The 57,671-nt window shown below is 69.2% G+C and carries 40 protein-coding genes (2 of these 40 only partly in view); 19 read left to right on the top strand and 21 right to left on the bottom strand.

Annotated elements, in window-relative coordinates; all coding sequences use genetic code 11:
• The 6 genes from FOF48_RS26880 to FOF48_RS26855 form a co-directional block, all read left to right on the top strand.
• Positions 1–67, top strand: partial view of a biopolymer transporter ExbD gene (locus FOF48_RS26880; RefSeq protein ID WP_143906014.1) — the end only. It extends 362 nt beyond the left edge of the window; 67 of the gene's 429 nt are visible here — the last part of the coding sequence; the start codon falls outside the window, past its left edge; its stop codon occupies positions 65–67.
• A 10-nt stretch (positions 68–77) separates the two neighbouring features.
• The gene (locus FOF48_RS26875; protein WP_143906012.1) at positions 78–872 is read left to right on the top strand and encodes an energy transducer TonB; all 795 of its coding nucleotides are present in this window, start codon (positions 78–80) and stop codon (positions 870–872) included.
• Between the two features lie 49 nt (positions 873–921).
• The gene (locus FOF48_RS26870) at positions 922–3,642 is read left to right on the top strand and encodes a TonB family protein (RefSeq protein WP_143906010.1); all 2,721 of its coding nucleotides are present in this window, start codon (positions 922–924) and stop codon (positions 3,640–3,642) included.
• A gap of 1 nt (position 3,643) precedes the next feature.
• Positions 3,644–4,567, top strand: coding sequence for a hypothetical protein (locus FOF48_RS26865; RefSeq protein WP_143906008.1), 924 nt, complete (start codon positions 3,644–3,646; stop codon positions 4,565–4,567).
• A gap of 107 nt (positions 4,568–4,674) precedes the next feature.
• A complete protein-coding gene (locus FOF48_RS26860) occupies positions 4,675–6,813 on the top strand; it encodes an LA_2272 family surface repeat-containing protein (RefSeq protein WP_186002085.1) in 2,139 nt (712 codons plus the stop codon).
• Between the two features lie 980 nt (positions 6,814–7,793).
• The gene (locus FOF48_RS26855) at positions 7,794–9,200 is read left to right on the top strand and encodes a cytochrome c peroxidase (protein WP_255442717.1); all 1,407 of its coding nucleotides are present in this window, start codon (positions 7,794–7,796) and stop codon (positions 9,198–9,200) included.
• Between the two features lie 919 nt (positions 9,201–10,119).
• On the opposite strand, the gene FOF48_RS26850 is transcribed toward FOF48_RS26855, so the two are convergent.
• Both FOF48_RS26850 and FOF48_RS26845 read right to left on the bottom strand, forming a co-directional pair.
• Positions 10,120–11,031 (bottom strand): RluA family pseudouridine synthase, encoded by a 912-nt coding sequence (locus FOF48_RS26850; RefSeq protein WP_186002084.1) that lies wholly within the window; start codon positions 11,029–11,031, stop codon positions 10,120–10,122.
• A gap of 164 nt (positions 11,032–11,195) precedes the next feature.
• Positions 11,196–12,494 (bottom strand): hypothetical protein, encoded by a 1,299-nt coding sequence (locus tag FOF48_RS26845; RefSeq protein WP_143906002.1) that lies wholly within the window; start codon positions 12,492–12,494, stop codon positions 11,196–11,198.
• A gap of 377 nt (positions 12,495–12,871) precedes the next feature.
• On the opposite strand from FOF48_RS26845, the gene FOF48_RS26840 reads away from it, so the two are divergent.
• A complete protein-coding gene (locus FOF48_RS26840) occupies positions 12,872–13,942 on the top strand; it encodes a hypothetical protein (RefSeq protein ID WP_143906000.1) in 1,071 nt (356 codons plus the stop codon).
• 101 nt (positions 13,943–14,043) lie between these two features.
• Positions 14,044–14,493, top strand: coding sequence for a hypothetical protein (locus FOF48_RS26835; protein WP_143905998.1), 450 nt, complete (start codon positions 14,044–14,046; stop codon positions 14,491–14,493).
• An 11-nt stretch (positions 14,494–14,504) separates the two neighbouring features.
• Here FOF48_RS26835 and FOF48_RS26830 read toward each other — a convergent pair whose 3' ends face one another.
• The 5 genes from FOF48_RS26830 to FOF48_RS26810 form a co-directional block, all read right to left on the bottom strand.
• Complete coding sequence (locus tag FOF48_RS26830; protein WP_143905995.1) at positions 14,505–15,683, bottom strand: fatty acid desaturase; 1,179 nt, start codon at positions 15,681–15,683, stop codon at positions 14,505–14,507.
• A 4-nt stretch (positions 15,684–15,687) separates the two neighbouring features.
• The gene (locus FOF48_RS26825) at positions 15,688–16,122 is read right to left on the bottom strand and encodes a PaaI family thioesterase (RefSeq protein WP_143905993.1); all 435 of its coding nucleotides are present in this window, start codon (positions 16,120–16,122) and stop codon (positions 15,688–15,690) included.
• Positions 16,119–16,994: a fatty acid desaturase CarF family protein gene (locus FOF48_RS26820; RefSeq protein ID WP_143905991.1), complete on the bottom strand. Its 876-nt coding sequence runs from the start codon at positions 16,992–16,994 to the stop codon at positions 16,119–16,121. The genes FOF48_RS26825 and FOF48_RS26820 overlap by 4 nt, the downstream gene beginning before the upstream one ends.
• A complete protein-coding gene (locus tag FOF48_RS26815; protein WP_143905989.1) occupies positions 16,991–18,190 on the bottom strand; it encodes a class I SAM-dependent methyltransferase in 1,200 nt (399 codons plus the stop codon). The genes FOF48_RS26820 and FOF48_RS26815 overlap by 4 nt, the downstream gene beginning before the upstream one ends.
• 356 nt (positions 18,191–18,546) lie before the next feature.
• Entirely contained in the window at positions 18,547–20,334 is a 1,788-nt protein-coding gene (locus FOF48_RS26810) for a Vps62-related protein (protein WP_143905987.1), read from the bottom strand.
• 132 nt (positions 20,335–20,466) lie between these two features.
• On the opposite strand from FOF48_RS26810, the gene FOF48_RS26805 reads away from it, so the two are divergent.
• The gene (locus FOF48_RS26805; RefSeq protein ID WP_143905985.1) at positions 20,467–21,711 is read left to right on the top strand and encodes a hypothetical protein; all 1,245 of its coding nucleotides are present in this window, start codon (positions 20,467–20,469) and stop codon (positions 21,709–21,711) included.
• A 36-nt stretch (positions 21,712–21,747) separates the two neighbouring features.
• Here FOF48_RS26805 and FOF48_RS26800 read toward each other — a convergent pair whose 3' ends face one another.
• A complete protein-coding gene (locus FOF48_RS26800; RefSeq protein WP_143905983.1) occupies positions 21,748–22,884 on the bottom strand; it encodes a hypothetical protein in 1,137 nt (378 codons plus the stop codon).
• Between the two features lie 254 nt (positions 22,885–23,138).
• On the opposite strand from FOF48_RS26800, the gene FOF48_RS26795 reads away from it, so the two are divergent.
• Complete coding sequence (locus FOF48_RS26795) at positions 23,139–25,565, top strand: PAS domain S-box protein (protein WP_186002083.1); 2,427 nt, start codon at positions 23,139–23,141, stop codon at positions 25,563–25,565.
• A gap of 93 nt (positions 25,566–25,658) precedes the next feature.
• Here FOF48_RS26795 and FOF48_RS26790 read toward each other — a convergent pair whose 3' ends face one another.
• On the bottom strand, positions 25,659–27,536 hold the full coding sequence (locus FOF48_RS26790) for an EGF domain-containing protein (protein ID WP_143905979.1): 1,878 nt from the start codon (positions 27,534–27,536) through the stop codon (positions 25,659–25,661).
• 402 nt (positions 27,537–27,938) lie between these two features.
• Between FOF48_RS26790 and FOF48_RS26785 the strand changes: the two genes are divergently transcribed.
• Positions 27,939–29,090: a TIGR03118 family protein gene (locus FOF48_RS26785; RefSeq protein ID WP_143905977.1), complete on the top strand. Its 1,152-nt coding sequence runs from the start codon at positions 27,939–27,941 to the stop codon at positions 29,088–29,090.
• A gap of 74 nt (positions 29,091–29,164) precedes the next feature.
• Here FOF48_RS26785 and FOF48_RS26780 read toward each other — a convergent pair whose 3' ends face one another.
• From FOF48_RS26780 to FOF48_RS37265, 3 genes are all read right to left on the bottom strand, one after another.
• The gene (locus FOF48_RS26780; RefSeq protein WP_255442713.1) at positions 29,165–31,849 is read right to left on the bottom strand and encodes a galactose oxidase-like domain-containing protein; all 2,685 of its coding nucleotides are present in this window, start codon (positions 31,847–31,849) and stop codon (positions 29,165–29,167) included.
• 151 nt (positions 31,850–32,000) lie between these two features.
• The gene (locus FOF48_RS26775) at positions 32,001–33,263 is read right to left on the bottom strand and encodes a PQQ-dependent sugar dehydrogenase (RefSeq protein WP_186002082.1); all 1,263 of its coding nucleotides are present in this window, start codon (positions 33,261–33,263) and stop codon (positions 32,001–32,003) included.
• A gap of 183 nt (positions 33,264–33,446) precedes the next feature.
• Positions 33,447–34,004: a biotin transporter BioY gene (locus tag FOF48_RS37265; RefSeq protein WP_255442711.1), complete on the bottom strand. Its 558-nt coding sequence runs from the start codon at positions 34,002–34,004 to the stop codon at positions 33,447–33,449.
• Between the two features lie 219 nt (positions 34,005–34,223).
• Between FOF48_RS37265 and FOF48_RS26765 the strand changes: the two genes are divergently transcribed.
• The gene (locus FOF48_RS26765) at positions 34,224–35,651 is read left to right on the top strand and encodes a hypothetical protein (RefSeq protein ID WP_143905973.1); all 1,428 of its coding nucleotides are present in this window, start codon (positions 34,224–34,226) and stop codon (positions 35,649–35,651) included.
• 146 nt (positions 35,652–35,797) lie between these two features.
• On the top strand, positions 35,798–37,387 hold the full coding sequence (locus tag FOF48_RS26760) for an adenosine deaminase (protein WP_143905971.1): 1,590 nt from the start codon (positions 35,798–35,800) through the stop codon (positions 37,385–37,387).
• Between the two features lie 305 nt (positions 37,388–37,692).
• Here FOF48_RS26760 and FOF48_RS26755 read toward each other — a convergent pair whose 3' ends face one another.
• Genes FOF48_RS26755 through FOF48_RS26735 form a run of 5 tightly spaced genes read right to left on the bottom strand, consistent with a single transcriptional unit; the run spans position 37,693 to position 45,116 of the window.
• Positions 37,693–39,705, bottom strand: a complete 2,013-nt coding sequence (locus FOF48_RS26755; RefSeq protein ID WP_143905969.1) for an acetyl-CoA carboxylase biotin carboxylase subunit — start codon at positions 39,703–39,705, stop codon at positions 37,693–37,695.
• 11 nt (positions 39,706–39,716) lie between these two features.
• Positions 39,717–41,333, bottom strand: coding sequence for an acyl-CoA carboxylase subunit beta (locus FOF48_RS26750; RefSeq protein WP_143905967.1), 1,617 nt, complete (start codon positions 41,331–41,333; stop codon positions 39,717–39,719).
• Position 41,334: 1 nt separating this feature from the next.
• Positions 41,335–42,213, bottom strand: a complete 879-nt coding sequence (locus FOF48_RS26745) for an SDR family oxidoreductase (protein ID WP_143905965.1) — start codon at positions 42,211–42,213, stop codon at positions 41,335–41,337.
• 12 nt (positions 42,214–42,225) lie between these two features.
• A complete protein-coding gene (locus tag FOF48_RS26740; protein WP_143905963.1) occupies positions 42,226–43,392 on the bottom strand; it encodes an acyl-CoA dehydrogenase family protein in 1,167 nt (388 codons plus the stop codon).
• A gap of 29 nt (positions 43,393–43,421) precedes the next feature.
• Complete coding sequence (locus FOF48_RS26735) at positions 43,422–45,116, bottom strand: acyclic terpene utilization AtuA family protein (RefSeq protein ID WP_143905961.1); 1,695 nt, start codon at positions 45,114–45,116, stop codon at positions 43,422–43,424.
• Between the two features lie 59 nt (positions 45,117–45,175).
• Here FOF48_RS26735 and FOF48_RS26730 point away from each other — a divergent pair, with 59 nt between their 5' ends.
• The 3 genes from FOF48_RS26730 (at position 45,176) to FOF48_RS26720 (ending at position 48,463) form a co-directional block, all read left to right on the top strand.
• Positions 45,176–45,847 (top strand): TetR/AcrR family transcriptional regulator, encoded by a 672-nt coding sequence (locus FOF48_RS26730; protein ID WP_255442710.1) that lies wholly within the window; start codon positions 45,176–45,178, stop codon positions 45,845–45,847.
• A 114-nt stretch (positions 45,848–45,961) separates the two neighbouring features.
• Complete coding sequence (locus tag FOF48_RS26725) at positions 45,962–46,966, top strand: hypothetical protein (RefSeq protein WP_143905959.1); 1,005 nt, start codon at positions 45,962–45,964, stop codon at positions 46,964–46,966.
• Positions 46,967–47,155: 189 nt separating this feature from the next.
• Positions 47,156–48,463 carry a glycerophosphodiester phosphodiesterase family protein gene (locus FOF48_RS26720; protein WP_143905957.1) on the top strand — a complete coding sequence of 436 codons (1,308 nt, stop codon included), beginning with the start codon at positions 47,156–47,158 and terminating at the stop codon, positions 48,461–48,463.
• 43 nt (positions 48,464–48,506) lie between these two features.
• Here FOF48_RS26720 and FOF48_RS26715 read toward each other — a convergent pair whose 3' ends face one another.
• Together FOF48_RS26715 and FOF48_RS26710 are read right to left on the bottom strand one after the other, a co-directional pair.
• Positions 48,507–49,304, bottom strand: a complete 798-nt coding sequence (locus FOF48_RS26715) for a serine protease (RefSeq protein ID WP_143905955.1) — start codon at positions 49,302–49,304, stop codon at positions 48,507–48,509.
• Position 49,305: 1 nt separating this feature from the next.
• Positions 49,306–50,076 carry a zinc-dependent metalloprotease gene (locus FOF48_RS26710; RefSeq protein WP_143905953.1) on the bottom strand — a complete coding sequence of 257 codons (771 nt, stop codon included), beginning with the start codon at positions 50,074–50,076 and terminating at the stop codon, positions 49,306–49,308.
• 383 nt (positions 50,077–50,459) lie between these two features.
• Here FOF48_RS26710 and FOF48_RS26705 point away from each other — a divergent pair, with 383 nt between their 5' ends.
• The gene (locus tag FOF48_RS26705) at positions 50,460–51,638 is read left to right on the top strand and encodes a DUF6068 family protein (RefSeq protein WP_304503238.1); all 1,179 of its coding nucleotides are present in this window, start codon (positions 50,460–50,462) and stop codon (positions 51,636–51,638) included.
• Between the two features lie 10 nt (positions 51,639–51,648).
• Here FOF48_RS26705 and FOF48_RS26700 read toward each other — a convergent pair whose 3' ends face one another.
• Entirely contained in the window at positions 51,649–54,738 is a 3,090-nt protein-coding gene (locus tag FOF48_RS26700) for a poly(A) polymerase (RefSeq protein WP_143905949.1), read from the bottom strand.
• Between the two features lie 445 nt (positions 54,739–55,183).
• Between FOF48_RS26700 and FOF48_RS26695 the strand changes: the two genes are divergently transcribed.
• On the top strand, positions 55,184–56,434 hold the full coding sequence (locus FOF48_RS26695) for a hypothetical protein (protein WP_235685958.1): 1,251 nt from the start codon (positions 55,184–55,186) through the stop codon (positions 56,432–56,434).
• Between the two features lie 32 nt (positions 56,435–56,466).
• On the opposite strand, the gene FOF48_RS26690 is transcribed toward FOF48_RS26695, so the two are convergent.
• Positions 56,467–57,198 (bottom strand): NAD-dependent deacylase, encoded by a 732-nt coding sequence (locus FOF48_RS26690; protein WP_143905945.1) that lies wholly within the window; start codon positions 57,196–57,198, stop codon positions 56,467–56,469.
• A 69-nt stretch (positions 57,199–57,267) separates the two neighbouring features.
• Between FOF48_RS26690 and FOF48_RS26685 the strand changes: the two genes are divergently transcribed.
• Positions 57,268–57,671, top strand: the 5' portion of a protein-coding gene (locus tag FOF48_RS26685; protein WP_143905943.1) for a GAF domain-containing protein. The gene runs 91 nt beyond the window's last position; 404 of the gene's 495 nt are visible here — the first part of the coding sequence; it begins with the start codon at positions 57,268–57,270; its stop codon lies off the right edge, out of view.

Raw genomic sequence — 57,671 nt, 5'->3', positions numbered from 1 at the left:
CCAGGGCATCGCGAAGTTCGCCCTCAACATCGAGAAGGACGTGGCGCCTCCGTCCTCTTCTCCCTGACGGTGACCGCATGAGCCAGAGCGTTCTCGACATCAGCGGACCGGCGCGCCTGCCCCGGCGCGGCAGCGGCGCGTGGCTGCTGGCCTTCATGGCCGGCTCGCTCGCGCTGCATGGCGGCGCGCTGGCCGTCCTCCACTCCCACCGGGACGCGCGCCCCGCGCCGCGACCGCCCGTGGAGCTGGTGATGGTGGAGGTCGCGAAGCCGCCCCCTCCGCCCCCACCCGAAGTGAAGGAAGCGCCGAAGCCCGCGCCTCCCCCACCCCGGGCCCGTCCCGTGCCGCCTCCTCCCGTGAAGGTCGCCGAGGCCGCGCGCCCACCGCCGCCTCCCGACGCCGCGCCCCCACCGCCCAACGACGCGCCCGCGCCCACGAAGACCGCACCGCTGGTGGTGGGCCTCTCGCTGTCCTCCACCACCGCGGGCGGAGGCTTCGCGGCCCCCGTGGGCAACACGCTGTACGGGAAGACCGGGGACAAGGCCGTCGCGCCCAAGGACGTGAAGGGCTACGGTGCGCCGAAGTACACGCCCATCTACCAGGTGGACCGCGAGCCCCAGCTCGCCAGCGAGGTGAAGATCCCCTACCCCGAGGAAGCCCGCCGCGCCGGCGTCGAGGGCACGGTGACGCTCGCGCTCACCATCGACACGGAGGGCCGTGTCGTGAACGTGCGCGTGCTGTCGGGGCCGGGCTCCGGTCTGGACGAGGCAGCCCGCGACGCCATCCGCCGCTTCCGCTTCACTCCGGCCTTCAAGGGTGGAGAGGCCGTCTCCACCGAGCTGAAGTACGCCTACACGTTCCTTCTCGACTGAGCACCGGCACGCTCGGTCCCACCCCGTCTCCCGCAGCGCCGATTCCACCATGCCCTCGAACAGGAATGCCCGAGGAGTGCTCCTCGCCGCCTCGCTGCTGGCGGGCACGCCGTCGCCCGCGCAGCAGCCCCCACCCGCGCAACAGGAGTCACCGGCGGCACCCGCGCCGCGGCTCACGAAGGAGCCCGCGCTCGTCAAGTCCGTGGAGGCGGCCTACCCGCCGGAGGCCGCCGCCCAGGGCCTCACCGCCGACGTGCGGATGCTCATCACCATCGCCGCGGACGGCACCCTCTCCGACGTGACGCTCGCCGAACCGGTGGGCCACGGCTTCGACGAGGCCGCGCTCGCCGCCGTGCGCCAGTTCGTCTTCACGCCCGCGGAGGTCGACGGCGTCCCGGCCCCGGTGCAGGTCGAGTACGTCTACCACTTCACCCTCTCCGCCCCGCCGCCCCCGGAGCCCGGCACGCCCGAAGCAGCGCCAGCGCCGGCCACGCTCACGGGCACGCTCATCTCACGCGGCAGCCGTTCGCGCGTGGCGGGCGCCACCGTCCGCTGCGGGGATGACCCGGAAGCCCCCGAGGCCGTCACCGACGCGGAGGGCCGCTTCACCCTCCAGGTGTCACCGGGCGAGTGCGCGGTGCGAGTGATCGCCTCCGGCTTCGCGCGCTACCAGACGACCGAAACGCTCAAGCCCCATGAGACGACGGAGGTCGTCTTCTACCTGGTGCCCACCGGCGGCGCGTTCGAGACGGTCGTGCGCTCCGAGCGCCCCAAGAAGGAGGTCGTCCGGCGCACCGTCTCCCGCGAGGAGGCGCAGAAGACGCCCGGCACCTTCGGCGACCCCATCCGCGTCATCCAGACCCTGCCCGGCGTGGCCCGCGCGCCCTTCATCTCCGGCGAGCTGCTGGTGCGCGGCTCCAACCCCGGCCAGACGGCCACCCTGATGGACGGGGTCCGCATCCCGCTCCTCTTCCACCTGCTGGGCGGCCCGTCGGTGGTCAATGGCGAGCTGCTCGACTCGCTGGACTTCTACCCGGGCGGCTACGGAACCCAGTACGGCCGCGCGGTGGGCGGCGTGGTGGACGTCACCACGCGCAAGGGCGCCACCGACACGCTGCACGGCTCGGTGAAGGTGGACCTGCTGGACGCGGGCTTCTTCCTGGAGGCGCCCGTGACCGAGGGCGTCAGCGTGGCGGCCGCGGCCCGGCGCTCGTACATCGACGCGCTCCTGCCCGCCGTGCTCCCCAAGGAGGAGGGCCGCACCCTCACCGTGGCGCCGCGCTACTGGGACTACCAGCTGCGCGTGGACTTCGGCGCGCGGAGCAAGCCGGGCGAAGCGGCTCCCTCGACGACGGGGGGGCGCAGCACGGGCTACGTGATGGCGTTCGGCGCGGATGACCGGCTCACGCTGGTGTCCTCCGGTGAGTCGCAGGCCCAGCAGATCACGCTCGGCACGCACACCAACTTCCACCGCATCAAGGGAGATTGGACCTACCGCGATGGGCCGCTGACATCCGTGTTCACGCCCTACGTGGGCCTGGACACCTTCGACATCTCGATGGGCAGCTATCTGGAGCACGATCGCGTCTCCTCCCTGGGCGCGCGTGAGACGCTGGCCCTGGAGCTGTCGCGCGCGTTCACGCTGCGCACCGGCATGGACGTGTACTTCGAGCACGCGACCGTGGACGCGGAGGCGCCCGCTCCCGGCGGCTTCGAGTACGTGCCCTTCCCCGGCGCGGAGCCCCAGGCGGAGCTCATCCACGAGAACCGCAGCATCAACGGCTTCGACGGCGCGCTCTTCCTGGAAGGCGACGTGAAGGCGGGCCCGTTCACCGTCACGCCGGGCGTCCGCGCGAACTTCCAGCGGGTGGGCGGCACGCGCAACGTCGCGTTGGATCCGCGGCTGTGGCTCAAGTACGCGGCCGGTGAGCGCACCGCCATCAAGGGCTCCGCGGGCCTCTACAGCCAGCCCGCGAGCACCTTCCAGTTCCTGCCGCTGCCCTATGGAAATCCGGCCCTGGGCTACGAGCGCGCCTTCCAGGCCAGCCTGGGCGTCGAGCACCGCTTCATGGACGCCCTCCACGCGGACGTGACGGGCTTCTTCAACCGGCGCTACCTCAACGTCGTCTCGCCCGGGGCCATCGTGTCCCAGGCGGGGGGCGGCCTGCTGCAGCAGCGCTTCAGCAACAACGGCATCGGGCGGGCCTACGGCGTGGAGGTGATGCTGAAGAAGGAGCGGGCCCACGCGAACGACCGTTGGCAGGGGTGGGTGTCCTATACGCTCAGCCACGCCGAGGACGGCCGCGCGGGCGCCCTGCCGCCGGACCTGGGGGGCGGCTTCGGCGGCTCGCAGGTGGGCGACACCGCCTACGGCCTGAGCCCGTGGGATCAGACGCACATCCTCACGCTGGTTTCGGGCTACCAGTTGGGCAACGGGTGGGAGCTGGGCGGGCGCTTCCGCTACACCGCGGGCCGACCGACGACGCCGCTCATGCACTCCGCGGACATCTACGGCGCGGACGGCAACAGCTTCCAGCCCACGTGGGGCTCGTATTTCTCCACGCGCACCGCGGCCTTCCACCAGCTGGACCTGCGCGTGGACAAGAGCTGGCGCTTCGCGAACTGGACGCTCACCGGCTACCTGGACGTGCAGAACATCTACGCCGCCAAGAACGTCGAGTTCACCTTCGACGACTACCGCTTCCGCAAGCAGTACGACATACCGGGCATCCCCATCCTCCCCGTCCTGGGCGTGAAAGGCAGCTTCTGACATGAAGACCCTGCACCTGCACGCCAGCCTCCTGCTGGCCCTGTGCGCCGTCGCCTGCGTGGACCCCGAGGACACGCCCTCGCACGTGCACGACCTCCGCGTGCTCGGCCTCGCCATGGAGCCGCCGGAGCTGATGGCCCCCGCGTGCGACACCTCGCCGGAGACCGAGGCGGCGCTCACCGCGCCCGTGACGTTCCGCGCCCTGATGGTGGACCCCGCCGGCGAGGGGCGCGCCATCGACTACACGCTCTGGGCCTGCGCCGACGTCAACGACGAGACCTGCGCGGACGGCGCCCAGCGCGTGCTGCTGGCCCAGGGCTCCACGCAGGAGGGAGAGCTGTCGCTTCCCCTCCACCCGGGTGACGCCCGCGTGGCGGATGGCACGCCGCTGCTGGAGCGCGTCCGCCAGAAGGACCCGTACCAGGGCCTGGGCGGCCTGCGCATGCCCCTGGTGCTCCACGCGACCGCGGGCGGTGAGCAGGTGTACGCGCAGAAGCTGATGGTGTTCTCGTGCCCCCTGGTGCCAGGCATGAAGGCCAACCAGAACCCGGTGCTCCCGGGCCTGAACCTGGACGGGGTGCCCTGGACCGCGGAGAGCGTCCCCGAGCCGCGCGGCCTGGGTCCCTTCGTGGTGACGCTGGACGACCTGACGGACCGGCAGGAGGCCTACGTGGTGCCGGGGCTGCGCCAGGAGGCGGTGCACCTCACCGAGGCCTGGAAGGTGTCCTGGCACGCGTCGTTCGGGAAGTTCAACGTCGAAGAGACGGGCGGCGCGAACCCCGGAGGGGAAGCGGGCAAGCACCGCACGGAGTGGGAGCCCCCCGAAGAAGGCGGTGAGGCGAGGGAGGTCCTCTTCTGGGCGGTGGTGCGCGACGGACGCGGCGGCCAGTCCTGGGTGAGCCGGCGGGCGCGCTGGGCGCCCTGACGGACTCACGCTCGGGCCGCGAGAAGCGATATGCAGGGTCCTCCGCGCGGCTCGGCCGGAGTGGCGTGGGGGTCTGGGATACGACGATGGGCGCCAGGACATGGGGGATGGGAGGAAGCCACGGGGCCACGTTCATGGCCGTGTGCGCGTGTCTGCTGGCGGTATGCGTGGCGGACGCGGCGCCTCCAGACGACGAGGGCAAGGCCACCCTGCGCCGCTTCGCGCTCATCGTCGGCTCCAGCGAGGGCGGCACCGGGCGTGAGCGGTTGCGCTACGCGGGCACGGACGCGCTCGCCATGTCGCGGGTGCTGGGGGACCTGGGAGGCGTCGCCCCCACGGACGCGGTGCTGCTGTTGGAGGCGAGCCGCGAGGACCTGGTGGCGGCGCTCGCGCGCATGCGGACCCTGGCGGACGGAGTCCCCGAGGACGGCGTGCGGCGTGAGCTGGTGCTGTACTACTCCGGGCACTCGGACTCGGAGGGGCTGCTGCCCCGGGGCGAGCGCCTGTCCTACGAGGAGCTGCGGCGCCTGATGGGCGAGGTGCCGGTGGACGTGCGGCTGGCCATCCTCGACTCGTGCGGATCGGGAGCGCTCACCCGCTCGAAGGGAGGCGTCAAGAGGGCCGCGTTCATGGAGGACCTGTCCACGCGGGTGCGGGGCCATGCGTACCTCGCCTCCAGCTCCGCGGACGAGGTGGCCCAGGAGTCGGACAGCATCGGCGCTTCCTTCTTCACCCACTTCCTGGTGACCGGGCTGCGCGGCGCGGCGGACACCAGCGGCGACGGGCGCGTCACGCTGCACGAGGCCTACCAGTTCGCGTTCCACGAAACGCTCGCGCGCACGGAGCGCTCCCAGGGAGGCGCGCAGCACGCGGAGTACGACATCCAGCTCGCAGGCAGCGGCGACCTGGTGCTCACCGACCTGCGCGACCGCGGCACCCGGCTGACGGTGGCGGAGGACGTGGAGGGCCGGCTGTTCGTGCGCAACTGGGGCAACCAGCTGGTGGCGGAGCTGCAGAAGTCCGCGGGCCGGCGCCTCGTGCTGGGCCTGGAGGCGGGCCGCTACCACGCCGTGCTGGAGCAGCGCGCGCGGCGCTTCGAGGCCGAGCTGACGGTGACCTCCAAGGGTGGCGGCGTGCTGCGCGCGGACGACTTCGTCCCCGTCACGCTGATCCGCACGGCGTCGCGAGGAGGCTCCGCCCCCGAGGTCGCGTCGAGGATGGACGACGCGCCCCGCGTGCCGCTCAACCTGTCGCTCCTGCCCCCGCTGTCCACCTCGGCGCTGACACCGGGGCGCAGCGCCAACACCGTGGCGCTCGGCGTGCTCGCGGTGCGCTCCGGGGAGCTTCGTGGCGTGGGGCTCGCGGGTGGCCTGGGCTGGGTGGACGGAACGACGCAGGGGGTCCAGGTCTCGGGGCTCGCCAACATGGCGGGAGGCGAGCTCCGGGGGCTCCAGGTGGCGCTCGGCGCCAACCTCGCGTTCGAGGATGCCCAGGGCATGCAGGTCGCGGGGCTGGTCAACAGCGCGCGGGGCGCGTACCGCGGGGTCCAGCTCTCCGCGGCCGCCAACCGGGTGGAGGCGGAGCTCACCGGCATGCAGGGCGCCCTGGGCGTCAACGTCGCGCAGCGGATGACGGGCCTGCAGGTTGGACTCTTGAACCTGTCCGACGACGTGACCGGCACGCAGGTGGGGCTGGTGAACGTGGGCGGCGTCGTGCGGGGGCTCCAGTTGGGCCTCCTCAACATCGCGGATGACGTGACGGTCCCCATCGGCCTGTTGAGCATCGTCAAGCGCGGGCGCCTGGCGGTGGAGCTCTCCACCGACGACACGCACCCGGTGAGCGTGGGCATCAAGTACGGCAGCCAGCGCGTGTATGTGCTCGCGACCAGCGCCCTGGGCACGTCGTGGGCGGGGAGCTTCCGCCTCTTCACGATGGTGGGCATGGGGGTGCACTTCCCGCTGGACGACGAGGAGCGCTATTCGCTCGACACGGATGTGTCCTACGGAAGCTGGCAGCGGAACTTCTTCGGCGGCGCCCCCAGCAACCACCTGTACCGCCTGCGAGTCACCGCGGCCTGGGAGCTGCGACGGAGGTTCGCCCTCTTCGGCGGCCTGACCGTGAACCACTACGACGCCCCCCGCGAGGACGAGGACCGGGGCGTCAGCTATCTGCCCCAGTTCGTCGTGGGCTCGGGCCCGGAGCCGGACCGGCTCTGGCCCGGCTTCATCCTGGGAGTTCGCATCTGAAGCCCCTTCAAGCCCTTCGACGACGGTCATGGGGATGAGGGCACGTCCCTCGATGCGTGGCCGTGGTGCTCGCCCTGCTCCTCCGCGGGTGTCCGGCGGCGCCCCGCGAGGTTGAACGGGCGGTCCGCCTGGGCCCCGAGGACGTGGAAGTGCAGGCCACCCTGCGGGATGTCCAGGTCTGGCCCCAGGATCCGGCGGAGGCGCTCCTCGCCTTCCGTCAGGTCGCCACTCCGGGAGCGCCCTTCGCGGCCTCGCTGCCTCGGCCATACGCATGGCTCCCGCGACTCCAGAGGTGGGAGTGGCAGGTCCGAGGCGACGCGCGCGATCTGTCCCTGCTGGGCTCGATGCCGCGGTCACGGTTCGACGCTTGCGCGGCAACCGCCCCCACGAACCGGACCGCCCCTGCTCCTGGGAGTCCGCCTTGCGCGGGCTTCCCCTTGTGGAAGTCAGGGGAGGAGTATCGCTCCAGCCTGGACCTGACGCCCCAGGCTCGCGCGGCGGCGGAATGGACTCCGGCTCCTCGCGCCGCCACGCGGTGGCCCGTCGGCGTGGAACTGCTCGAGACACGCGTTCTGCTGGGCAGCAGGTGGGTCCGCCCGTCAAACAACCAGCTGGGTTTGATTCAAGTTTCAAGTCCTGCTCATGCGGCACGGCCTTCGTCCGGTGAAACACCTCCGCAGACCCCTGGATGATGAACTCGCCCACGCGGAGCCGGAGGACGATGCCCCGTCGCGCATCCCCCTCAAGGCGCCCCCCGAGGTGCGGCTCCAGGTGGCGCTCGGCGCCAACCTCGCGAGCGTGGGCATCTCCTGGGGTGCTTACACGGGCACATCGAGGAGTTCCGGACCGGACGACGACAACCGAGTAACTCCTGCGAAGGCCACGGGTGTTTCGTGGGAAACCCTCTCACCGGAGACATTCCCATGCTCCCGACGCGCTTCGTTGCATCTCTCGCCAGTGCTTTCGCACTGGGCGGACTGATGCATTGCACCCCAGCAGCCCCGGAGCAGGACACGGTCGACCTCGCGAAGAGCGTTGCCCCCGAGACGACCGGGCTCGAGGAATCCTTACAGTCCGGCGCCACCGGCAAACGGCTGTTCAGCCAGGCCTTCCCGAACACCAATGGACGCTCCTGCGCCACATGCCATGTGCTCGACGAGAGCACGGCCCTGCGGCCGGGGAACGTCCAAGGCCGTCTCGTTTCGAATCCGACGGATCCGCTGTTCAATCGCATCGACGCGGATGACCCGAACGCGGCGGTGCCCACCTATGAGCACCTGAAAAAGGGCCTCATCCGAGTCGTCCTCCCCCTCCCCGCCAACATGGACGTCATCGACGCGCAGGGTCACGTCATCACGCCACCGGACCGGAAGGTCGCCGTCTGGAGAGGCGTTCCGAGCATCCGGGACGTCGCCCTCACCGGACCGTTCTTCCAGTTCGACGGCCGCGAGTCGAACCTGGAGGATCAGGCCCAATCCGCCATCACGAGCCACAGCGAGGGAGGCTCCATCCCTCGCGCGCAGCTTCGCCAGGTGGCGGACTTCCAGCGCGGCGAGTTCACGTCGGCACGCGCTCGGTTCGTCTCGGACTTGAGCAACGCTGGGGTCCCGCTTGCTCAGATTCCTCTGCCCGAGGACTTCATGTGGCTCACGCCCGAGGAGCGACGGGGCCGCGAGGTCTTCAAGGTCGGCTGCGAGCCCTGCCATGGCGGCCCGACGCTGAGCCGGATTTCAACGCCGGCCATGCGGGAGGCCGCCTCCCAGTTCCCGGTGACCCGACCTGATGGCAATGTCCTGTTCACCCATGTCCCCGGGGTGGGCCCCGTGCCGGTGCTGGAGCCGCGCTCACCACCGGACATCCTGAACATCGGGTTCGCAAGCCTCTCCTACCTGGGGCAGATGGGTCTGCTCCCCGCGCTGTTCAACGCGGACGTCGAGCTGCCGCGCTACCGATTCCGCTTCTATGCGGACGGCACACGCCAGCAGCAGGTGACCGACCTTCCGCCCATCCCGGTGACGGCCAGCGGGGAGCCGTACGATCCCACTCCCGCGCTGGATGAGAGTGGCGCGCCCATCGTCGGGCCCAACCTCTTCCCTCAGTGGTTCACCACGGATCCAGGCCGGGCGCTCATCACCGGCAACCCCCTGGACTTCGAAGCCTTCGACATCCCCACGCTGCGTGGCGTCGCGCGGACGGCGCCCTACTTTCACGACAACAGCGCCGAGAACCTCGAGGACGTCATCGACCTCTACAGCCAGTTCGTCCTGCCCGTCACAGCCCCCCTGAACCTGCCGCCCGTTCATCCGCCGGAGACTCCCGGCAGCCCCCCCGAGTCCTTCAGTCCTACGCAGAAACAGGAACTGCTCCGGTTCCTCCAGCGACTCTAACAGCGGGCCGCGCCACGAATGGGAGCCACACGGGTCCGCGGCGCTCACGCACTTCGTGTGGTTCCCCTCTGGGGAGTAGGCGGACACGGCAGGACGCGGCGGCGTCGCAAGTGGCTGGCGCTAGCGAATGTTCTACCCCTCCCCAACGCGGGTCCTTCGCGCACTCGGAACCCACAGGGCGACCCCATCATTCAATGGGCATGTGCTGCTGGACAGCTCACTGTATCGACAGCTCGAAGCCCTCCATCGCGCCTCTCAAGGCGCCGAGGTTCTGCTGGAGCGAGCGAGCCGCACGCGCATGTTCCTCCGCGAACTACTCACGCGACATGCCGCAACCTCGGTGAACTCACGACTCTTGCCTGCCTCCAGGACCGTATCGAGGGTCAGGCAACTCCTCCACGACAGACTCTCGGAAAGCATCAGCCTCGCGGAGTTGGCTGCCGAGGTGGGAGTCTCCGAGACACAGGTCATCTGTTCGTTCAGCGCTGCCACCGGTCTCGCTCCGCATACGAATCTCATCGCCCTGCGATTGGAGCGAGCAAAGCACTTCATCCGCCTCAGATGCCGCTGGTGGAGGAGGCAGCCCTCGCTGGCGTCTCGGCTCAAAGCCATCACACAAGGCACTTCAAGCGCATCACCGTCATCCCTGGCCGAGCACAGGTTCCGTGAAGCATCCAAGGGACCTTTGGCATTGCAGAAAGGGGCTGCTGGATTATCCAGGTCATTCTCGCCTGAAGTGGCGACCCGGTGCTCACCGACCTGCGCGACCGGGCACCCGGCTGACGGGGACGGAGGACGTGGAGGGCCGGCTGTTCGTGCGCGACCGCGGCAACCCGTTGGTGGCGGAGCTGCAGAAGCCCTTGTCGCCGGGCTTCGCGCGCAGGCGGCCGTGCAGACATGCGATGGACGCCGTCAGCCGTCAGCCCCCAGCGTTCCTCAGCCCTGGCGGTGGCGGCGCGTGCAACCGCAGGCGCTCCCCCGACAGCGGGTGTGTGAAGGCCAGCGTCTCCGCGTGGAGCAGGTAGCCGCCGTCTCCGGGCAGGCCGGGCGAGTGCTCACGCGGCAGCCCCCCCACGGCGAACAGCGGGTCTCCGGCGAGCGGGTGGCCGATGAACGCCAGGTGGATGCGGATCTGCTCGGGACGCCCCGTGTGGATGTGCACCTCGAAGAGCGTCTGGCTGGCACGCCGCTCCAGCACCCGGGCGCTGCTGCTGGATGCCTTGCCCTGGGGGTTCGCCCCGTGCACGGCGCCCAGCTGGGGATGCGGCACCAACCCGATGGGCGCGCGGATGTCGTAGTGCTCCTGGGTCGCGACTCCCTCTGAAAGCGCGCGGTAGCGCTTCTCCACGTCGCCCTCGCGCCAGCCGTGGGAGAGGCGCGCGGCCGCCTCGTGCGTGCGGGAGAAGAGCACGAGCCCCGACGTCGCCCGCCCCAGGCGGTGCAGCGCCGACGCCTCCGGCCAGCGCCTCCTCACGAACGCGAGCAGCGTGTTCTTGAGGAAGCCGCCCGAGGGGATCGTCGGCAACCCACTCGGCTTGATGACCGCGAGCAGGGCCTCGTCCTCGTGCACCAGCTCGAAGCTGTCCGGCGTCTCCGCCTCCTGCCACGGGGGGCGGTGCCAGCACAGCTCCTGGCGGGCGCGAAGCAGCTCAGCGCCGGTCGCCGTGACACCGTCCAGTTGCACCTCACCGCGCAGGAAGCGGGCGCGCCACTCCGCTTCGGTGGAGTGCCGGTACGTGTCCGTGAGGTAGGCAAGCACACTGCGCCCGGCGGCGGCCCCAATCCGCTCGCGGTACACATAGCCGTCATTCAGGCCGGTCTTGGGCGTCACCCGCGCACCCTATCAGGCCCCCCAGGGCGCATCCCCCCTATCGCCTTCCCGCCGGACCGGCGACCCCAGCGCTCCTCACGGAAGAGGCCCCCGGACCTCCGCGAACGCGGAAATCCAGGGCCTCCGTCCATGGGGCCGTTGCCCGCCCCTGAATGCGGCGCCCGTCAGGCCAGGGGCTGGGTGACGACGCCGTTCTTCAGCTCCTTGCGCACCGCCTCGCTGACGCGCTCGCGGACGACGTCGGCCATGCGCTCCCGAAGGTCCTCGCCCACGCGCTCGCGGACCGCGGCCACGATGCTCTCGGTGTCGACCTGGACGGGGCCGTGAGAATGGAAGCCCCCCATGTGCGGCTCACCGAACCCGCCGCGCATCGTGGGCCCCATCGGGCCCATCTGCCCCATCGGACCCATGGAGCCCATGGACTCGCGGATGGCGTCCCCCAGCCGATCCCTCAGCACGTCCTGGAGGTGCTCACGGAGGTTGTTGGCCAGCCGCTCGTGGAGGGTCTCGACGAGACGCGCCCGGAGCACATCGGCGATGCGCTCGGGGTCCATCGGCGCGAAGCCCTGCGGCTGGAAGCCCATGTGGCGCTCGCCCATCCGGGTGCGCAGCTCGTCGCCCAGGCGCTCGCGCAGCACGTCGCGCACGCGCTCACGCAGGCCGTTCTGGACACGCTCGCGGATGCTGTCCGCGACGCGCTCGCGGAGGGTTTCCGCGATGCGCTCCGGGTCGATCTGCCCGAAGCCCTGCATCCTGCGCTCGAACAGCGCGGAGCGGAGGGCGTCCCCCATGCGCTCCTTCAGCGCGTCGCGGACGCGCTCGCGCACGATGGCGTGGATCCGCTCGGACACGCTGTCGGCGAGCTGGACGCGGATGGCCTCGGCGATGCGCTCGGGGTCCATCGGCGCGAAGCCCTCCATGCCCATCCTCCTCTCCATCATCGCGGTGCGCAGCGCCTCGCCCAGCCGCTCACGCATGACGTCGCGGACGCGCTCGCGCACGACGGAGCCGATCTTGTCGCGCAGGGAGTCCTCCAGCCGGGTGCGCACGCGCTCCGCGATGCGGTGGGTGTCGAACTGCCCGTGGCCCTGCTGGATGCTCATCCAGTTCTCGGACAGGGCCCCCCGCAGCGCCTCTCCCATCCGCTCCCGGAGCACCTCGCGAGCGCGCTCATGCACGCCGCTCTGGACGCGGTCACGGATGATGTCGGTGAGGCGGTGATGGACGGCCTCCGCGAGCAGGTCCGCGTCGAACGGCTGCCCCCCACCGCTCCCCGGATGCATGTTCATCATCCGCTCACTCAACGCGCTGCGGACCGCGTCGCCGACGCGGTCGCGAAGCTCCATTCCGATCCGCTCCTCCAGTCCGGACACGACACGCTCGTGCACGGTGTCGACGATGCGGGCCTTGAGGGCTTCGCCAAACAGCTGCTGCCCCTGCGCGGAGAACTGTTCCTGGCTCATTGAGTGACCTCTCGAGTGCTACGGGTGGAACGGCAGGTGCGGAGAGTCCCTGCCGCACGAGGCGGATGGATGGAGACGCAGGCCCTTCTCAGGTACGGGGCCCCGGTCCAGCGCGGGTGTTGACGCATGCCGCCCAGCGTGCGCTCACAGGGCGGGGCAGGCGCGAGCGCGAGCCACCGAACAGAGTCCCCGACCGGCAGGAGCCCCGGCCCTCCGGGACGTCTCATCTCCCCAGGGGTTCACAGCGGACCCAACCTCCCGGGACCCGTGAAACACATGCATCCCCTTGGGGAATTGACTCAAACAAACGCCCATGGGTTCATCCTCGGCTGGCCCGCAAGCCTTCCCTCCCCCCAAGCGCGTTCGTCGGTGCGACCATGTTCAAGTACTTCCTGTTGCTCGTCATGGCCTGGCTCTCGGGCATCCCCGGCGCCGGCGGCCTCTTTCTGCTGGGGCTCTACTTCCTCGCCTTTGTCTACACGACGCGATACCGGGGCCACTACGGAAGACTGTCAAGCTCGGAGAAGAACAGCCTCATCCTCAAGTCAGACGTCGACAAATTCGACATGCGGTCCCAATGGGATGTCTTCCCGTGGCCCAGAACCGCCAAGCACGTCATTCGCAAGTGGACGTGGGACCGGATCGCACTGGATACCCAGCTCAAGAAATCCGTCGAGACAACGTCCACGGCGCTCACGAAGGCATACACCGTCCTCGAAGACTACATCGACAAGCACCCGACATCGAAGATCCACCCATACAGCGGGACGCTGGCGGTGTTCGACTCCTCCAAGCGGACGCACACTCCCGACCAGGCCTTCGCGCTCGTGAAGAAGAATGTCGGGCTGGAGATGGGCTGGACGGATCAGGCGATCTGCCTGCTGGGCGGATCCTTCATCATCTGCGCTGAGTCGTACAAGGACGACATCCGGAAGCATTTCAAGGAGAACAACAAAAAAGAGCAGCGCATGAAGTCCAAGACGAATGAGGAGCTGTCTCGCTTCACGTGGAAGGTCGGTCAGCTGGCCACGACCTTCTCGTTCCCGACCGGCGTGGGGGACTTCATCCACAGCGCCCTCATCCGGATCTCTCCGTGGGACAGGCACGCCGTCGTCAAATACGGGGAGAAGGACTACTACGCGCCAACGACCATGTTTGGGGCCTCCGCGACCATCATGAAGGTGCTCAAGTTCTGCGAGACCCTCGGGCTGGACCAGAACGAGCGGATGTTCGTCGGCTACAGCGTGGCCATGCACTGGCTCGACAAGTACTTGAACGACGATTCGTGGATTCGCGGCGGAATCCTGACCCCGGATCGCCACTCCTTGCTCGAAGCGCTGCAAGGGATGTACGCATACATCGATGGCGACCCGACGGGGGCCGCCAAGGCGCTGGTCCAGATGTATGAAGAGGCGGACACCCTGCGGCTCAAGGACAAGGAGGAGTAGAGCCCCTGCCGTCACGCCCGCGCGCGCAGGACTGGTTGCGGTGCGGGGAATCTGCCACGCTCGGGTCCACGTCTTCCTTTGGTGGAACGGACCCGACCACGATGATTGCCGCTGACTACCGGAGCACCCTGCTGGCGGGAGGCGCGGGCACCCTGGCCATGTGGATCGCCGCCTTCGGGTGGCATCACCTGCTGCTCTCCGAGTTCTACGTCCAGAACCTCTTTCCAGGGAACGGCTTCTCCCAGGTGAGCGTGCCGCTGCTCTTCCTGGGGTATCTGCTGCTGGGGCTCTCCATGGCCTGGGTCGCGCCCCGCCCTGCTCCGGGCCAACGCGTCGGGCTCGCCGGGCTGCGATTCGGGTTTGTGATGGGCATGGTCGCGGTGGCGCCCATGTCCGTGATGATCTTCGCCGTGCGGGAGGCGACGCCGGTGGGGATGGCCCTGGACCTCTCCTGGCACCTGCTGGTCGAGCAGCCCCTGGGAGGGTTCGTCATCACCTGGGTGCTCGTGAGGGCGCTTCCCCAGGCGCGCCCGGCCACGGCGCGGCGCTGACACCCGCGCGGCTACCCCGCGCTGCCCATCACGCGGGGGGACTCCTCCGGGCGACCGCTGTCCGGCTCGCCCCGCATGAACTGCTCATAGCCAGCGTCGGGGTTGAACACGGAGCTCAGCAACCCCGCGCCCTTGAAGATTCCGTAGGGCAGGACATGCGCCCCGTCTGCGATCAGCTCGTCCTTCATGGACTCATGCAGCGCGGGCAGCTCGCTCCAGTGCACGCCGGGGCGCGCGGTGTGCTCGATGTGGAAGCCGGCGTTGAACATGGTCTTGTTGAAGAACGCGCACAGGAAGGTGTTGGAGTGGCTGAGCCGCCGCTCGTTCGTCCCCCCCGCGTGCTGGGCATACATGCCAGGCCCCATGACCCCGACGTTGCTCACCCACTGGTGGAAGAACCAGATGCCCAGGCCCAGCGTCACGTCAACGAAGAAAGGGAGGGACCAGCAGACCAGGAAGAACACCAGCTCCCGAATCGCCCTGCGTCGCACCGCGGGCTTCGCCCTGGAGAAGTCGACGTAGAAGTGACGCGCCCAGCGCCAGGGCCAGTAGAGCAGGATGTACCGATAGAGGTTCTCGTAGCGGCCGTCTTCCGCGCGCTTCGGCTGGACCCAATCGGCCTGCTCATGCAGGTGCTTGTGGTGCACGACCAGATGTTTGTAGCTCCAGAAGAAGGCCGGGAAGCCGCCCGGAATCGTCCACACGCGCCCCACCCAGCGGTTGAGCCAGCGGCTCTTGAAGATGCCGCGGTGGGTATGGCTGTGATAGTTGATGCCGGTATTCACGGCGCCAGCCAATCCCAGCCAGAGGCCCGCCGCCAGACAGAACCCCACGCGGTCGGCCGGGGTCCAGGCCCCGCTCTCCGGCCCCAGGTAGATGGCGAAGGCGCTGGCGAGCCCGGCCCAGTACAGCAACATGTAGACGACGACGTGGATGTCCTCCGGGTGGGCCAGCACGCGGGTCCGCCGCAGCCGTCGCTCGGGCGGCAGCGGCCGGGCGGCACCGAAGTGCTGCTCCGCGTATCTCAGCACGTGGAACACCGCGAAGAAGCCCACGGCGGAGGGCCAGGGGCCCCAGAGGAGGACGCCCCACACGGCGCCCAGGGCCAGGAGCGGATAGAGACCGCGCAGCGCGACGTCAACGGCCAACCCGAGCAGCGTCCTCGCGCCAGCGAGTCTCGATCCATCCATGACGCTAGCTCCTCGGCTTCCGGATGAGGCACGTGGAGTTCATCTGCGCGACGTGGTTCCCCTCCGCGTCCTCGATGCGGCACGAACAGAAGACGACCGATGAGCCCCGCTTGACGACCTTCGCCGTGGCGGTCAGCAGCGACTCCACCACCCCGTGGTAGTACTCGATCTGGAGGCCCAGGGTGGTGAAGCTCTCGCCCTCATTCAGGGTCGAGACCACCGCGCCGCCAATGGCGACATCCGCGAGGTCGCAGAGCACTCCGCCGTGGACCGTGCCCATGGCGTTGTGATGGCGCTTGCCCGCCGGGAGCGCGGCCTTGCCCTCCCCTTCGGTGTAGCCAATCAGACGAATGCCAATCAACTCGACGACCGGCGGCGGGGAGGCCTCCCCAGACAACCATTGGTCAACGTAGCTCCGCACCGTCAATGCCCTCGTCATGGACTCTCCTTGCGCGTCGAAGTCACGCGCCCCACATCACTCTTGTCGCCCCTCGCCTCGGACCACAAGGCCCTGCGCCGGGGCGGCAACCAGGTCTCCAGCCACACGTCGTCGTTCGAGCGGGGGACCGCGCCTGTCCAACGCTGAATGACGCGCTCGAGGGTACGCCAGCCTCCCATGGCGTCCATGACGTGGTCGGCCCAGCCGTTGATGAGGCAATAGTGCGTGTCGTAGGCGCCGGAGTGGTGCTGCCAGTGATGTCGGGGACTGAGCAGCAGGTGACAGCCCTGGAGTACGCGGGTGACACCGTGGACGGGCCGACGGTGGCCGCTCTTGTGGAACTCCAGCATGAACACGAAGCAGACCGCGAAGAGCACGCAGGCCCAGACCCCCGCGACCGCGGGCACCGACGCGGGCGCCCACAGGGTGACCGGGAGCAGGACCGGCGCCGTGAGCAGGAGCGCGATGACGGAGAGCTGCCCCGTGTCGTTGTAGAAGGGATAGCGAAACATCTCCTGAGGGGCGATGTGGTGCTCCCGGACAACGAGCACCATCCGGTGGAAGATCGGATGGTGCTCGTCGAACCAGGTGTCGAACGCCCAGTGGGCGATCCCTGAGAGCAGATCGGCGACGAACAGGCCGACCAAGGTGCCCAGCCCGAGCCCGAGCAGGGCGGCCGCGAGGCCCAGCTCGAACACCGCCCGCGCCAACCACCAGGACGCCCAGCCGAGCAGCCCGAGGAGCGCGGCGGCGCCAACGAAATGGAACAGGATGTTGTCCCAGCCGAGCGGCGTGGCCCGAGGGTATCCCGAGCGCTGTTCGCTCAGGACCTCGATGTCCGGCTCACCTGCCGCCGACAGGGGGGCCTTCATACAAGCCGTCTCCGCTGCCCGTTGGGATTGCGCATGGCGCGGCCATGCGAGTCCTTCGACTGCTCCATCACGAGGCGATGCGCGCCGAGGATGCCGTCCTGGAAGGCGAACGCCGAGGACCACAGGTAGAGGTGGAACCGCCGCCAGAGGAACTCCCCCCAGCGGGCGCTGATCTCCTCACGATGGGCGTCCAGGTTCTCCGCCCATTTCTTGCAGCTCAGGAAGTAGTTGTGCCGGTCGCTCTGGACCTGGAGCAGCTCCAGGCTGCTGCGCTCGACCTCCTTCAGGTAGTCGGGGAGGCACAGGGGCGAGGTGTTGCTCTGGAAGACCCACTTCATCACGAAGGTGCTCATGCCGAACTTGTCGCCAGAGTAAGCGTCCAGGTAGATGCGTCCTCCCGGCGCCAGCAGCTCGCAATACTTGGCGATGGTGCGCTTGTAGTCCGGCAGGTGCTCGGTGACGCCAAGGTTGACGATGCCGTCGAAAGGCCTGGCCGAGAACTCCAGGAGGTGGACCTTGTCGACCCGGCAGTTCGACAGGCCCCGGTTGGCGATGACCTTGCGGATGTAGGCCTCTGACTCATCCGAGATGGTCACGGAGTGGACGTGGATGCCTTGCTCGCCGGCATACTGGACGAAAGACCCCCACCCTCCGCCAATGTCCAGCACGCGGTCTCCAGGCTTGGCTCCGATGGCATCGATCGCATACTGGAACTTGCGCTTCATGCCGACCTCGAGCGCCTCGTCGTCGCGCTCGAAGAAGCCATGGGAGTAGCTGCGGATGTCCTTGTCCAACCACAGCTCGAAGAACTCAGGGGGTTCGTCGTAGTGGCTGCCGATGAACTCGACGTCACCCTTGACCTGACCGAAGAGCCTGGGCCGGACGTGGTTGGTCCAGACGTACTGGAGCGGGCGCCGGTCGGTCATGATGTCCCGGAGCTTGAAGAGCTCGAGGATGTCGCCGGTCGCGCTGATGTCACCCGCCATGTACGCTTCGCCAATGGTGAGTTCGTCCATGGAGGCGAACGCCTCGAAGGCCGCCTCGGACTTCAAATCCACGACGCACACAGGAGGGGCGCTACCACCGAAGACCCGTTCGCTCCCGTTGGGCAAACGGATGGCCAGCGGGCGCAGCGGTCTGCCCGTGGCCTGGAGCTTCCCGTAGCGCACCTCCAGCTCCGACCAGAAGCCGCGCACTCTTTGCTCATTGATTGCCGAGGGTTTTGACGACAGCTCTGGCGCGCTGCCTTTCACTCCGACGGTGGTGGTCAAGAGAAGCCTCCTGGATGACTGCAGGGTCGTCGCAAGGGCATGCCCGTGGCGGAAGCCGCGCGCTGACGCGCGATGCTTGCCATTCACAGTCTGGGCCGCCCCATGCCCTTACACGGGTTTGTTCTTGATTGAAGTGGAATAGAATGGCAGAAATTTGTCAAGCATCCAGGACCAGGGTCGTAGCCGCCCTGTCTGACAAGGAAGGGGGACTGCTTGCACCGCTCAGATCAAGATTCTGGGAGTCCTTGAGCGGCGCCGCATCCGCCTCGGGAGCCTGTGCGCTATTCCAGGGTCATGTACTCCGGCTGAGATACCGCCCGGTTCCTCAGCGCCGAGGGACCACCGCTGTTCACGCAGTAGCCCGTGGGGTTGTCACAGCCGCCCTCCGGGTTGCCCCAGTACGCCGTGAGGTTCATCCAGGACAGCGAGCCCGTGTAGCTGCCCGCCGGCTGCCAGGGGATGGCCACGATGCGGTTCCAGGTGTCCCACGCGAGCCCGGCCCCGGTGTCGTCCGCCAGGAAGTCCCCGTTGAAGAGGGTTTCGTAGATGTGGCGGGCCGCGTCTGGGTAGAGCCCGTGGGAACCCTGGGCGGAGAAGACCTCCGGATGCCAACCGGTGAGGAAGACCGGCTTGTCCCCGAACGCGAAGGTCTGACCATTGGCGTGCTGGCTCAGGTAGACCTGCGCGGGGCGCCCGTCGACGAAGCGCACCGTGAGGTGTTCCCAGTCCCCCACGTGGTTGCCAAAGGTGGAATAGCCCCCCACGCACCCCCAGGGGGAATACCAGCCAATGCACACCCGCTTGCCATTGTTGTAGGGGTAGAAGGTCCAATACAGCACGTCCGTCACGTTCGTCGGCTGGCCTCCCTGGGTGCGCGGGATGATCTGCGCGTAGACCGGGACCGGCGTCTGGTTGGGACGCTGACCGTCAAGGAACTGCGGATCCGTGCAGGAATCACAGCCCAGCGCCTGGTTCGTCACCAGGTGGCCGTTCTCCTCGTGGACGTTGGCCAGATGGAACTCCGTGGAGGACGGGAAGTAGGCCTCGTCCGGGTGCAGCCACACGCGCGGCGCGAAGGCCGCCACCGTCCACGCATCCACCGGCAGCCCCCGCAGCTCCGCGTTGGACGTGGCGCTCTTGTTGAGCACCCAGTAGCGGCTTCCCCCCGTGTCGCCGTGGCTGGGACGGGAGATGAAGGTGGAGGCGGGCAGGCCCCGATGGTCGCGCGCCACCGCCTGCCACACCCCGATGTCTTCCTTCGCGCCAGAGCCGCTGTCGTCCCAGACCCAGGCCGGGTTGGCGGCGAGCACGTACTCGCTCCTCACGCAGCGGATGAGGTCCGTGGAGGGCTTGGAGTAGCCCAGCACCGCGACGTGGCCCAGGCAGGTGTAGCCCGCGGGCGCGACCGGCTCCCAGAAGGAGACGTCGTGCGTTCCTCCCGAGCCGGCGTCGGTCCAGGTCCGGTTGTAGTTGGACGGCCGCGCCAGCAGGTCGCCCTCGCCCCGCACCACGAACGTGGTCGCGGGAGCCTGCCCCCGCTTGGGCATCGCGACATCCCCCAACGAGAAGAACCCCGGCGACTGGGAGAGGTCCGGACGCCAGACGGAGATGTCGCTCTTCGCCCCGGTGCCGTGATCATCGTAGATCCACGAGAACCGGCTCGTGGGTTGGACCTCCAGCGCCTTGGGATGGCGCAACACCGCCGCGTCCGCGCTCAGGGTGAACTCCGCGCTCTGCCCCGAAAGCGCGGTCGCCGCGACCAGCTTGTAGCTCCCCGACGGCAGCGAGACGGCCAGCCGCGAGTCCGTGCCGCCCGCTCCATTGTCGTCCTGGGCCAGCACCGTGCCGTTCGCGTCCAGCAGGTACAGCCATGCGTCCACGGAGGACGTCAGCGTGAAGGTCATGGGCGGGGATGCGGCCGACACATCCAGTAGGAACGCCCGGTTGCCCGGACTGGACGCGCTCTGCCCACCCGACCCCTGCCAGGCGCCATACACGGTGTTGGCCTGGGCTGGACTCGTCAGGAACGTGGTCGCGGCGAGCGCGAGGAAGCATTGCCGGAAGGTCATGGAAACCTGGGGGAATGAGGAACCCAGGACCCTACCCCGTCGGAGGGACCTCCGCCGCTCCGCGTGGGGGCTTCCATCCCGAGCGGGAAGTGCGAGAGTCCACCGCTCGACCACCGCACGAGGGCGCGGACCATGTGTACGTTCTGTGATCTGGGAATCTGTCACGACCCCGGGCATCGAAGTCAGGCGCTGCTCCGCGAGTGGGTGCGCGACACGTGCGAGCTCTGCACGTTGGGGATCTGCCTGATTCACGGCGCCTCGGGGCCGCCGGTCGGCGAGACGATCATCCCCCTCTTCGACGTCAAGAGGTCGCTCCGCTCCACCAGCACCTCGGTTTCGCTGACGGAGGTGTCGTCGACGCCACGTCGGGGAATCCTGAGCGGCATGGAGGACCGGACGTATTGGAATCCGAGCCAGTCGGACGAGGCGCTGATCATCTCGCGGCTCCTCAAGTCGCCCATGGGCACGCAGCACGCGATCCCGAAGAACATCCATCGCTTCTGGACGGGCGGACCGATGAGCCCGGCGGTCGTCGACGACCTGGTCTCCGACGGCGCGCGGGCCAAGCAGGCGGGTTGGACCTGCTACCTGTGGTACTCCGCCGAAGTCGAGCGGGTGCTGGATGGACACCTCGACGGGGAGATCAAGAAGACCGAGGGCATCTTCATCTTCTCGAAGCGCCCTCCGAAGCCCGTGGACAAGCGGCCGACGCGCACCAACCAACGGCGCAGGTTGGAGCTGGCGGGCTTCCGGGTGGTGCCCATCGAAAAGCTCGACGACTCCAGCAACTGGCTCTCGGAGCTCGCGACGCTCGTCGGGGGCGCCGCGGTGCAGCGCAACTGGGATGAGGTCAAGTACTTCTCCGACCTCGCGCGGCTGCTGTACCTCAACTTCGTGGGAGGCATCCACATGGATGTCGACATCTCCCTGGGAGACATGGACCTCACGCAGACCTATTTCCACAACGACCCGAACGGCGAGGTGCCGCTCATGGGCAGCCTGCTGCGCGATCAGTCCGATCCGATGATCCCGAAGCTCCGCTTCCTCAAGAAGATCCGCCGCCGGCCCCTGCTCACGAAGGAGGAATACGACGGGTACATGGAGGCGCTCTCCGCGCTGGTCGAGAAGGGAATGCTCGCCGCGGGCATGCTGAACGCGCTGATCGCGTCGCGCCCCAACACCACCCACCTCAAGGACACCATCGTCGAGTTCCGCAAGGCCATCCTCAAGAACAAGGGCCTCATCAGCGGCATGGCGCTCTCCCGCGTCATGCTCTTCGGCAAGAGCCGGCAGGGGGACGTCGAGCAGGCCATGAAGTGGACCGTCCCGCCCTACCTGGTCCGCCTCGACCCCGACACCGACGAGAGCAACCTCTGACGCGGCGAGGCGCCCCCGGCGCGGGGGGCGTGCCCGTCACTCGATCGTGGAGTTGGTGACCTTGATGGGCGTATCCGGGTGGTTCGATATCTGGGGATAGGTCGCGTACCAGGAGCCCCCCACGTTGTGCTGGATGACCGAGCGGTCGATGCGGATGTCGCCCGAGTGGTCGTTGCTGACGAAGAAGATGGCGCTGCCGTGGGCGTTGACTTCGTTGTGCTCGATCCGCGTGCCGCAGAGGGACAGCGTCATCGTGTTGCCGTCGTTGTAGATGGCCCCGCCGCTGCCCCCGCCCGGAGTGCCCGGGCTGGCGGGATTCGCGCCGTTGCCGATGGCCCGGTTGTAGGAGAACAGGCTGTTGATGACCGTCCACGACACCCCGATGCTGCTGATGCCGCCGCCGTTGGAGCAGACCCCGCCGTAGCCCTGCTTGCCTCCGAAGGTCGTGTTCACCACGTAGACAGGCAGCCCGTCGTACTGGCTGAACACCCGGAGCGCGCCGCCTCCGACGTCGGGCCCGGCGTCGGCGCAGGCGTTGTTGAAGAAGCGGGAGTTGATGACCTTCACCCGCCCTCCCCGCACCCAGACCGCCCCGCCTCCGTCGAACTCCTTCTCGCTCTTGGAGCTGGCGTCCACGAACGTGAGGTTCTGGAGCGTCAGCCGTGGGTGGTCCTGGTTCTGGCAGTGGGAGGTCGTCCACACCTGATTCGAGTCGCAGGTGTTCATGTACAGGATGCGGTGCTTGCCCGCGCCGCTGAGCGTCACCAGCCCCTTGCCGTCGATGACGATGTCCGGCCCCTTGTCGTTGAAGACCTTCGCGGTCCTGTCCAGCGTGAGGGTGACGGGCTCGGGTCCACAGTCGAAGGTGATGACGCCTCCCCGGCCCACGGCTTCGACGAAGGCGTCGGAGGTACAGCTCGCGGGCGTCCCCGTCCCGACGACGGTGGTGGGCCTGGAGACATCAGCGAGGCCTGCCTCGGCGGGCACGCCGCACGTGGCCTCCGCGTTCGGATTTCCAGCGGGCGGACCGTCCTTGGGGTTGGTCAACGGGTTGGGCACGTCCACGTCCGCCCCGTCATCGCCCGAGCAGCCCGCCGCGCAGGCCAGCACGACCCCCGCGGCCAGCGAGAACACCGCGGTCGCGCGCGACCGGTGAAGTCTCTTCGAGTGCATCCAGCCTCCAGGAGGCCGGCAGTGTAGAGCGGCGATGCGCCGGAGACGAGCGGGCCTGACCGCCGCCGAGGGCTTCGAGGAGGCCGCGCGCAGGTGCGGCCCCCTCCCCTGCATCGGGCCCAGCAGCGCGCGGCCAAGCGACAGCCGGGGCGATGACGCCTGGCGGACGGCTTGGCGGCAAGGAGGGAGCCACCATCATTGAGGGAAGAGGGGGCTCTCCTCGAAGTGGGGACGCTCCTCCCCTGCCCCGACCCATGGCTCGCCTGCACGACAGCCCATCACCTCCGACCCCAGATGGGACTCCTTCGAGGCACAGCCGCGTCCTTGAATCCGTCTTCGCCAGCATGGGCGAAGGGGTGATCGTGGCGGACGAGCACCAGCGGTTCGTGTTCATGAACCCGGCGGCGGAACACATCCTGGGCATGGGCCCCCCGGACGTGCCCGTCAGCCAGTGGTCGGAGCGCTACGGCCTCTATCTGCCGGATCAGGTCACGCGCTATCCCTCCGAGCGCCTGCCCATCGCCCGTGCCATCCGGGGCGAGTCCGTGAGCCGCACGGAGGTCTTCGTGCGCAACGCCGCGAGGCCGGCGGGGGCCTGGCTGCTCGTGAGCTCCAGCCCGGTCCTCGACGAGGAGGGCGTGCTTCACGGGGGGGTCGCCGTCTTCAACGACATCACCGACCTCAAGGGCGCGGAGGATGCGATGCGCGCCGGCGAGGAGAAGTACCGCTCCCTCTACAACAACACCCCCGTGATGATGCACTCCATCGACCGCGAGGGGCGGATCATCAGCGTCAGCGACTACTGGCTGGACACCTTGGGCTATGAGCGCGCGGAGGTCATCGGGCGGGACTCGGTGGAGTTCCTGACGCCGGAGTCCCGGCGCTACGCCAGCGAGGTCATCCTCCCCGACTACTTCCGGACGGGCTTCTGCCGGGACGTGCCGTACCAGATCGTGCGAAAGGACGGGCAACCCATCGACGTCCTCTTGTCCGCCATCGCGGAGCGGGACCCCGCCGGCGGCGTGGCCCGTTCTCTCGCGGTGCTCATCGACGTGACCGAGCGGAAGCGCGCGGAGGAGGCGCTGCGCGAGAGCGACATGCGGCTGCGGGCCATCCTGGACAACGCGCCCACGGTGTTCTTCCTGCTGGATACGCAGGAGCGCTACATCTTCGTGAACCGCCAGTGGGAGCGGCTGTTCCACCGAAGCCGTCAGGAGGTCGCCGGGCGCACCGTGTTCGACGTCTTCCCCCGAGAGACAGCCGAAGCCCTGCACCAGACCAACGAGGACGCCTTCCGGACCGTGTCCTCCGTGGAGAGGGAGGAGCAGATCCCCCAGGATGATGGGCCCCACATCCACCTCACGCAGAAGTTCCCGCTCCTCGACTCCAGCGGGAAGGCCTATGCGCTCTGTGGAATCGCCACCGACATCACCGAGCAGAAGCGGATGGAGGCGTCACAGCGCTTCCTGGCCGAGGCGAGCCGGGAGCTGGTGACCTCGCTGGACTACGAGACCACGCTTCAGCGCGTCGCCGAGCAGGCGGTGCCCAACCTCGCGAACCTGTGTGTCGTCTTCGTGCGGACCGAAGGGGCGTCCCTGCAACCCGTGGCGGTGGCGGACAGCGTGCCGGCTCGCGCCAGGGACGTCCGGGAGTTCCTCCAGCGCCACCCGCCTGCCTCGGGCTCCCCGCACGGCCCGGCGTGGGTCCTGTCCACGGGGAGGTCCGAGGCCTTGGGAGCGTCGAAGGGTCTGCTGGATCCAACCGCCCTGACGCAGGAGCGGTGGGCGGCGATCCAGACGCTCCAGGGCCGGCCGTCGCTCGGTGTCCCCCTCCAGGCCCGAGGCCGGACCCTGGGCGCGCTGTACCTCATCTCCACCCGGCCGGGGCACGCGTACTCGCCAGCGGAGCTGGCGCTGGCGGAGGAGCTCGGCCGTCGAGCGGCCTTCGCCATCGACAACGCCCAGCTCTACACGTCAGCGCAGGAGTCCATCCGCGCGCGGGATGAGTTCCTGTCCATCGCCTCCCATGAGCTGAAGACCCCGCTGACCTCCATGAAGCTGCGCGTGCAGCAGATGGAGTCCACCCTCTCGCGCCCGGGACCGCTGCCCGTGGAGAGGGTGTCCAGGATGCTGGAGGTCTTCGAGGACCAGCTGATGCGCCTGTCGCATCTGGTGGATCACCTGCTCGACGTGTCGCGGATCAACGAGCGGCGGCTGGATCTGCGGCTGGAGGAGATGGACCTGGTGGCGGTGACGCGCGACGTGGTCAGCCACCTGACCGAGCAGTTCGAGAAGACCGGCTGCGCCTTCGAGCTGGTGGCCCCGACGCCGGTGTGGGGGCGGTGGGACCGGCTGCGCCTGGAGCAGGTCATGCTCAACCTGCTGACGAACGCGATGAAGTATGGCGCGGGGCGCCCCATCCGGATGGAGGTGATGCTCCACGCGGGGAGGGCGCGGCTGAGCATCGAGGACCACGGCATGGGCATCCCACCGGAGGCCCAGGGCCGCATCTTCGAGCGCTTCGAGCGCGCGGCCTCGCGCAACTATGGAGGCCTGGGGCTGGGGCTCTTCATCACGCGACAGATCATCGACGCGCACGGCGGCCGCATCTTCGTGGAGAGCGCGCCCGGCCTGGGTGCGAAGTTCATCGTCGATCTACCGCCATTCCCCCCGGAGCATTGAGCGCGGACCTGGAGGACGACGCTGTTCACCGCGGCTGGAGCCGGAGGTCCGGCCCCAGCCACGGCATGGCGCTCTCGAAGCGAGAGCGCCCGTCTAGTTTCCGGCCGGGGTGATGGACCCGATGTAGGAAGGATCACCCGGACGGCAGTCGATTCCCGCCTCGGCGTCGACGACCACACCGGTCATCAGACGGTCCCCCTGGCCCGGCCGCTTCAGCGTCGCGGTGTACGGGGCCGGGCTCAAGCTGTTGGGCATCAGCGGGACGCTCGCGGTCTTGATGCAGACGTCATAGGTGCCGCTCGGAGGCGCCCCCCCCTCGGGCAGCGCGCCGCGATGCTCCAGGGCGTTCGGGTCGATGCCGCGGTTGTCGTAGACGATGATCTCGCCCGTGGGCGCCCGCACCACCAGGTCCTCGTCACTGTCACGAGACCACGTCGCGTTGATCTCCACGGTGAAGCCGGCACCGCAGACCCCTGACGAGCAGCTCTTCCCCGCGGCGCAGGTGTTGCCGCAGCAGCCGCAGTTGCGCGTGTCCGTGAACGCGTTCACGCACAGCGAGCCGCACTTCACCTGAGGAGGCGGGCAGCTGCCGGGGATGCAGTCGAAGCCGCCCGGCTGGTTCACACACCGCTGGCTCGGCAGACAGGTGTGGGTCCCGTTGGTGCACTCGTTGATGTCCGTGCAGGTCTTCCCGTTGCCCGTGTAGCCCACCTTGCACGCGCAGGTGTAGCTGCCCGCGGTGTTCGTGCAGGTCGCGTTCACGGAGCACTGCGCGGTGCCGTTGGTGCACTCGTTGATGTCGTTGCAGGTCTTCCCGTTGCCCGTGTAGCCCGCCTTGCACGTGCAGGTGTAGCTGCCCTGGGTGTTCGAGCAGGTCGCGTTCACGGAGCACTGCGCGGTGCCGTTGGTGCACTCGTTGACGTCCGTGCAGGTCTTCCCGTTGCCCGTGTAGCCCGCCTTGCACGCGCAGGTGTAGCTGCCCGCGGTGTTCGTGCAGGTCGCGTTCGTGGAGCACTGCGCGGTGCCGTTGGTGCACTCATTGATGTCATTGCAGGTCTTGCCGTTGCCCGTGTACCCCGCCTTGCACGCGCAGGTGTAGCTGCCCGCGGTGTTCGTGCAGGTCGCGTTCACCGAGCACTGCGCGGTGCCGTTGGTGCACTCGTTGATGTCCGTGCAGGTCTTTCCGTTGCCCGTGTAGCCGGCCTTGCACGTGCAGGAGTAGCTGCCCGGGGTGTTCGTGCACGTCGCGTTCGTGGAGCACTGCGCGGTGCCGTTGGTGCACTCGTTGATGTCCGTGCAGACGCTGGGCTGCCCCGTGCAGGTATAGCCAGACTCCACCGAGCAGGTGCTGCTACAGCCATCGCCCGACGTGCGGTTACCGTCGTCACATTGCTCGCCGGGGCTCACCTTCCCGTCACCACAGAGCGGCCCGGTCGCCTCCACGGCGTCCACGTTGTAGAGGGCGGCGATACCGCCCCGCAGCCTCACGTAGCGGTACGGGGTGGTGCTGGTATAGGGGACGAGCGCCGTATAGGTGCCGAGGCCCAGCTCGACGAGGTTCGCCTGCCCCGTGCTGATGACGCTCATGTCCGCGCGCAGGAAGTCCACCTGCGCGACCACCGCCAGCGAAAGCCCCCGGTAGTAGATGCGCAGCGGCCCGGTGCCCTCTTCTCCCGCGCCCATGTCCAGCGTCAGCGCGCCGCCCAGCACGGCCAGGAAGTTGGCCGTCTGTCCATCCGGCGGGCCAACGGCGTTATTCGGATTGAGGACGCCAATGACGCCGCTGGCGATCACCGCGTCCGCGTACGGATCCGCCACCGCCCGCTGCGACAGGGACTCTTCCGAATCCGCCACCGCTTTGTCGGTGGAGGACTCCTTCTCTTCGGGACCGGTTCCGCACGCGCTCAGGACCGCGCACGCCAGCGCCGCACTTAGTAAACGCCACACCGTGGCCACTCGATTCACCTTCATGTTCCGCTCCATTCCGCTCGACTCGCGAGCCGGCGGCCCGGCGAAATACCTTTTGTCGCAGGGACCGCCGGCATCCATGGAATGCACGAATAACCAACCATGCATCGAGGGCGAGCCGGGCTGACCTGAAACGGGTCCGCCATCCGACAGGCATTGCGTCAGGTATCGCCGCGGAGAATTCCAGGCGACACCCCACCTGGACATGAAGGCCCCCTGATACGGCGCGCGCCGGAATGTGTTTCGGAGCGGGCTTCGACCCCCCTTCAGCGCGTTGAGTGGTGGGCAATACGCACTGGCAATCATTTCTCGGCGCAACAGGGCCGATTGCGGCGTGGGCCCACCCTTCTCAGCTTTCAACCAGAAGAGAAGTTCGCAGCAGCACGACATCTCGAGGGGGGAACCATGAGGACAACGTCGATTCGCGAACTGGGGCTGCGGTATGGCGGGTATGTGCTGGGGCTGTCGCTTGCCGTCGTGGGACTTCCTGGAGCGGCGTACGCCCAGGCACCCACTGACCTTCCCAACGCCTATACCCAGAAGAACCTCGTCTCCGACGGTGCCGCCGCCGCGGACCACACCGATCCCAATCTGATCAACAGCTGGGGGCTCGCCTTCAATCCGTTCGGCGTGGCGTGGGTGGCCGACAACGGGACGGGCGTGGCGACGCTCTATGACGGCGATGGGAACGCGCAGCCGCTCGTGGTCACCATCCCGGTGCCCACGGGCGCCACGGCGCCCTCGAGCCCCACCGGCGTCGTCTACAACGGCTCCGATGGTTTCGTGGTCTCCCAGGGGACCGCCAGTGGGGCTGCCCGCTTCATCTTCGTGACGGAGCAGGGCATCGTGGCGGCTTGGTCGCCGCTGGCCGCTCCGGCCAACGCCATCCTCACGGTGGACAACTCCGGGAAGAACTCGGTCTACAAGGGCGTCGCCGTGGCGAACAACGGCACGGCGTCCTATCTCTACGCGACCGACTTCCACAACGGGCAGGTGGATGTGTTCGACAACACGTTCGCGCCGGCCACGCTCGGCGGAAACTTCACCGACCCGAACCTGCCCGCTGGCTTCGCGCCGTTCGGCATCCAGAACATCAACGGCGACCTCTACGTGAGCTACGCGCAGCAGGACGAGCAGATGCGTGACAACGTGTCGGGCGCGGGCCTGGGCTACGTCAACGTCTTCGACCCGAACGGCAACCTGATCCGCCGCCTGGTCTCCGCGGGCAACCTGAACGCGCCGTGGGGCATGGCCGTGGCGCCGGCCAGCTTCGGGCGGTTCGCCGGGCGCCTGCTGGTGGGCAACTTCGGCGACGGGACCATCAACGCCTTCGACGCCGCGACGGGGACCTTCGACGCCCAGCTCCAGGACAGCAGCGGGAAGCCGATCGCGATTGATGGTCTCTGGGCGCTCAGCTTCGGCAATGGCCTCCAGAACCAGCCCATCGACACGCTGTTCTTCACGGCGGGCCCGGGGATGGAGAGCCACGGCCTGTACGGTCGCCTCGACGTGACCACCACGACCTCGACCCGCGTCCCCTTCCGTCCCAAGCGCTGAGCCGCGCGGTCGCGTCAGGGGGGGAGTCCAGCGGATGCGCCCGGGGAGTCACGTCCCGGGCGCATCCGGCGTTGCTACTTCGCCTCCAGGTTCAGCTCCAGGTCGAACGCCGCGTCGTGTGACTCCCCGTTCGCCTGCTTCACCATCACCGCGATGATGTTCTCGCCCACCACGAAGGGAGCGCCGTCGAAGGTGGCCGTGCTGGTGATGGGGTCCTTCAAGATGCCACTCGCGAAGACCCCGTGGGCGAAGCCGTTGTCCATGTACCGGGAGTACACGGGCTTTCCGTTCACCCAGATCGCCACGCCATCGTCATGCGTCACGCGGATGCTGGCGGAGCGGATGGCGTCCACCAGGGTGAGCTTCTTGCGGAAGTACAGGGTCGGCTGACTGGGGTTCGTCTTGTTGAGCATCGTGTGCTCGTCCCCCACCCCGTAGCCAAGCTTGCCAGGGCCCGAACGCCACGCGCTGTCGTTGAAGGCCAGCGACGTCCAGGCGCTGCCTGGGTCCACGTTGCGGTCATCGAACTTCCAGTACTCACCGAAGGCGATGGCCTGGAACTTCGGGCTCGCGGAGATGGTGAAGACCCCGTCGGTCTGGTCGGAGACGTCCGACCGCGCCGAGTCCGCGATCCGCAGCAGGCCCGCGGACGTCTCCGTATGCGGCACCGTCCAGTCATAGAAGCCGGTGTTGGGGATGCCCGTCTTGACGGTCGTCCAGTCCTTCCCGTTGTTGGGCGAGAACTGGAGCTGCACGGTGTTGATGCCCGCGCCGTGGGTCATCCATTGCAGCGTCTGGACGTTTCCAGGGCGCAGCGTCTCTCCGCCGTTGGGGCTCTCCAGGAGGAGCGAGGAGTGGGCATCCTCCTCGGTGACGACCTTGAGCTCCAGGTCGAAGGAGACGTCGCTGGATGTCGCGTTCGCCTGTTTCACCATGACGGCCAGCGTGTTCTCCCCCATCACGAAGCGAGCGCCGGGGATGGGGCCTTCGCTGATCGCGTTGTCGACGCTGGAGCCCTGGGCGTAGGCGCTGTGCGCGATGTTGTCCACCAGCTTGGAGAACACCTGGGTGCCGTTGAGCCAGACCACGACGCCATCGTCATACAGCACCTTGAGCGTGGCCGCGTCCACCATGCCGTGCAGCATGAACTTGTGGCGGAAATACACGCTGGGCTGGCGCGGCGTCGTCGCGGTCAGCACCGTCGCCTCGTCACCGTCGCCGTAGCCGAGCTGCCCCGGCCCCTTCTTCCAGGAGGAATCATCGAAGGTGGGCGAGGTCCATCCGGGCCCCGGGTCCACGTTGCGGTCGTCGTACTTCCACTCCGCGCCGAAGGCCACCGCGGTGAACCCGGAGTTGGGCGGCGGGTCCGTGGGGTCCGACGTCGAGGTGCCTCCGCCAATGCGGATGATCTTCGACACCGAGGGGACGCGATTGGCGTTGAGCAGGAACAGCATGTAGTGGCCCGGCGGGGCCCCGTTCGCGCTGGTGGGCGCGGTGACGGTGAGCACGCCGTTGCCGGCCGTGAACTTCAGCCACTGGAAGCGCTGGTTCTCATCGAACGCGTGGGTGACGGAGCCCAGCCGGATCCAGGACACCTTGGAGATGGCCGCGGCGTTGGGCGTCGTGACCTGGAACTTCTCGCCGTAGGCCACGGACGCGGGCGCGGCGGTGATGGTGGGCCGGGTGCCCTTGAAGAGATACGGCGGAGAGAACACCTGCATGGTGCGGATGCCGCGGCTGCCCGCGGAGAGCACCCGCCCATCCGGCAGGAGCAGGGTCGTGGAGTGATACCCGCGATAGGCGGAGCTGGGAGCGAGCTCGGACCAGATCTCGGTGGTGGGGTTCCACAGCTCGGTTTCGAAGCGGGGGAACCGGGGGTTGTCGACCCCCGGGCCGCTGTGGCCGCCGGTGACGAGCACGGTCCCGTCGGGAAGGAGCGTGGAGTTGTGCTGGCGGCGCACGTATTTCATGGGGGCCACCGTGCGCCAGACGGGATTCGCCGCGTTGAGGTCGATGACCTCCACGTTGTTCGTCGGGGGATTGTCACCGCCGGTGATGATGACCTTCCCCTCGTCATACATGGCCGCGCTCCCCGCGTTGCGGCTGTTCGCGTACTGGGTGCGAGGCCCGGTGGTCCACGAACCCGTGCCGTCGGTGGACAGGAAGCGCGCGGGCTTCCAGTAGCCCGCCATCAACTGTTTGCCGTTGGGCGCGGCGAACATCCACGGGTAGTACATGAGCTCGAGGCTCGCGCCGGTCAGGTTGCGCCACGCGTTCTTCGACGGCTGCCAGACCTGGGGAATCAGGTTCTTGCTCGTGTCCTCCTTGGCGCCTCCGATGACCAGCATCTCCCCGTTGGGGAGCGTGGTGACGGTGGGGTACCAGCGGCCGGCGTTCATGTTCGGCAGCCGCGTCCAGGTGTTGGTGAAGGGGTTGAAGATGGTGGCGTAGGGGAGCCCCGAGTCGTCCGTGATGTGCCCCCCCGCCACGAGCAGGCGGCCGTCCGGCAGGAAGGCATGCCCCGCGCAGAAGATGTTGTAGCCCGCCTTGGGGAGGGCCGTGATGACGTTGGTCTGCGGGTCCCACAGCGTCGGGTTGTCACCGTCCGCGAACTCGGAGAAGAACATCACCTTGCCAGTTGGCAGCAGGTGGGTGTGCACCGCGGAATAGGGCCAGTTCTGGACGGGCGTCCATTGACCCGCGACCGCCGGGTCCAGGGACTGTGCCCCGGCCGTCGCCGTGAATGCCCATACAGCCATGACTGCGAAACGCCACGCACGGAACAGCACAGTCCACCCCCCGTGTATTGGTTGCGAGTGCGAGCCATCGTAGACAAGCGCACTGCGTACACCATCGGCTCTCCAGGCAGGAGCAACGACGCCGGGCGGACAGTGACGCGGCGGAGGACGTTCAGCGCGGCGTGATCTTGAGCAGTCGACCGTTCGGATCGTCCGTGAGCAGATAGAGCGCGCCTTCGGGGCCCTGCACGACGTCGCGGATGCGGGCGTTCCCCGCGGGGTGCATCCGCTCCTCGCCTTGCACCCGGTCGTTCTTCATCACCAGCCGCACCAGGGCGTGACCGGCCAGCCCGCCAATGAAGAAGTTGCCCTTCCACTCCGGGAAGAGGTTCCCGGAGTAGATGGTCATCCCGGAGGGAGCGATGACCGGATCCCAGAAGTAGACCGGCTGCTCCATGCCCGGGCCCTGGGCGCTCTGATGGATGGGCGCGCCGGAGTACTCCCTGCCGTAGCCGATGGTGGGCCAGCCATAGTCCTTGCCCGCGCCAATGAGGTTGAGCTCGTCGCCGCCAAGCGGCCCCATCTCCACCTCCCAGAGGCGGTTCTGGCTGTCGAGCGCGGCGGCCAGGACGTTGCGGTGGCCCAGGGAGTAGATCTCCGGCCGTGCGTCGCTGCGATTCACGAAGGGGTTGTTCGCGGGCACCGTGCCGTCAGGGTTGATGCGGACCGTCTTCCCGAAGTGGCTGTTCAGCTTTCGAGCCTGGACGCGGCCCGGGAGGATGGAGCGCTCCCCCAGGGTGACGAACAAGGTGCCGTCGGGATGGAACACCAGGCGCCCCCCCGCGTGCATCGTCGAGTCGAGCGTGGGCTTCATGCGGAAGATGATCCGCAAGGCTTCAATGCGGGGCTGTGCGCCTTCCTTGAGCTTCCCGCGCCCCACCGCGAGCCCGTTGCCGGCCGCGCGAGGCTCGTAATAGGTCCAGAAGATGAGGCGGCTCGTGGCGAAGTCGGGCGAGACCTCCACGTCCAGCAGGCCGCCTTGATCCCTGCCATCCACGGGGGGCAGGCCGGCGATGGGCGGGGACTTCACGCCCTCGGGCGTGACGATGAAGAGGTTGCCGGTGTGCTTCTCCGTCACCAGCATCCGCCGGTCGGGCAGGAAGGCGACGGCCCAGGGGTAGTTGAAGCCCGAGGCCACCTCCGTGACCTGATAGCGGGTCTGTGACGTGACGGCGGGGGCGTTCGTCTGGCCGGGGAAGGCCGGGGGGAACTGGGACGCCGTGGGAGAGGCTTGTGGCGAGGCGCCCTCGGCTGGACCCGGGACCGGAGCGCCGCTCGGGTCCGTGGGCGCCACGGACTCCTGTCCTCGCGCTGGCCCCGCGAAGGACAGGAGGGACATGAAGGCAAGGGTCATCAGGGCGGCGCGCAGGCGCATGGGGCTCTCCTCTGGGGGCGGCTGGTGGATCCGCGCGGCAGCTAATCACCGCGAGCGCGACGCGCGGCCCAAGGCCTCATGCCGCTGTGCGTGTCCGAACACGCGCGAGCCGGGGAGCCGCCCTGGAGGGAGGGGGCGCTCCCCGACAGTGTTCACTGTCAAGAGCGCGCCCTGGACCTGGGTTCACCGAGCCATGGCGCGAGAAGCGCGAGCCCGTGCGAGCCGCCATGCGAGGGACGTGCTCAGCGCGGCGATGGCGGCCTTGAGCACCCCTCCTGGAACGAAGGGCAGGAAGCCCTTGTGGAAGGCGGTCGCGAGATCGAGCGAGGCCGCCACCTGGAGCCAGCCCATGCCGATGCACAGGATGACGAGCTGCCCCACGAGGAAGACGGCCACCGCCGTCCACGGCCGCCGGTCGAGCCCGCGGCGCGCGGCGAGGCCCACGAGCCAGGCCGCGGGCAGGAAGGCCACCAGGTAGCCCCCCGTCGGTCCGACGAGCGAGCCCCAACCGCTGGCCGCCTTCGCGTAGAACGGCAGACCCACCGCCCCCAGCAGGAGATAGACGAGCTGCGCGGCCATGCCTCGCCCAGGCCCGAGCGCCGCGGCCGTGAGCACGACCGCGAGCGTCTGTCCCGTGATGGGCACCGGTGAGCCCGGCACCGCGATGGCGACCTGCGCGAGCACCGCGGTGCAGAGCGCCGCGCCAAGCACGAGCGCGCCCTCGTGAACGCGCGTGCGCACGAAGGCGTCGGCCAGGACGCGAGGGGGTGGAGGACTGGCGCTCGCGCTCGAGTCGCGTGACGACGCCGGGGGAAGTGAAGACACGGACCGATGCTCAGCGAGGACGAGGTCCGTTGCAAGGCGCGAGACCCCGCCAGTGAGGCGTCCGTGCCCCCTCCGGGACAAGAAGCACCGCACGGGAGCCCCCCTGACTGTGTTTCGCGCAGCTAGGATGCGCGCATGCCTCTGACCCAGACCGAGTTTCTTCCCCGCGCGGAGGCCACCCTCACCCGCCTTGACGGGGCCGTCCTCGACGCGCTCTCGCACCATGGCGAGCCCACGGTCGAATCGCTCGCCCAGGTCTTTGACGAGGAGGATTCGCTGACGCCCGCGTCGCTCATCCAGGCGCTCTGCCCCGGTCCCCTCTCGCCCGTTGGCCTCGCGGCCCTGGTGCTGCGCGAGGTCCTGGCGCCCGAGGACGCGGTGCTCGACGGCTCCGTCTCGGAGGCCCGGGTCGTCACGGGCAACGCGCGGGCTCCTGGCTCGCTGCTCGTCACCCGCCCTCTCATCGTGCTCGGCGACCTGGAGGTCGCGGGCGTCCTGGAGGACCAAGGGCCGGACTCGACCCTCGTGGTCCTCGGCCGTTGTTCAGCGTGGGGGCTCCAGACGTCGGGCAACATCCTGGTCCTCGGAGACCTCCAGGTCCGGGATGTCATCCAGGGCGTCTACAACGACGACAGCCTCGTGGTGGCGGGCGACCTCAGCACGCGCTTCCTCGATGAGAATGATCACGAGGTGGCCTGTTACGGGCAGGTCCACGCCGAGCATCACCTGGAGAATGGACGCTCCGGGGACGACGCCGCCTCGCTCGCGTCCACCTTCCTCCTCCCCGCGCTCTGGGACCTGGACCTTGGAGAGATCCACCACGACGCACTCTTCGAGCGCATCCGACGAAGCGAGCCTGCCTTCACGGACGCGCCCCAGCCCCGGCAGGTGCGCGAGCCGGACGCCCCCACCGCCGAAGAGCTGGAGGGCCTCGACATCGAAGGGATCGCGGCCCAGGCGTCGAAGAAGGCACGGGCGAAGCATGTCATCTACGCGCAGCGGAAGACCGGCGAGGTGTGGCTGCTGAGCCCGGGCAACTTCCCCCTGCAGATCTTCGACGGCAAGCAGTTCTTCGGGAAGGACGCGCCGCCAGCCCTCGACGTGAAGCAACGCGCCTCGGAGCGCGCCACCTTCTGGCGCAAGCGGGGCGACCTCTTCCTGGAGCTCGAGCGCTTCGGCGCCGTCATCCAACTGCACGCGGGCACCAACAACGGGTCGATGAGGACGTTCCGCTTCGCCTTCGGCACCGCCGACGCGGCCGTGCTCGAGCTGCGACGGCTGGAGGCCCGCTACGAGGGAGACTTCCTGCGCGTCACGTCTGAGATTCCCGGCCGGGGGCCGCTCGAACGGGAGTTCGCGAAGCACGGCGGGCCCAAGGCGGAGTACACGTCCGCCATCGTGCAAGGGGCGACCCTGATCACCCGCGACGGTTCGCAAGAGCGCTTCGGCGACGAGGCCTCGGCGCTGAGCGCGCTGGAGGACTGGATCGCCGGGAAGCGGCAGGCCGGGTTCGACTTGAAGGTCCTGGAGTGGAGCCCTTCGGGCCTCCTGGGCAAGCGCTGACCTGACGCAACTGGACCTGGGTCTCTCTTGAATCCATTCTCATACGCATTCGAGAAAAATTGGATAGAGCAGAAAACATCTTCACGTTCTCCTTGGCAACCTGTACGGAGCGCCCCCGCACCCTCACAAGGATTGCCACTTCCGCCATGATCCGGTTTTCCACTTTCGCCATCGTCGCCGCGCTCGGCCTGAGCGCTTGCAGTGAAGAGGATCCCCTCCCGCCTGTTGAGAAGACGCGAGAGGAGCGGGTCAACGAGCACATGGAGTCGCTGCGCGGCGACGCCACGGCGCTCGGGACCTTCCTGTTCGACATGCCCAAGGGCGGCGACCTGCACAGCCACACCTCCGGCGCCATCACCACCGAGAAGCTGATCGCGTGGGGCGCGGAGGACGGCGCCTGCGTGGACACGACGACCTACGTCGCCAGCAACCCGTGCGCGGCCGGCTCGGTGCCCCTTTCCCAGACGGAGAGCGACCGCGCCCTCCGCGACGCCGTGATGAGCGCCTGGTCCATGGAGAACCACCCCGGACCCCTGCTCGCCGCGCACCAGCACTTCTTCGACGCCTTCGGCAAGTACGGCGCCGTGCAGCTCGACTCCCGCAATGACGACAGCTACGCGGACATCCTGTCGCGCGCGGGCAAGCACCACCAGATCTACGTGGAGCTGATGCAAGGCTTTGGCGCGGGCCGGGGTGGCAGCCTGGCCACGCCGCTCTTCACGTCCACGGACGTCTGGGACAAGCCGACCCTGCTGGCCAAGCGTCAGCAGCTCATCGCGCTGCCGGACTTCCAGAGCGCGCTGACGGCGCAGACCACCAGCATCGCGAACACGCTGAAGGGCGCCCGCCTCCTGATGGGCTGCGACACGGCCCAGCCAGACCCGGGCTGCGGCGTGGAGGTGCGCCTCATCGTCTCCGCCAACCGCACCGCGGACCGGACGAACGTCTTCGGGCAGTGGGTGTATGCCTATGAGCTGGCCCAGAAGGTGCCTGAGATTGTCGGCGTGAACCTCGTGTCGCCGGAGGAGAACGCCAACTCCCTGGCCTTCTACCAGGATGAGATGTTCGCCCTGGGCACGCTCGACGACTTCAACGACCAGGAGGTCGGCCGCAAGCTGGTCCACGTCTCGCTGCACGCCGGGGAGCTCATCCCGGCGGTGCTCACGGCGCAGGACCAGCAGCACCTGAACTTCCACATCCGGGAGGCCGTGGAGAAGGCCCACGCGGAGCGCATCGGCCACGGCGCGGACGTGCTGGGCGAGACGGCCGGTGACGGCGCCGCGGACCTGCTGCGTGACATGCACGACGCGGGCGTGATGGTGGAGATCTGCCTGACCTCCAACCGCGTGCTGCTGGGCATGTCGGGTGAGGCGCACCCGCTGGCCGCGTACCTGAAGAACAACGTGCCGGTCGCCCTGTCGACCGACGACTCGGGCATCCTGCGCGGCGACATCACCCAGGAGTACGTCGCCGCCGCCACCGACCAGCGGCTCGACTACAAGACGCTCAAGCAGATGGCGCGCGCCAGCCTGGAGCACGCGTTCGCTGAGGGCGACAGCCTCTGGGCCGCCCGGGACACCTTCACCAAGACCGTGGAGGCCTGCGTCGCCGACAAGCCGGAGCAGGGCACGGCCTCCGCCCGTTGCGAGAGCTTCCTCGCCGCCAACAAGCGCGCCGCGTTGCAGTGGAAGCTGGAGCTCCAGCTGGCCACCTTCGAGCGCGGCATCGCCCCGTAAGGCAGCGCCTTCGCGCCTCCACTCCGGGGGCGCGAAGGCAGTGGCCCCAGGAGCGGGCCGGGTCTGGAGCTCGCGAGGGACGCCCCTCGCCGCTCCCCTCCCCTGCCCACGTCCTCGAAGTGCCGAGACTCCAGCGCTCCGCCGACGAGCGCTGTCCGCTCCGGCCAGCGAAGGGCCGAACGATGAATGATGTCTCCTCCTGGGTCGGAGGCATCGTGCGCGCCGCTCCGCCCGTCAGGGCGTGGGGCTGAGCCGGGTGGGCCTTCCAGAGAGTCCCGCGCCAGGCCGGGGCAGCGGGCTTCTCGTCACGCGGCCTCGTTTCCTTCCGGCGAGACCACCGCGACGACGTGACGTGCGGGCACCTGCGCCCCGACCGTGACGTTCAGCGCCGTGACGACGCCATCGGTCGGCGCGACGAGCGACGACTCCATCTTCATCGCTTCGAGCACCACCAGCACGTCGCCCCGCTTCACGGTCGCGCCGACCTCGGCGCTCACCCGGATGATGCGGCCGTCCATCGGCGCGCGCAGGCGGCCATCGCTGGCCCGCTCGCGCTCGGAGGGGGGCCGGAAGGAGACGTCGCGGAGATGGCGCGTGACGCCATCGAGCGAGCACCACAAGGTGCCTCCCGCGCGCCGGTACCGGAGCGCGCGGCGCCTCCCCGCCACTTCGACCTCGGCGCTTCCGGCGGAGAGCCAGCGCAGGGCGAGCGTGACGCCGGCATCGCCGACGCGGACCTCGTACTGCTCTGGCGCGACAGGCCGCACCGAAGCGCGGAACTCCCCTGCCCCGTCATTCAACACGATCGGCACCGGCAGGGCCTGGGAGCTGCTCCAGCCCGCGAGCGTCGCGTCGAAGCCTCCGCGCTCCGCGAGCGCCATCGCGTCGTCGTGGAAGAGCAAGGAGGCCAGGACGGCCTGCTCCTCCGAGGACGCCTGTCCCTGCGCGCGCAGCGTCTCCGGGGGCATGTGCGCGCCGACGAAGCCCGTGTCGTACCGGCCGGAGCGGAACACCTCATGCGCCAGGATGTGCTGGAGGAAGGTTCCATTCGTCGTGACGCCGAAGGCCGTCAGCTCCCGCAGGGCCGCGGCCAGCCGTTCACGCGCCGTCTCGCGGTCCGGCCCATGCGCGATGAGCTTCGCCTGCATGGAGTCGTAGAACGGCGTGATGTCCTGGCCTTCGCGGACGCCGTGGTCGACGCGGACGCCCTCCCCCGCCGGGGGAACCCACGAGAGCAGCCGCCCCGTCTGGGGAAGGAACCCGTTGGCGGGATCCTCCGCGCACAGGCGCACCTCGATGGCATGGCCACGGAAGGTCACTTCCGGCTGCGTCAGCGGGAGCGCATCGCCGTCGGCGACCCGCAGCTGCCACTCCACCAGGTCCAACCCCGTCACGAGCTCCGTCACCGGGTGCTCGACCTGGAGGCGGGTGTTCATCTCCATGAAGAAGAAGTCGCCGTTCGGCGCGAGCAGGAACTCGATGGTGCCTGCGCCGCGATAGCCGATGGCGCGGGCCGCCTGCACCGCCACGGCCCCCATGCGCTCGCGCAGCGCCGCCGTGACGGCCGGAGACGGACTCTCCTCGACCACCTTCTGGTGACGCCGCTGGATGGAGCAGTCCCGCTCCCCCAGGTGCACCGCGTTGCCGTGCGCGTCCGCGAAGACCTGCACCTCGACGTGGCGCGCCCCCTCGATGGCCCGCTCCAGGATGAGCTCGCCGTTGCCGAAGGCGTTCGTGGCTTCCGAGCGCGCAGAGCGGATGGCGTCCAGCAGCGCCCCCGGCTCGCGGACGAGGCGCATGCCGCGCCCACCGCCGCCCGCCGCCGCCTTCACCATGACCGGGAAGCCGATGCGCTGGCCCTCGCGGACCAGGGCCTCGTCGTCGAGCGATTCGCCGGGGCGGGCCGCTTCGTAGCCGGGAATGCACGGCACGTCGGCGGCCTGCATGCACAGCTTCGCCTGCCGCTTGTTCCCCATCAGCTCGATGGCCTCCGCGGGCGGCCCGATGAACACGAGGCCCGCCTCCGCGCACGCGCGCGCGAAGTCCTCGTTCTCGGAGAGGAAGCCGTAGCCGGGGTGGATGGCGTTGGCCCCGGACGCCTTCGCCGCGGCGAGCACCCGCTCGATGGAGAGATACGACTCCCGCACGGGCGCGGGCCCCAGGCGCACCGCCTCGTCGGCGAGCCGCGCGTGGGGGGCGTCCCGGTCCGCGTCGGAGAAGACGGCGACCGTGCGCAGGCCGAGCCGGCGGCACGTCCGCAGCACGCGCACGGCGATCTCTCCCCGGTTCGCCACCAGCACCTTGTGAATGCGCTTCATGGTTCCCTTCCCTACAACCGGGCGACGCCGAAGGTGTTGGGTGAGAGCGCGCGGCGCGAGGACTCCTCGCACGTGGCCAGGACGAACCCCAGCACCCGCCGCGTGTCCCGAGGGTCGATGACGCCGTCATCGAACAGTCGCGCGCTGCAGTTGAAGGCATCCGACTCGCGCTCGAACTGCTCCACGAGCGGCCGCGAGAACTCGCGCATCGCCTCCTCGTCGAAAGGCTGGCCCGCGCGCCGGGCCTTCTCGGCGGAGACGATGGACAGCACCTTCGCGGCCTGCTCGCCGCCCATCACCGCCGTGCGCGCGTTCGGCCAGGCGAAGATGAAGCGCGGGTGGAAGGCGCGGCCACACATCCCGTAGTTGCCCGCGCCGAAAGCACCGCCCAGCAGGATCGTGACCTGGGGCACGGTCGCGTTGGCGACGGCCTGCAACATCTTCGCGCCGTGCTTCACGATGCCCCCCTGCTCCGACTGGGTGCCCACCATGTAGCCGGTCGTGTTCTGGAGGTAGACGATGGGCGTCCGCGCCTGGCAGCAGAGCTGGATGAACTGCCCCGCCTTCGTCGCGCCCCTCGGCGTGATGGGCCCGTTGTTGCCGATGAGGCCCATCGCCCGGCCCTCGATGCGCGCCCAGCCGCACACGGTGAGCGCGTCGTAGTCGTCCTTGAAGGGGGCGAAGTCCGAACCATCCACGAGCCGCGCGATGACCTCGCGGCAGTCGTAGGGCCGCCGGTGGTCGCCGGGCACGACGCCGCAGAGCTCCTCCGCCGCGTAGCGGGGAGGCTCGAAGGAGGAGCGCGTGGGCGGGGGTTGTGCGTCATTCCATCCGAGCGACGCGACGATCTCCCGCGCGATGCGGATGCCGTCGGCGTCGTCCTCGGCGAGGTGGTCCGCGGTGCCAGCCACGGTCGCGTGCATCTCCGCGCCGCCCAGCTCCTCGTCCGTGGCGACCTCGCCCGTGGCCGCGAGCAGCAGCGGCGGGCCGGCCAGGAACACCTTCGCCTTCCCCCGGACCATGACGACGTGGTCGGAGAGCCCCGGGATGTACGCGCCCCCGGCCGTGCTGGAGCCGTGGACGACCGTGACCTGAGGGATGCCCGCCGCGGACAGCTTCGCCTGGTTGTAGAAGGTCTCCCCGCCCGGGATGAAGATCTCCTGCTGGTAGAGCAGGTTCGCGCCGCCGCTCTCCACGAGCGACACGACCGGCAGCCGGTTCTCGAGCGCGATCTCCTGCGCGCGCAGCGCCTTCTGGACGCCCCAGGGCGTCGCGGTGCCGCCCTTCACCGCGGAGTTGCTGACGAACACGAGGCAGCGCACACCGGCGACGAAGCCGATGCCAATGACGGTGTTGCCCCCGGCCAGCGAGCCGTCGCTGTCGTCGTGGTGCTTGTAGCCACAGAGCGTGGAGAGCTCGAGGAAGGGCGAGCCCCGGTCGAGCAGGAGCGCCAGGCGCTCCCGCGGCAGGACCTGCCCGCGCTGCTTGAACTTCTCGCGAGCCAGCTGTTCGGTGTCGCGCGACTTCTGCTCGATGGCGCGCAGCTCGGCCACCCGGTCGAGCAGCTCCTTGCGCTGCGAGGTGAAGGTGGCGGAGGCCGGGTCGATGCGGGAGACGAGCGTCGGCACGTCACTGCTCCTTCGGGCCGTCGAGGATGCTCGGCGCGGCGGCGAGGTGGAAACCGTCATACGGCTTCGACTTCGAGTGCTCTTCCAGCGGGAACACCTTCGTGTTGCAGGACGCGCCCCCGTCGATGCGGATGACCTCGCCGGTGATGAACGCCGCCACGTCGGAGAGGAGGAACACGATGGCGCCGCTCACCTCCGCCTCGGTGGCGAGCCGGTGCAGGGGGACCTGCCGACGCAGCAGGGGGATGAGCGCGCGGACCCCCGGGTCCTCGTACGTGTCGAGGCCACTGGAGGCGACCCAGCCGGGCGCCACGGCGTTCACGCGGACCCCGGAGGAGGCCCACTCGACGGCGGCGGTCTGCGTGAGGTTGAACATGCCGGCGCGCGCCGCGCCCGAGTGCCCCATGCCCGGCATGCCGTTCCAGGCGTCCGCGAGCATGTTCACGATGGCGCCGCCATGCTCGCTCATGGACTGCGTGAAGACCTCGCGCGCGACCAGGAAGCCCCCGGTGAGGTTCGTCGCGACGACCGCCTCGAAGCCCTTCTTGGAGATCTGCGAGAGCGGCGAGGGGAACTGGCCGCCCGCGTTGTTCACCAGCCCGTGGATCCGGCCGCGAGCCTCGACGACGGCGGCCACCATCGCGCGCACCGCGGCCTCGTCGCGGATGTCGACGGCGTGCTGCGTGGACGCATGGCCTTCGGCGGAGAGCTCTCCGGCGACGCGAGCAAGCTTCTCCGGCTTGCGGCCGACGAGGACGACGTGCGCGCCGAGCGAAGCGAGCTCATGCGCCGTGCACCGCCCGATGCCACTTCCAGCGCCGGTGACGAGGATGGTGCGGCCCGCGAAGGCATCCGGGGCGAAGACTGAACGGTATCCCATCGTGCGTTCTCCTCAGCCCCGCGCCTTGCGCGGCAGGGTGCCCATGGCCTTGCTGATGATCCCCAGCATCACCTCGTCGGCTCCGCCGCCAATGGAGCCGAGGCGCAGGTCGCGGTAGGCCCGCGCGACGTCGTTGTCCCAGGTGAAGCCCATGCCGCCCCAGAACTGAAGGCACCCATCCGCGAGCTCCCGGGCGAGCCGGCCCGACTTGAGCTTGCACATCGAAGCGAGCTTCACGACCTCCGGGTCGTCCTTGTTCTCGATGTACAGGTCGACGGTCCGGTAGATGAGGGCTCGGAGCGCCTCGACCTCCGTCTGGAGTTCCGCGAGCTTGAAGTGCACGGTCTGGTTGTCGAGGATCGACTGTCCGAAGGCCTTGCGCTGCCGCGTGTAGTCGGCCGTCTGCGCGATGAGCCGGTCGAAGGTGGCCAGGGTGCTGGCCGCCACGAAGAGCCGCTCCTCCTGGAACTGCTGCATCTGCATCGCGAAGCCGCGCCCCTCGTCGCCGACGCGGAAGCGCACCGGCACGCGCACGCCGTCGAAGAAGAGCTGCGCCGTGTCGGAGGCCCACATGCCCAGCTTGCGGATCTTCGAGCGCGTGATGCCGGGGCTGTCCATTGGCACGATGATGAGCGACTTGTTCGCGTGCGCCGGCCCGTCACCCGTGTTGGCGAGCAGGCAGATCCAGTCCGCCTGCATGCCGTTGGTGATCCACATCTTGCTGCCGTCGATGACGTAGTCGTCACCGTCGCGGCGCGCGGTGGTGGTCACCGCCGCGACGTCGGAGCCCGCGCCGGGCTCGCTCACCGCGATGGAGCAGACGCGCTCGCCAGCGAGCGTCGGCGCCAGGAACTCCCGCCGCAGCGCATCGCTGCCGAAGCGGGCGAGCGCGGGCGTCGCCATGTCGGTGACGACGCCGATCGCCATGGGCAGCGCGCCGCAGGTGCAGCGGCCCAGCTCTTCGGCGAAGGCGACCGAGAACGATGCGTCGAGCCCCAGCCCGCCGAACTCCGCCGGCTTGGTGATGCCGAGCAGCCCCAGCTCCCCCAGCTTCCCGAACACCTCTCGCGCCGGGAAGATCTCCGCGGCCTCCCAGGCATCGACGTGCGGGTTCAGCTCCTGTTCGACGAACTTGCGGACGGTCTGGCGGATGGCGCGGTGTTCCTGGGTCTGCGGCATGGGTTTCCTCGGTGCGCGCGGGAGAAGGGTCAGAGAAGCGTTTCGGGTACGTCGACGTGGCGCGCGCGCAGCCACTCGCCAAGCGCCTTGCCCTGCGGATCGAAGCGGGTGGACGACGAGACGCCCTCTCCGAGCAGTCCCTCGACGACGAAGTTCAGGGCGCGCAGGTTCGGGAGCACGTGCCGGTGGACGGTGAGCCCGCGCGTCTCCGGCAACAGCTCCCGCAGCCGCTCCTCCGTGAGGGCATGCACGAGCCAGTGCCAGGCCGCCTCCGTGCGGACCCACACGCCGATGTTCGCGTCCCCGCCCTTGTCCCCGCTGCGGGCCAGGGCCACCTGACCGAGCGGCACGCGGCGGGTGGGCCCCGGGGCCAGTGGCGCCGGCAGCGCCGGCACGGGGGCCGCTTCGAGCCCGCGCGTCTCGTTTGGCGGCGCCACGTCGACGCGCGCCCCATCCGGGAGCACCGCGACATGCGGCACCTTCCGCGCATCGACGAAGGCCGGCGTGTAGACGCCAAAGGGAGCGCCGTCGCCGGGCAGCGTGGGCAGGAAGAAGCCGGGGTAGCTGGACAGCGCGAGCTCCACCACGGCGCTGCTGAAGTGGCGGCCCACGACCTTCGCGTCGGCATCCTTCACGGCGACCCGCAGCGTCGCGGCGGCCTGCTCCTCCGTGGGTGCGTCGGCGTGGTCGGTGCGCGCGAGCGTGTAGACGAGCTCGGCCGGCCGCGGGTCGAGCGTGGCCTCCAGCTGCGCACGCACGCGCGCGGCCTTCTCCTCGATGTCCAGTCCGACGAGCACGAAGCTGGCCTCGCTGCGGAAGCCCCCCAGCCGGTTCAGGCACACCTTGACGTCAGGAGGAGGCGGCTCACCGCGCACGCCCGACAGGCGCACCCGGTCCGGGCCCGCGGACTCGACCGCGATGGTGTCGAAGCGCGCGGTGGCGTCGGGTCCGGCATAGCGGGCGCCGGTGATCTCGTAGACGAGCTGGGCCTTGACGGTGTCGACGGTGACGGCGCCACCGCAGCCTGGGTGCTTGGTGATGATGCTGGAGCCGTCCGCGAAGATCTCCGCGAGCGGGAAGCCGGGCAGGCGCGCGTCGAACTCGCTGAAGGACGCGAAGTTGCCGCCGGTCGCCTGGGCTCCACACTCCAGGACGTGGCCGGCGGCCATGGCGCCCGCGAGCCGATCCCAGTCATGGCGCTTCCAGCCGAAGTGCGAGGCCGCGGGGCCGACCACGAGCGAGGCATCCGTCACACGCCCCGTGACGACGACCTCCGCGCCCGCGTCCAGGCACGCCGCGATGCCCCAGCCCCCCAGGTACGCGTTCGCCGTGAGGGGCTGGTCGAACCCCAGCTCCTCCGCGCGCCCGACCAGGTCATCCCCTTCGACGTGCGCGACGCGGACGGCCAGGCCCAGCTTCGCGGCGAGCGCACGCAGGTCGGCCGCGAGCCCCGCCGGGTTGAGGCCGCCCGCGTTCGCGACGATGCGGACCTTCTTCTCGACCGCGAGGCCCAGCGTCTGCTCCAGCTGGCGCAGGAACGTCCTGGCGTAGCCGCCCGCCGGGTTCTTCAGCCGGTCGCGGCCCAGGATGAGCATCGTCAGCTCCGCCAGGTAGTCGCCGGTGAGGACGTCCAGCGGCCCCCCCTCCAGCATCTCCTGGAACGCGGAGAAGCGGTCGCCGTAGAAGCCGGATGCATTGCCGATGCGCAACGAGCGAGCGTCCATCGTTCCTCCCGTGACCGTGGGTGTTGAGTCTGTACCCCTCGCTCCGAAAGAAAGCAATCGTGATTGCTTTTTTCCAGGCCGCGCAACAGGGTGGGGACATGAGCGGCACGGCCAGCGGCACGACGAGGCAGGAGCAGGAGCGCAGCCGGGTGACGCGGCAGAAGCTGATGACGGCCGCCATCGAGGTGCTCGTGGAGAAGGGCTGGGCCGGGGCGACGACCGGCGCCATCGCCGAGCGGGCGGGGGTGTCGCGGGGCGCCTGTCAGCACCACTTCCCGACGCGGACGGCCCTCGTCGCGGCGGCCGTCGAGCACGTCTTCCACCAGCAGATTGAAGAGCTCGCGCGACGCGCGAAGGGCCTGCCGGAGAGCCGGCGACGCATCGAGCCCCTGTTGAACCTGCTGCATGACGTCTACGCCGGTCCGCTCTTCACGGCCGCGACGCACCTCTGGGTGGCGGCCGTGGCGGATGAGGAGCTGAAGGCGATGCTGCTGCCGCTCGAGACGCACGTCGGCCGGGAGGTGCACCGGATCACCGTCGAGCTGCTCGGCCTCGATGAGCGAGACCGCGACGTCCGTGAGGCGGTGCGCGCGACGCTCGACCTTCTGCGCGGTCTGGCGCTCGCGAACCTGCTCCACGACGATACCGCCCGGCGCCGCAAGGTGATTGCCCACTGGGCGCGGACGCTCGAAGCACAGCTCACGCCCAAGCGCTCCCCCCAGGCCGGCTGAGGCGCGATGCGAGCTGTAGGGCAGCACACACATGGGCCCGCCCGTCGTCTCGTCCTTGAGCGGACGGGGTGATAGGCATTGCTGGCGTCCACCGATTGGAGATGGAGAGCCGCCATGCCGACCCGGATCCCAAAGCCTATCAACCCGCCGCCCACCCACCTCGTCAAAGCCCGGTCGGAGGCGCCGCGGCCCGCGCCGGCGGTCATCCCGCCCGCGACGAACACGGCCGCGCCAAACCAGGCGACCGGGACGAACACCCACCAGGGGACGAGCGCCTTCTCCACGCCGGTGGCCGGAGCCCACCACGCCCAGCCTCCCTCCCACGCTGTCGGCTTCACGCAGGGCGCCGCCCCCGCGATGGCTCCGAACAAGAAGGATGCGCCCGCGCTCAACCTGGAGCAGGCCTCCTGCCTCACCCACGGCATCAGCCCGGAGTTCGTCGACAGCGCGCTCCGGGGCCGTCAGCTCCGCTCCGCCTACAACCGGCTGGGCCCCGAGGCGAAGTACAGCCGGCCTGCCGACAAGAACGGCGGAGGCGCCCTCGCGGTCTACACCCGCGCGGTGGGCACCGAGCAGAAGGACTGGCCGTCCAAGGGCCTCGGCGTCGGCAGCAACGACGACAAGGTGCAGATGATCCTCAGCCCCGAGGTGCTGACCAGGCCCGGCCACTCCTGGCGCGCCTCCTCCACGGACAACATGGGGCTCGTGCCGGGCGCGACGAAGCACGACCAGGCCCAGCTCGCGAAGGATGGAAACCCGCTCCAGCGCACGAAGCCCCTCTGGGGGAAGCAGTCCGAGGCGTCCCGCAACGACAACTTCAACCGGACCGTGGCGGGCACCGCCCCCAAGGAGCAGAACGAGCAGCTCCACTGGCAGAAGGTCCCCCTCACCAACAACCTCAAGGGGATGGTCTGCACGTCCCAAGCGACCTTCGACAAGATGATGCAGCTCGAGGGCGCCCGTCCTAGCGGCCTCAAGCTGCCAACGGGCGTCGCGGGGCTGGGCTCCGTCCCCATGGGCGGCCAGCGGATCCCTGTCACGCTCGTCGACGGGAAGACCTCCCTGGTCACCGCGCTGCGCGCCTCCGGAATCGCCAACAGCCAGGGACAGGTCCGCTAGCGCGAGTCCCTGACCGCACGGCCGCGGCGAGCGTCGGAGGGCCCCGCCACAATCTGGCTTTCCTTGCCGAAGCGGCCGTAACAGTTTTGCGTGGAAAACGTATCCGACTCGTGACACCGAGGAACAACCCCCCGGTGCAAGGTGCGCGCGGTTTCACTCCCTCGAACTCCTGTCAGGAGCCGCGCGCCCATGCCCCCGACGAGGTTGCTGTCACTCGCCGTCGTGACCATCGCCAGCTGTCTTGCCGTCCCCTCCATCGCCTTCGCCGGGGATGATGACTCCGCGTCGGTTGGGCGGAGCTCGGAGTCCTCCGGACGCGGGAATCCGCGCCGGCTCAACGTCCAGGTAGGACCCCGGCCGTACTACCTGGTCGAGGACATGGACGAGAGCCCCCTCAAGCGGAAGCTCCAGCAATGCTCCGAGGGCCCGTTCTCCAAGACGGAGTTCTCCATCGGCCACCGGGGCGCTCCGCTCCAGTTCCCCGAACATACGAAGGAGTCCTACGAGGCCGCGGCCCGCATGGGGGCCGGCATCCTCGAGTGCGACGTCACCTTCACGAAGGACCGGCAGCTCGTGTGCCGCCATTCGCAGTGTGACCTGCACACCACCACGAACATCCTCGCCATCCCCTCCCTGGCGGCGAAGTGCACGCAGCCCTTCCAGCCGGCGAACCCCGCGGTGGGGCGCCCCGCGTCCGCGCTCTGCTGCACCAGCGACATCACGCTCGCCGAGTTCAAGCAGCTCTGCGGGAAGATGGACGCCGCCAACCCGGCCGCGACCACCGTGGCCCAGTACCTGGACGGCACGGCGAAGTGGCGCACGGATCTGTATGCCACCTGCGGCACCGTCCTCTCCCACCGGGAGAGCATCGAGCTGTTCAAGAAGCTGGGCACGAAGTTCACCCCCGAGCTCAAGGCCCCCAGCGTCCCCATGCCCTTCCAGGGCGAGTACACGCAGCAGCAGTACGCGCAGCAGATGATCGACGAGTACAAGCAGGCCCGGGTCTCCCCGAGCGATGTCTGGCCGCAGTCCTTCGACCGCAACGACGTGCTGTATTGGATCCAGCACGAGCCCCGGTTCGGCAAGCAGGCGGTGTACCTCGATGGCCGCTATGAGATCCCCGGCACCCGCTTCGATCCGAACAACCCGACCACCTGGGTCCCCAGCATGGACGAGCTGGTGGACTCGGGCGTGAAGGTCATCGCACCGCCCATCTACGTGCTCCTCACGCTGGACGCGCAGGGGAAGATCGTCCCGTCCGCGTATGCGAAGGCCGCGCGGGCGGCGGGCCTGGACATCATCACCTGGTCGTTCGAGCGCGACGGCCTGCTGAAGAATGGCGGCGGCTTCTACTTCCAGTCCGTCGCGCCGGCCATCAACAACGATGGCGACATGCTGGTCGCGCTCGACGTGCTCGCCCGGCACGTCGGAGTCATCGGCGTCTTCAGCGACTGGCCCGGCACGGTGACGTACTACGCGAACTGCATGGGGCTCTAACCCCGCTCCGGGTCTTCAGGCGACGCGGACGTTCGGCCTCCGCTCAGCGGTCGGCGATGTCGGCGCTCTGAAGGTACGAGGACGCTTCGACAATCGACTCCAGGGTCCAACCCCGGTTGGTCCCGCGGCCGAAGGCGTCGCAGTCGCCGTCCGTGTGGATGCCCAGCAGGTATCCCTGACGGTTGAGCACGCCCGCGCCAGAGCTCCCGACCAGGGTGTCCAGGTCCGAGTAGTAGAGGCGCCGGTCACATGAATCCACGAACCTGCCTTCGGCGATGACCTTGGGCAGGCCGCGGGGATGCTGGATGATGGCCAGCCGCTCGGTGGACCGGGTCGTCAGCAGGACGGGCCTGACCGCGGGCAGCACATCCAACTGGATGAGCGCATAGTCGGGTTCGAGCGACTGCTCGATGACGGTGCCCTCGGTGACCAGCGGGTCGCCGTCGGGGGCCTCCTCGAAGTTGAAGACCAGCAGCGCCCGGTCGCCGAGCCTGGCACAGTGCCCGGCCGTCACGACCACGGGACCCGCGCTTGCTTCAATCAAGGTTCCAGTGCAGCGCCCGTCAATCAGCACGACCGCGTCCTCGCGGTCCTGGACGACGTCGGAGAACTCGCCCTGGTAGCGGTTGATGGGGATGAATTCGCGGAGCGGGCCGCACTGAGAGAGGCCGCGCACCTCCGGCTTCTTCACGCTCGCGCAGACGGAGGGAACCTCGACGAGGCCGGTGCCCGGAGGATCCCCGGGCCCCCCCGTTCCACAGGCCGCGAGGCCCAGGATGGAGGTGCCCACGAGAAGCGGCCCCCAGTGCGACATGGACATCCCTGGGGGCCTGGAGCGCATCTCAGTAGATGGTGGTCAGCGCGGTGATGTCGGAGCTGGTCCACTCGCCGGTCTCGGTGGACCGGAAGCAGGAGTTCATGATCGAACCGCCGACCGTGGCCGTGCTCGGCGTGCCGGAGATGAGGATGGCGCCCACGCCCGCGGTGCCCTCGTTGGAGGCGGAGCCACCACAGCTGATGGCGCGGTTGTAGTAGTCCGAGTGACGGAAGCCGATCGTGTGGCCGATCTCGTGCGTGATGACGTGCTCGTTCACGTCAACGCTGTAGCTCTGCAGGCCGGTGCCGATGTTGATGGTGCCGTAGGGCAGGCCGCCCGAGGGGAAGCCCGAGGAGCCACCGGCGCCCGACGTGATGGTCGCGGTGATGTTCGCGTTGCAACCCGTGGTCGGGCCGCGCGCCATGGTGAAGGTGAGGCCCAGGCTGTTGTAGTTGCCGATCGCCAGGTCGAGGCCCTGGCTCAGGCGGGTGTAGGTGTTGAACGTGGACGTGGGGTTGATGCAGATCTTCTTCACGCTGGTGCTGACCAGGTTGGTCGTCCGGTACTGCTCGGCGCTCTCCTTGCCGGGCTGGAGCATCTCGCGGGACGCCTCGAGGGAGACCTGGGCGTCGCGGCCCACGTACACGGCACCATCAACGACCATGATGTCGTCTGCCGGGAAGCCCGCCTGCACCAGGTTGGAGACAATCTCCTGGTTCTCGCTCTCCAGATCGGTACCGCAGCCAGACAACAGCGCGCCACAGCTCGCAACGAGGACTGCCGCCTTCTTGAACATTCGTCGTTCCTCTGGTTCGGGGGAGATCCGCTGCCGCCTGACCTTCCCGTCAGCCACGGACAGCTTGCCCGGCGACAGAGCAACTGTCGGGCCATGCGATACGCCAGAGGGGATTGACGATCCTTCCAGGAATTCTTGGAGCGCAGACACTCCAGATTTCAAGAATGTAAGAGTAACGTCACGTGACGTCCATGATTCCAAGAGGTCGCCGTTACAGTGGTTTTCAAGCCTAAGACTGAATCTCACAATTTCCGGACAGTGGTGTCTTTGATTCAGTCACTGGCCCCGGGGTCGTATTCACCCGTGAACATTGGAGGGAGGACGCGGCGCCGGCGAGCGAATGGGCGTGAATGGGCTCCCGGTGTATCCCGTCTTCGATGCCAATGCGCCCTACTGCCCTCCCCTTCGCCGCGCTGCTGAGCGCGACCCTGTCGTTCCTCCCGGGCTGCGAGAGCACGAAGTCCAGTGCCCCCTCTCCCTCGGACACGCGAACCCAGGAGCCCGCGTCCCTCGCGGCCGATGACGCCTGGAGCCGCGCCCGCGTGGGCGACCGCGTCACCTATGCCTTCTCCGCGACGCAGGGCCCCGAGCCCCGAAGTGGCGGCACCGCGCGCACCGTGGCCGGCCAGCTGACGCTGGAGGTGGTGGCGGTGCAGCAGCCCTGGGTCTGGGTGCGCGTGGCGTTCACGGACGCGTCCGGCAAGCCGTTGGCGCAGCCGCGGCTGGCGACCGACCTCCTCCTCCCCGTGCGCGCGGAGACGACGCGCCCGTTCGACGTGCCCCATGGAGGCCAGGCCACCGCCGAGAAGACCTCCAGCGCGGGCCGCACCTGGGAGGCCGTGCGCTACGTCACCGACCAGCGCCCGTTCGACGGCCCTTTGCGCACGCGCGTCTACGCCAACACACCGGGCCCGCTCTATCTCACCCACGGGTTGATTGACGCGAGCACCGTGTCGGCGGGCTTCCGCATCCCGGGCGGAGTCGAACTGACGCTGCGCGAGTTCCGCGAGGGCTCGGCCGATGCCAGCGCCCCAGTGCCGGCGCTGGAGCGGCCCCTGGGCCCGGGCGCCTACTACGAGCGGTATGTGGACGTGGGCCCCGCGCCGGGTGTGCAGCGCGTGTGCTTCGCCGCGGAGCGTGGCTACCTGCTGCGGACGGAGGGCCCCGTCGAGGGTGCCCAGGCCGCCCCCTGCGCGGACTTCTCGCAGGCGGAGCCGGAGGCGCTCGAGGAGCTCCTGCTGAGCCTGCCCTCGGAGGCGCTGGCCTCCGGGGAGTGGCCTCCCGCCGCGGCGTCCTCCACGCGAGGCACCTTCACGGCGGAGGGCCACAGCGTTCCCGTGCTCATCGAGCAGAGCAGCGAGAACGTCGAGGGCGTCCAGCGCGCCTTCTCGGAGACCTACGCGGCCGAGCCGTGGGCCCCGGGACTCGCGGGCCTGCCCTACGAGGCGCGCTTCCAGCCGCTCGCCAGCGGCACCGAGCGCGTGGTCGCCGGAGGCAAGCGCGAGTCGGAGGGCGGCACGCGGCTCATGCGGTGGGGCTCGTGGCTCGTGAGCCCGAAGTGACGCAAGTCCCTCAGGGCGTCGGCCTCGGAGCGCGCGGCGGGTTGCCGCGCACGAGCTCGACCTGAAGCGCGGCGCCGTCGGGGCGGTTCACCCATTCGTGGAAGGCCCCGCGGAACGCCTCCACGGCCGTGAAGAGCGGGCCGTGAGGCTGCCAGGACAAGGCATCCGCGTCCCGGGCCTCGTGGACCTCCAGCCCGATGAGCAAGGTTCCTCCGGCCCGCGGTGGCTGGAGCGGACGCACGAAGAGGCGCCGGTCTCCTTCCAGCCGGTACACCAGGGCCGTGAGATGGCCCAGGACCCAACCCGCGACGGCCTCGCGGGCCTCGGGGGTGGGGGCGTCGACGGACAGCCGCAGGAAGGTCGGCAGGTCGTGCTCCGCGTCCAGGGGCTGGAAGAGCGCGGCCCATGCGGAGGCCGTGCGCGAGACGCGGGCCCTGGCCACGAGTTCGCGGGCGCGGAGCAGTTCCTCCCGCAGGACGCGGAACGTGGAGCGCGACACGTTGCGCGCGGTGTTCCGAGCCGGAAGCGCTGGAGCGATGACAGGCAGGAGGTCGCGCTTGCCTTCGGGGTGGTAGCGCGCTGTCTCGGGCGTGAGCGTCACGGGCTGGGGCCACGGCCAGGCCGCGAAGGTCTCGAAGAAGTGCGCGAGCAGCGACGCGTCGGAGGACACGGCATCCGAGGGCGCGCGGGTGCAGGCCCAGGCCGCGAGCAGCGTCCACGACAGCCCGCCGAGATAGCCCAGGGCATGCGAGTAGATGCCGCGGGCCCGGGCCCAGGCCTTGACCGCTCGAACCAGGGCCTGGAACCGCTCGGTCCGTCCACCCTCCGGGGCGACGGCGTCCCGCAGTCCCAGCGTGTCCGCCAGCCCCAGGATGGAGCGAAGCCCCGCGACGTCGAGCTGGGAGCCATGACGCTCCAGCAACGTCAGGGGTGCTTCGGCGGGCACTCCCGGAGGGCGGCTCGCATAGGCCAGATCGAAGCTCACGCCGTCCAGGCACAGCTTCACCAAGGGGATGGCGGCGTCCGCCACGTAGCGAGCGGGGGTTGAAGTGGACGTGGCCAGCTCCTGGAGAAGTGCTCGCGCGAAGTCTTCGCGAGACAGCGTCGCCGGGCCGATGGCGACCGCGTCCACGTCGCTGCCCACGCCGTCCGTGTCCAGCAGGTACGAGCCATAGGGATGCAGTGAAGCGCCCACCCGCTCGCAGTGCCCGCGCAGCTGCTCCACCGCCGAGGTCCGCGCGGCGTGCCCCTCCCGTGAATCGACGGCGCCGAGCGAGGCGAGCACCTCTCGCAGGGGACGGTCGTCGTGCGCTGGGACGGACCTACGCGTCCGAGGCGCGCTGCCCGTCAGAGGGATGCGCCGGACGACTTCAAAGGGGGTGTCCCCCTTTCGCCGGACGAGACACAGCTCCCCCACGCTGAACCTCAGCGGCCTCCAGCTTCGCTGCCACATGGCGAGCGTCCGGGCGACCTCCCCATCCTCCGAGAGCGCGAGCTGGCCCACGGAGAGGTGGGGCGTGAAGCCGACATGGGCGGGCGACGCGCATTCGGGGAGGGCCGCGACGAGCCTCGCGTGCAGGGCCGCGAGCGCGCCCGGTGGCTGTTCGTCTGGCCGGAGCCACGCCGTCGCGTTGGCGCGGTGCTCGAAGCGGTCGAACGCGGAGAGCATCACGTCAAAGGGTTCGAAGCCCTGGAGGGCGTCCACGAGGAGCGCCTCCGCCGTCTCGAAATCCTCCTCTGGAACGAAGGGGTGGAACAGCGTGATGTGGGGCATCCACCGCTGGAACTTCGCGTCGTGCTTCTTGCGCAGCGCCTGGATGGGGGCCCAGACATCCTCGGGAGGGATGAGCACCAGCGCCGTGTGGTGGACCCGCGCCACCGAGGACGGCGAGACGAGCGTCAACGGAGAGGCCACCGCCTCGCGGCGCAGGACGCAGCGCACGCCGAAGTGGTCGGAAGCGAAGAGGGGTTCCCCCGTCGGTGCGGGCGGCCCCTTCACGGGCGCCTCCCCGAAGAGGCTGATGGCCTCCGGAGCGAACCGGCCCGACGGGGATGCCACCAAGATCCGGTCCAACCGTTGGAGCCGCCCCGAAACGGTGGTGAGCGCCGCCAGCGGGTTCAGCCGGGGGTTGAAGGTCTCCCCCGCTTCCGAAGGCCGCAGCGCGGACCACGCGTCCACGAAGCCCGCGCGCGCGAAGGCCTCCGCTTCGGGAGCGTCATCGCCAAAGTTGAAGTCACCGGCCAGCATCAGGTCCGGAGACTCGGAAGTGCTCGTGGCCTCCAGTGCACGGGCCCAGTCGAGGAGGACCTGCACCTGGACGGTGCGCGCGGCGGCGCCGGAGGCGTCCCGGTTGCTCGTCAGGTGCGGCGTGGCCACCCACAGCGTGGCGTCGGAGAAGCGGAGCTCGGCGGCGACGAGGCGTTTGTCCCGGGAGAAGCCGCGCTGCCAGACGGAGGCGAGCGGGATGCGCGACAGCAGGACCTGACCATACGGCACCACGGTGTTCGCGCCGGGGCCCTCCGTCAGCCAGTAGCGTTCGCGCACCCAGGGTTCGGCGAGCAGTGCCCTGAGGAAGGAGGGGGTGACCTCCTGGAGGGCGATGACCTCCGCGTCGGTGTCCCGCAGCAGCGCGAGGGTCGCCGGCGTCCTGCGCTCGGTCGCCAGCAGTTCCTTGTCGTACAGGTCGAAGAGGACGTTGAAGGTGGCGACGGTGAGGGAGGCGGAAGGGGGCAGTGCGTGGCCCGTGTCGCGGGGGGCCTCGGACCAGGAGCCCGAGCGCGCGTCGTAGCGCCATGCGGACAGCGGCGTGAAGCCGGGAACCGCGAGAGGCCGAGGTGGCGTGGGCTCCTCGGCGGCGCCGGTGTTGCTCAGCAGGTCGACGCGCGTCTTGCGATCCCACACCACCTGGTGGCCGCGCTTGAAGTACCAGACGCGGTGCCAGGGGATCTCCCCATCGGGGACGAACGCCTCGAAGGGCATCTCCTCCAGCGCTCCGCGGTGCGCGTCGTAGCCAACGACGAACTCGCGGGCATCGAGCCGGGGGTCCCACCGGATGCGGTGATACACCTCGCGGCTGGTCGTGAATCGGTCCTGTGACATGGCGAGGCTCCGTGGGCGCGGGGGACCCGGATGACACGCCTGTGTCCCGGGAAGCAATGCCGCGCCCCGAGAAGGGCCGAGCACGCGCCGCCGCTGACGCTACGGCCCGAGCACAGCTGACAGTCCACGGCATGAGGAGTGAGGCCCCTGGCTCCGCGACGTGCGGCACGCGAGGGCCCGGCCCAGGATTTGCCATGAGCCTCCGCCAACGGAGGAACGCAGGATGGGCATTCGCATAGGCGTGGTGGGAGCGGGGCTGGCGGTCCTCTCTTTGTTGTCAGTGGGTTGCACCAACCAGGACCGGACAATCGAGCCGGGTGATGACCCGGCGCCCCCTCCCTCCGATGGAAACGAAGTTCCCTCCCCTCCCCCTCCGGATTCCTCTCCGGATGGGGGCACGTTCCCACCGGAGGACGATGGGGGCACGACGCCCGATGCCGGCGACTTGCCCGACGGCGGGTCCTCGCCCGACGGCGGCGCCACCGCCGATGCGGGGCCGTGGCCCGTGGATGCGGTGCTCGACTACTCGCGCTCGTTTGGCGTTGGCACGCCGAGGAGCGTCGGGCTCGATGAAGGGCTGAACCTCTGGCTGCTCGACGGCACCCGCATTGGCGTCCTGCGCCCCGGCGACTCCGCCCCCACGTGGACCCGCGGCATCGGTCAAGCGAGCAAGCCGTTCGGCCCGGATTCGCTCGCCATCGACTCGACGGTCATCTGCGGCGGCGAAGCCGGGCGCGCCTACGTGGGCTACCTGGCCAACGAGATGAAGCGCGCGGAGGGAATCACGCAGCGCACGTACATCCCCAGTCCAGGCCAGGCGGGCTACTCGCCGGAGCGCTTCGCCGAGTACCAGAAGGGAGACCTCGATGCGGTCCGCCTCCAGCCGGATGGGACCGTCAAGCTCGAGGAGCACATCTGGCGCACCACCGGCGCGGCGAACGCGGGCCGGCAGCTGGGCATCCACAACACCAATGACTTCCACTACGAGGAGGACCGCACCGTCATCAGCTGCGCCCGGGTGACGCGCGGCCGGGATCGCGGGGACCTCTACATCACGACCAACCACGGCGTGACCCGCATCCAGGGGCTCACCTACAACAGCCACCGCCACCCGGGCTGGTACCTCTACGAGAACGGTTCGGAATGGGGATCGCTGCAATGCCCGCCGATGCACGGACTGGGCATCGCGCCGAATGGCGACGTCCTCGTCGCGAACGAGCAGATGGTCGGGATCCTCGCGCCCAGCCCCAAGCTGGAGGAGTGGGACCGCGAGAACACCTGGGAGGGCCCCACGCCCTGGAAGTTCAAGAGCTTCAATGAGCTCATCAACGGGCTGGCCTCCGATGACTACTGGCGTGCCTTCGAGCAGAGCGCCTCCGGCCGCTACTACCTGGGGAGCGCGGAGTTCGGCGTCTGGGCGATGACGCTGAAGTCGCGCTCGACAGGGAGCTGGTCGAAGCTCGCGGGGCTGCCGACGAATCACATCCAGGCCCTCAAGGCGACGGACGATGGGGCGCTCTACATCGGCACGAATGGCGCGGGCCTCTGGCGGCTGGAGCCAGATGGCACGACGCTGAGCCCCGTGAAGCAGGTCGCCGGGCAACGCGTCCTGCAGCTCGTCTACGAGCCCACCGTGACGCCGAGCATGCTGCTCGTCCTCACCAACCAGGGGCTGACCGTCCTCCGAGGCCCGTAGGCCCGGGCACCGCGCCTGGCGAAGCGCCTTTCTCAGGAGAGCTTCGCCAGCGCGGGCAGCACCTCGCCGCTCAGGCCCTGCACGAAGTGGTGGAAGCGCTCCGTGTTGGCGGCGGACTCGTAGTTGACGAGCCACGTGTCCCCTCGCGCGGCGCGCACCTCGTCCACGATGCCCGCCGCGGGCCACACCGCGCCGGAGGTGCCCGCGGCCAGGAACACCAGGCGGGTGCCGTCAGCGCGCGTGATGAACTCCCCGATGCGCTCCAGGTCCGCGGAGGCCAGCGACTCGCCGAACCAGACGATGTCAGGCCGCAAGCGCCCACCGCAGCTATCGCACACAGGCACCGTGCCCGACGGATGCACGGTGGTGTCCGCGAAGGGCGCCCGCCGGCAGTCCGCGCACTTCGTGCGGAAGAGGTTGCCGTGCATGTCCACCACGCGCTGGCTGCCCGCGCGCGTATGCAGTCCGTCCACGTTCTGGGTGGCCAGCAGGAAGCGGTCTCCCAGGTGCGCCTCCCAGCGCACCAGCGCGTCGTGACCCGGGTTGGGCTTCACGTCCGCCGCGCCCGAGCGGCGCTGTGAATAGAAGCGCCACACGAGCGCGGGGTTCGCCTCGAAGCCCTGGGGAGACGCCACCGCCTCCACGGGGTGGTTCTCCCACAGGCCGTTCATGCCCCGGAAGGTGGGGACACCGCTTTCAGCGGAGACTCCGGCGCCGGTGAGCACGAGCAGGCGGGTTCGCGAATCCAGGACGAGCGGTTCCACACAGCCTCCTGTGCCATCCGGCACCAGGGTTGTTAGAAGGGGCGGGAAATCCCCACCGAGGTCCCCATCATGGCGGAAGTCACCCTGGATCTGCGCGGTCAGCCCAAGACCGACGCGTACGCCGAGTTGAAAACGCACGCCCTCGCCATCCTCGAAGGCGTGGACGACGACATCTGCGCGATGGCGACGATGAGCTGCCTCTTGCACAACGCCTTCGGCCACCTGTGGACCGGCTTCTACCGGGTGGTGACGCCCGGAAAGCTGCTGCGCGTGGGCCCCTACCAGGGGACGCTCGGGTGCCTGGAGATCACCTTCGGCAAGGGCGTGTGCGGCACGTCCGCCGCCAAGGGTGAGACGGTGGTGGTGCCGGACGTGCACGCCTTCCCGGGCCACATCACCTGCGACGGCCGCTCCGCGTCGGAGATCGTCGTGCCGGTGTACGGCCGCGACCGCGAGCTGCTCGCCGTGCTCGA

The organism is Corallococcus sp. Z5C101001 (assembly GCF_007352635.1).
GTDB classification, from domain to species: domain Bacteria; phylum Myxococcota; class Myxococcia; order Myxococcales; family Myxococcaceae; genus Corallococcus; species Corallococcus silvisoli.
This window is presented reverse-complemented; position numbering and strand designations above follow the sequence as displayed.

Excerpts from the sequence above, each read along its gene's own strand:
- FOF48_RS26875 (WP_143906012.1), top strand. The coding sequence starts at position 78 with ATGAGCCAGAGCGTTCTCGACATCAGCGGACCGGCGCGCCTGCCCCGG.
- FOF48_RS26870 (WP_143906010.1), top strand. The coding sequence starts at position 922 with ATGCCCTCGAACAGGAATGCCCGAGGAGTGCTCCTCGCCGCCTCGCTG.
- FOF48_RS26865 (WP_143906008.1), top strand. The coding sequence starts at position 3,644 with ATGAAGACCCTGCACCTGCACGCCAGCCTCCTGCTGGCCCTGTGCGCC.
- FOF48_RS26860 (WP_186002085.1), top strand. The coding sequence starts at position 4,675 with ATGGGAGGAAGCCACGGGGCCACGTTCATGGCCGTGTGCGCGTGTCTG.
- FOF48_RS26855 (WP_255442717.1), top strand. The coding sequence starts at position 7,794 with ATGCATTGCACCCCAGCAGCCCCGGAGCAGGACACGGTCGACCTCGCG.
- FOF48_RS26845 (WP_143906002.1), bottom strand. The coding sequence starts at position 12,494 with ATGAGCCAGGAACAGTTCTCCGCGCAGGGGCAGCAGCTGTTTGGCGAA.
- FOF48_RS26840 (WP_143906000.1), top strand. The coding sequence starts at position 12,872 with ATGTTCAAGTACTTCCTGTTGCTCGTCATGGCCTGGCTCTCGGGCATC.
- FOF48_RS26835 (WP_143905998.1), top strand. The coding sequence starts at position 14,044 with ATGATTGCCGCTGACTACCGGAGCACCCTGCTGGCGGGAGGCGCGGGC.
- FOF48_RS26830 (WP_143905995.1), bottom strand. The coding sequence starts at position 15,683 with ATGGATGGATCGAGACTCGCTGGCGCGAGGACGCTGCTCGGGTTGGCC.
- FOF48_RS26825 (WP_143905993.1), bottom strand. The coding sequence starts at position 16,122 with ATGACGAGGGCATTGACGGTGCGGAGCTACGTTGACCAATGGTTGTCT.
- FOF48_RS26820 (WP_143905991.1), bottom strand. The coding sequence starts at position 16,994 with ATGAAGGCCCCCCTGTCGGCGGCAGGTGAGCCGGACATCGAGGTCCTG.
- FOF48_RS26810 (WP_143905987.1), bottom strand. The coding sequence starts at position 20,334 with ATGACCTTCCGGCAATGCTTCCTCGCGCTCGCCGCGACCACGTTCCTG.
- FOF48_RS26805 (WP_143905985.1), top strand. The coding sequence starts at position 20,467 with ATGTGTACGTTCTGTGATCTGGGAATCTGTCACGACCCCGGGCATCGA.
- FOF48_RS26800 (WP_143905983.1), bottom strand. The coding sequence starts at position 22,884 with ATGCACTCGAAGAGACTTCACCGGTCGCGCGCGACCGCGGTGTTCTCG.
- FOF48_RS26795 (WP_186002083.1), top strand. The coding sequence starts at position 23,139 with ATGGCTCGCCTGCACGACAGCCCATCACCTCCGACCCCAGATGGGACT.
- FOF48_RS26790 (WP_143905979.1), bottom strand. The coding sequence starts at position 27,536 with ATGAAGGTGAATCGAGTGGCCACGGTGTGGCGTTTACTAAGTGCGGCG.
- FOF48_RS26785 (WP_143905977.1), top strand. The coding sequence starts at position 27,939 with ATGAGGACAACGTCGATTCGCGAACTGGGGCTGCGGTATGGCGGGTAT.
- FOF48_RS26780 (WP_255442713.1), bottom strand. The coding sequence starts at position 31,849 with ATGGCTGTATGGGCATTCACGGCGACGGCCGGGGCACAGTCCCTGGAC.
- FOF48_RS26775 (WP_186002082.1), bottom strand. The coding sequence starts at position 33,263 with ATGCGCCTGCGCGCCGCCCTGATGACCCTTGCCTTCATGTCCCTCCTG.
- FOF48_RS26765 (WP_143905973.1), top strand. The coding sequence starts at position 34,224 with ATGCCTCTGACCCAGACCGAGTTTCTTCCCCGCGCGGAGGCCACCCTC.
- FOF48_RS26760 (WP_143905971.1), top strand. The coding sequence starts at position 35,798 with ATGATCCGGTTTTCCACTTTCGCCATCGTCGCCGCGCTCGGCCTGAGC.
- FOF48_RS26755 (WP_143905969.1), bottom strand. The coding sequence starts at position 39,705 with ATGAAGCGCATTCACAAGGTGCTGGTGGCGAACCGGGGAGAGATCGCC.
- FOF48_RS26745 (WP_143905965.1), bottom strand. The coding sequence starts at position 42,213 with ATGGGATACCGTTCAGTCTTCGCCCCGGATGCCTTCGCGGGCCGCACC.
- FOF48_RS26740 (WP_143905963.1), bottom strand. The coding sequence starts at position 43,392 with ATGCCGCAGACCCAGGAACACCGCGCCATCCGCCAGACCGTCCGCAAG.
- FOF48_RS26735 (WP_143905961.1), bottom strand. The coding sequence starts at position 45,116 with ATGGACGCTCGCTCGTTGCGCATCGGCAATGCATCCGGCTTCTACGGC.
- FOF48_RS26725 (WP_143905959.1), top strand. The coding sequence starts at position 45,962 with ATGCCGACCCGGATCCCAAAGCCTATCAACCCGCCGCCCACCCACCTC.
- FOF48_RS26720 (WP_143905957.1), top strand. The coding sequence starts at position 47,156 with ATGCCCCCGACGAGGTTGCTGTCACTCGCCGTCGTGACCATCGCCAGC.
- FOF48_RS26715 (WP_143905955.1), bottom strand. The coding sequence starts at position 49,304 with ATGCGCTCCAGGCCCCCAGGGATGTCCATGTCGCACTGGGGGCCGCTT.
- FOF48_RS26710 (WP_143905953.1), bottom strand. The coding sequence starts at position 50,076 with ATGTTCAAGAAGGCGGCAGTCCTCGTTGCGAGCTGTGGCGCGCTGTTG.
- FOF48_RS26705 (WP_304503238.1), top strand. The coding sequence starts at position 50,460 with ATGCGCCCTACTGCCCTCCCCTTCGCCGCGCTGCTGAGCGCGACCCTG.
- FOF48_RS26700 (WP_143905949.1), bottom strand. The coding sequence starts at position 54,738 with ATGTCACAGGACCGATTCACGACCAGCCGCGAGGTGTATCACCGCATC.